Genomic DNA, 57,348 nt, shown 5'->3' on the forward strand with positions numbered 1-57,348 from the left:
TTGGTGTGTGCTGGGTGCGCTTGCACGTTTCTTTTTTTTGTCTCTTTTTCCCCCTCCCCCCCCCCCCCCCCCCCCCCCCCCGACGCCGGACAAGATGCCTAGCCGATCCCCCGCCACCCCTCCGGGTCCACCCCTCCCGGTACCGGGGCCCCCTCGTCGTACGGCTGACGTGTGAACACGAACGATCCGAGGTCCAGATGGCTCACGGTCCCGTCCGGACGCCGCACCGCTTGCAGAAGCTCCCCGGCGTAGTAGCCCTCGAGCCCTGTCCACGTGCCGTCGGGATTCGCCCGGAAGCGCGAGCGGCGGCCGTGGCCCGACAGCGGCTCCAGCGAGACTCCCCCGTCGGCCGTCAGCCGTAGTGCGAAGGCGTTGGTCCCCCAGTACCACTGCCCGGCCAACTCCAGCACAGAGGCGTCGACTTCCGGCAGGGGACGCCACGGCTCGGGGATCCTGGGCTCCGCCTCGGCGACGATGCGCACGAGGTCGGCACCGACTCCGGCCGGCGTCGGCCCGGACGTGCAGTTGGTCAGTACCACCGCTGCCACGTCGTCCTCCACGCTGAGGGTGAGGTTGGCCAGGAAGCCCGGCAGCGACCCGGAGTGCCCCACGAGCAGCCGCCCGTCCCAGCGCTGGATCTGCAGGCCGAGGCCATACGCCGTGCCGTCCAGGACGTCCGCCGCCTCGGCCGCCGCAGCGGGCGCCCGCATCTCCCGCACGGTCTCCGCGCTCAGTACCCTGTCGTCCCCCCTCGCCAGAAACACGGCGAATCGCGCCAGATCCCCGGTGGTGGACCAGAGTTGACCTGCGGGGGCCATCCGCCCCAGGTCCTCGGCGGGCTCGGCCAGCATGACGTCGGCCCACGGATGTACCGCCCAGCCACCGGCGTGGGGCGCCTGCGGGCGTGCGGTCGTACGGTCCAGGCCCAGCGGTCCCAGCACCTCCCGCCGCAACACGTCCTCCCACGGAGCACCGCGCAGCTTCTCGACCAGCGCGCCGAGCAGGGTGTAACCCGGGTTCGAGTAGTGATGCCGACGGCCCACTGGGTGTAGGAGGGGCTGCTTGCCCAGCACATCGGCGAGTTCGGGCCGCAGCGAGCCCGGCGTCCGCTCCCACCACGGCGCGGGGGACTCGGCAGCCAGTCCGCCCGAGTGCGCCAGCAATTCGGCGATCGTGGCCTCCCCCGCCCCGGTGCCCGGAAGATGCTTCTCCAGAGGGTCTCCGAGGTCGAGCAATCCCTCATCGCGCAGTCGCAGCACGAGAACCGCGGTGAACGTCTTGGTGATCGAGCCGATCCGGTACTGCACGTTCTCGTCCGGGCCATGCCCGTCGACCGAGGTTCGCGCACCGTGCCACACGGTGCGTCCGCCCCGGACCACCGCTGCCACGAGCGACGGCGTGCGTCCTTCGGCCTGGGCCACGGCGATGCGGTGCAGCAGCGCCCGGCGGGTGGCGGGGAACAGCTCTTCCTGAGGTGTGGTCATGCCCCCAGTCCACCGGCCCGGGCACCGCACGTCGAGCCGGTTTTCCCGCTGGAGGCCCGCGATCGGAGCGACCCTGGTGGGGGCCCGAAGGGCTGGACCATACCCGCGGTGACCGAGACGGCCTGGCAACGGCATCAGGAAGCGGGGACGGGCTCCAGCCGGTAGGCGTCCCCGTGGGCGACCACGCGGCCGGCGGTGGGCGGTGCGAAGTGGGTGCCGAGCAGGAGGGTGTCCGTGCCGGCGAGGGAGCCGAGCAGCTTGCGGCGAGTGGCCTCGGACTGCCGCGGGTCGATGTCGACGCAGGCGCCGATGACGGGGTGGGCGAGCTGGACGGGATGGTGGACGCAGTCGCCGGAGATCAGCGCCGTCTCCCCCTGGCCGGCCAGTTCCACGGCGACATGGCCGGGGGTGTGGCCGGGTGACGGGATCAAACGCAGGCCGGGGGCGATCTCGGCCCCTTCTTGCGGGACGTCGACCGTGCTCAGCAGGCCCGCCTGTTCGACCGGGATCACGGAGTCGCGGAACATCTGTTCGCGTGCCTCCTCCATGTCGTACGTGGCCCAGAACTCCCGCTCGGCGCGGGAGGTGAGGTAGCGGGCGTTGGGGAAGGTGGGGACCCATTCGCCGTTCACCTGCCGTGTGTTCCAGCCGACGTGGTCGGCGTGCAGGTGAGTGAGGATCACCAGGTCGACGGAGTCCGGGGCGAAACCGGCGGCTGTGAGGCGCTCCAGGAAGTCGGTCCGCAGGTTGTGCCAGGCCGGGTTGGCCCGCTCCTTGCCGTTGCCGATGCCGGTGTCGACGACAACGCGCATACCGTTGACGACGAACGCGAAGCTGTGGCTGTCGATATGCAGAATGCCGTCCGGGCCGGCGAAGTGGGGGTGCAGCCAGTCCTGGGCGGTCACCACCTCAGGGGTGGCGTCGGGCAGCAGCCAGGGTCCGGTCGCGGGCGGCAGGGCCACTTCGTCGACGCGGTGGACGGTGACGCCGCCCACGGTCCAGGACGGGATGGGAGTGGCGGCGGGGGAGGTGTGCATTGTGAGTCGTTTCCTTTGTTCTCTTCAGCGGAAGGGCCGGTCGTTCTCTTCAGTGGAAGCGGGCGGTCGTTCTCTTCAGTGGAAGCGGTCGGCTTCGGGGCGGGCCGCCCCGCGTCGTGACGCGGTGAGTGCCGCCAGGGCCGCCAGGGCGAGGAGAGCGGCGGTGAGGGCGTAGGCGTATGAGGTGGTCCCCAGCCCGTAATGCTGGGTGGCGGCGCCCGCGGCGACGGCGGGCAGGCTCATGGAGAGGTAGCTGAGAACGTAGTAGGCGGCCAGTGTCGCGGCGCGGTCCCGCTCGTCGAGCGGGGCGAGGAGCAGACGCAGCGCCCCCTGGGAAACGGCGCCGAAGGCGATGCCGGCCAGCACCGAGCCGCCGTAGACGGCGGGCAGCCCGGCGCCGTGCAGACCGCCCAGGGTCAGGGCCGCAGCGGGCAGAACGGTCAGGCAGCCGCCGATCGCGGTGGCGCGGGGCGGCCTGCGCCGCAGCGCCCATACGGTGAGCGCGGCGGTGGCGCTGAGGGTGAAGAAGACCATGCCGCGGGCTGCTTGCGGGGCGTCGGGCGCCACCAGGCGTACGAGGGCCGGGCCGAGGGAGGAGTAGAAGCCGCCCAGCGCCCAGACGGTGCCGACAGCGGCGCCGGCGGCCAGCAGGGCGCGGCGGGCCGGGGGCGGGACGCTGACCCGCGGGCGCAGCGACCGCAGCGCTCCCGCGTGGCGGTGGGCCGTCTCCGTGGTGAAGGCGGCCGCGATCGCCTGGGCGAGGAACAACGCCGCCAGCAGTACGTAGACGGTGACGGTGGGGGCGGGGGCGAAACGGACGAGCAGGGTGGAGACGAGCACGCCGGTGGCCATGCCGGCGACCGGGGTGACGCTGTTGGCCAGGGCGGACCGGCCCGGGCGCCGGGGATTTTCCAGGTCGAGGAGCGCCGCGCCCGCGGCGCTGGTGGCCGCGCCGGTGGCCGCTCCTTGCAGGACCCGGGCGATGGTCAGGGAGCCCGCGCCGTCCGCTGAGGCCAGGAGGGCCATGGAGGCGGCCGCCATGAGCAGGGCGCCTGCCAGGACGGGGCGCCGCCCCAGGTGGTCGGAGAGCGCTCCGGTGGTGAGCAGGGCCAGCAGCAGGGCCAGCGCGTACGCGCTGAAGACCACGGTGACGGCGAGCGCGGAGAGGCCCCACTGGTCCTGGTAGAGAGGGTAGAGCGGGGTCGGGGCGCTGGACGCGGCCAGGAGGGCCGCGAGTATCGACACGTCGAGGGCGAAAGAAGCCGTGCGCCTCTTCGTACGGGTGCGGGTGGCCTGGTGAGCGACGTGCGCGGGTGCGCCGGACGCCGCGGGTGCTTCGGAGATCGCGGGTGCGTCGGCCACCGCTTGTACGTCGGAGATGACGCCGGGCATAGGACTCCTTCCGTAAATGCAACGCATTTGCTTTAACCAGACCGTAGGGCCTACGGTCGAGTTAAAGCAAACCGTTAGCTTTTGGTGCGGGTGCTTGGTCGCCACGCCCCCTGATCAGGAGAAACCTGTGCCCTCCGCCGAACTCACGCCGCCCGAGGCCGCCCGCTGGGCCGCCCGTGCCGGACTTCCGCTGCCCGATGACCGCCACGCCGCGGTCGCCGCCACCGCCAACCACATCCACTCCGTCGTCGCGGTCCTGCGTGAGCTGGACTTCGGGGACACCCCGCCCTCCGGCGCCTACCGCGCCGGAAAGGAGAAGCACGATGCAGCCGTATGAGCTGACCCTCGCCGACGCCGCGCAGCGGATCCGGACCCGCCGGCTGTCCCCCGTCGAGCTGGTGGACTCGGTCCTCGACCGCATCGACCAGGTGGACCCGCACGTCGAGGCGTACGTCGCGGTCACCGCTGAGCAGGCCCGCGGCGCGGCGCGGGAGGCCGAGCAGGAAGCGGCCCGCGGCGTGTTCCGGGGGCCGCTGCACGGCGTCCCGGCCGGGCTCAAGGACCTGATCGACGTCGCCGGTTCGCCCACCAGCGCCAGTTCCCGGGTCCGGGCCGGCCACCGCGCCGCCGCCGACAGCACGGTCGCCGCCCGGCTGCGGGCCGCGGGCTCCGTCCTGGTCGGCAAGACCCACACCCACGAGTTCGCCTACGGCCTGACCACCCCGCAGACCGGCAACGCCTGGGACCGCGGCCGGGTCGCGGGAGGCTCCAGCGGCGGGTCCGCCGTCGCGGTCGCGGCCGGGGCGGCGACCTTCGCCCTGGGCACCGACACCGGCGGGTCGATCCGGGTTCCCGCCGCGCTGAACGGGGTCGTCGGCTTCAAGCCGACCTACGGGCTGGTGCCGCGCCACGGCGTCACATCGCTGTCCTGGTCGCTGGACCACGTCGGCCCGGTCACCCGCACCGTCGAGGACGCGGCCCTGGTCCTGACCGTCCTCGCCGGGCACGACCCGCGTGACCCCGCCTCGCTGGACATCCCCGCCGTCGACCACCGGCCGGAACGGGAGCCGGACCTGGCGGGCGTGCGCGTCGGGGTGCCGCGCAACTACTACTTCGACCATGTCGACGCGGAGGTGGAGACCGCCGTCCGCCGGGGCATCGCGCGGCTGGAGACGCTCGGCGCCCATCTCGTCGAGATCGACATCCCGATGACCCGGTACATCCAGGCCACCCAGTGGGGGCTGATGGTGCCGGAGGCCACCGCCTACCACGAGGGCACGCTGCGTACGGTCCCCGAGCTGTACCAGGCGGACGTCCGCATCCTCCTGGAGGCCGGTGAGCTGATGGGCGCGGGCGACTATCTGCGCGCCCAGCGCTCCCGGACGCTCATGCAGGAGGAATGGGCCCGCATGCTGGAGGAGGTCGACGTGATCGCCGCCCCGGCGGTCCCGATGACCGCGGTGAAGGCCGGCCAGGAGAGCGTCACCTGGTCCGACGGCTCGACCGAGGCCGTCTCCGACGCCTACGTACGTCTGTCCTCCCCGGCCAACATCACCGGAGTGCCCGCTCTGTCCGTCCCGGTGGGCCACGACACGGCGGGCATGCCGATCGGCATGCAGCTGTTGGGGCGGCCCTTCGGCGATCGGCAGCTGCTGCGGGTGGGCCACGCCTACGAGCGGACGCAGTCCGCCCGATCGCTCGCGCCGGCCGCCTAGAGCGGCGTACGGGCCGCCTGAGAGCGGCGTGCGGGCCGGACGGATCCGGCCCGGCCCACACGCGGTGCGCTTCCGGTCGGGATCAGGACAGGGTGCCGCAGCGAGGAGACCGGCGAGGGGGCGCCCTGGCGCGGCCGTCGAGCCGACCTGCTCCTCACTAAACGCAATAATCGTGCTTTAAGGTGGAGTCATGAGTCGTAAGCCGATGGTGCGCCCCGGCGGGCGCAGCGCACGGGTCCAGGCTTCGGTGCACACCGCTGTCCGCGAAATCCTGTCGGAGCGGGGCCGCGACGCGGTGACCGTCCCGCTGGTCGCCCAGCGCGCCGGGGTCACCCCCTCGACGATCTACCGCCGTTGGGGCGACCTTCAGGAGCTGCTGTCGGACGTCGCGGTGGAGCGCCTCCGGCCCGACACTGCGCCGGAGAGCCACGGCGACCTGCTGTCCGACCTGACGGCCTGGTCCGAACAGTTCCTCGACGAGATGTCGTCTCCCTCCGGCCGCGCCTACATCCGTGACGCTCTGCTCGGCGACCCGGACGGCAGCAACGCCGGTCAGTGCTCGGACTACGCGGCCGAACAGATCGACGTCATACTCGCCCGCGCGATCGGCCGCGAGGAGAACACTCCCGACGTCGAGACGGTGATGGACCGCGTGGTCGCCCCCATGATGTACCGCATCCTCTTCCGCCCGGCCGGACTCGACGCCGCGTACGCCCGTCGGCTCGTGTCCGAGCTCCTCGACGCGGGCGAAGAACACCCCCGCCCGTGATCCACATTCCTCGCGGCCCGCGCAGGAGGGTCGCCCGGATTCACCGTTGCTCATGCCCGCGGGCCATCGCAGCTCGGGCGAGGTGAGGGCCTTCGGCTTGTGGCGCTTGTGGCGTGGTCCGTGGAGCTCACCGAACTGGTCGGTACACGGCGCCGAGGCGGTCACGACCTTCTTGACCAAGGCTGGTGAGCTGCATGGGCGTAAGGAACGGCGGCCGCTCAGTCGCCTCGACCAACACGTCTCATCTCCATGCCCTACGGGCCGGGCACCGGACACGAAGCATGAGAACGGGGCACAAGAAACGGGAACCTACATCTTCCCGCGCCGTGTAGGTTCTCACTTTCGGTGTCATGCACCGACGCTATGACCTGGAAGTTCCCCTCCATTCTCACGACGTGTCGGCAGGCGGCTGTCTCAGATCCATGTCATTTCCTCAGACTGTCCAGTCGGCTGCACCGCTTGTCCGCGTCCCGTCTGAGTGCACCACCACGTACGGAGATACGTGCACCGGCAAGCAGTTCATGTCATCGCGCGGGCATGACGGTGGCAGGGAGGCAAACCTCCAGGATGACTGCGGTGCCAGCCACGGCTCGGTCCTCGTGCATGGTGATCTGCTGGCCGGGCTGGACGTACGTCCAGTGGGAGGGAGTGAGGGGCACAAGGCGAACCGTGGCTCGCCCGCCGGGCTCCAGCATGGGCATGTTCTCAACCCAGAGCCCAGCGATGCTGACCGCACGTCCGCCGGTGGGTGAGAGGAGACCGATGTCCCACATGGGCCGCAGAACACCCGCGCCGGAGATTGGCGTCGTGCGTCGCGCCTCGGCGGCAGGGCGGAGCATCAAATCCGCCCTGATCACGCCGTTGCGGAGCTCGGAGCATCGCCAATGGCACCAAGCCGCGCTCCGCTCCAGCTGGAGCTGATCAGCCGCTTCGGCGAGCTTCTCCCAGAAAGCCAAAGGGAGCGAGTGAGCCTCCCCAAACTCCTCCAGCAGACCCAGGGCGATCTCCCACTCGTCGTGAACGAGGTAGTCCCAGACGTCTCCCACCGTGATGTCATTCTCGGTGGCGGTCTCTTCCGGAACCAACAGGAAAGCTGCTTCGAGCAACTCAGGGACGTCCATGCGCTCATTGTCGACCGCATGAACCTGCTGCCCGGTCCGGATGTCAGACCCTGCGCTTAGAGTGCGGCGAGATGGGGCCGGTCCCGAGGCCGCCAGCACCGGAAAACGGCAGCCTCCCTGGTCTGCTCGGGGGTGGTTTCGGCCCAACCAGCGTCCAGGCATCGTTGAGGGCCACGAGTGCAGCCTGTCAGCCCGGCCCCTTTGAGTACCTAATCGGAGTCAGTATCGAGCGACCCGGTGCATCGCACCCGCCCCGGGTGCATTCACCGCGATCGGAGAGCATCATGAAGAACAGCGCGTTGTGGCGAGTGGTTGACAACCAGAGTGGTACCCAGTCCATCATCAGCACGCCCTCCGAGGCGGTCGCGTTCGTCAACAGCCGGTTCGACACCGATGACGACGACGAGCCGTTCAGCATCACCGAGGTCGGCCCTCTCCTTCCGAAGCCGCTCGGGATCATCACCGCATGGGCCGCCAAGAAGGACGGCGAGCGAACCGACGGGCGTACTGCGCCGATCACCATCAGGCCGGTTGTGACGGATAACGCCATCGAGTGCGACGACGTCGTGCTCTGGGACGACGTGTATGTGTCATGGGACCACGACATGTACACCGTCGAGGGGCCGGACAGCTCCGAGTACAGCGAGGCTTACAGCGCAACCGAGTTGAGCGCGATCCTCGACGAGTACGCCGACGACTATCAGTACGCGCCTGAAGGGCCCGACAGCCACAGGTGGCCGAAACCGGAAGAGTTGATCACCTACGGCGCCCAGGAGTGTGCCAAGCGGTTCGGGCACCTCGACGACGACGCCCTGCTGTGGCTCGCTGCCACCCGCATCACGCTCGCCGTGTGGCGCAACACACCCGTCGAGAACTGGCATGCCGGGAAGAGTCCGCTCCACGACGGCACAATGATGCGGATCAACACGGCAACCACCCGACTCGTGCGCTCGATGCTGTCGTTCGACCATGTCGACTGGATCGGTCTCGGTCTCGCGATCGTCAACCCGTCCCGGGTTCTACCGACAGGGCAGTCCGTACTCAAGCTCGGGCTGGCCTGCCACAACCCCGACGACCCGGCGCACGAGGTTGATCCGCGAGAAGAACTCGCGGAGATGGCGCAGGCCGCGATCTCATGGGGGCGAAGGTACTGCCTTCACGAGAAGGAGTTCGGCCTGCGAACCCTGATCGAATCCTTCTGTGCGTCTGACAACGGCTGGTTCGGAGCACCGAGTTGGGGGCGCATCGTCGATCGGTTCCTTGCGGCTGTCGACGACCGGGAGAATGCGCACTGGCGCATATACCGGGACAAGCCTTGGTTCAACGAGTGGTTCACCAACCGGCCGGCCGACATTGCGGACACCACGGAATTTCGTCGGCTGCTCCTTGCCGGGCCCGACCTGCTTTCCGAGGAGGCCGCCGAATGGTGCGTGGATGGTGCCATCGGCTACGTCTGCCAGGACGACCACGCGAACGACTGCTGGCGGTGCGGTATCCCGCTGGCAACGGAGCCCCCCAACGAGTGAATGTGTGCACCAGCAGAGAAAAGCAGCAATCCACTGACCACACTCTCTCCCGCCTACTCGGCGGCCTCCCCTGCTTGGGGAGCCAGTCGCGGCTCCACTGACTGGAGATGTGCGGGTGCTTCTGACGGATCTGTGGCAGCAACGCTGGCCCGGCTGCCCGCCGGTCGGCCACAAGCTCCGTGAGCCCTACAGGAATGTCTGGGTCCGCTTCCACAGTCCGTCGGGTCTTTGACATCAGTATCACCGGCCTGCCGGTTTCTTGATAACCACGGCTTGCACGACACGGAGGTCGAGCAGGTCGCCGGACCTCCGGGATCATGACGCCATGCAACTCCGATACTTCAATCAGACCGGATGGACCGCCATCTTCAATGGCACTAAGACCGAGATCGGACGCATGGTGCGCGTGGAGGGATGGGATCCCGCAACCGGGACAGCCTTGGTGGTCGACCCGCAACGAGGGGCACTGCGCCAGGTCACGGACTACGTGGACTTCTCCCACTTGGAGCGGGCCGATCAGGTGGTCGCCGCGATACCCGGTGGGGGATGGCGGGCACACTGGACGGATGAAGGGCCGGGTGGATCACCTCTCACGGAGCAGGTGCTGGCCTGGTTGATCACTTCGCAGGGCCGGGCGACTGCCATCACAGTCGATGCTCAGGGGCATGTGGAGGACGCCGACAGCGCCGACGCCTTCATACCGCCGGGTGAGGAGCTTCAGTGACGGCGTCGATGCCGCAACAGGCGGGCCCGGCGTCCGAGGGTCGGGCTTCTGATGCCGACTGGGAGGCTCCCTACTACCGGGTTCGGGCCGCCGGCTTCCAGGTGCTCTTCCTCGTGGAACCGGACGAGGCGATCGAGGAGGTCTGCAACGTCGATGCCGAGGTTCATCTTGCCGACGGGTCGCGCTGGAGTTCCACGATCTTCACTCTCGCCGAGGTGGATCGGCTCATGCGGAGCTGGGAGGCGAGCGGAGAGGCGGTCTCCGGGCAGTGCTTCTTCTGCGCGGACGGGCTGATCGTGCGGAATCCCGGCATCGGCAGCATGGTGCGCGTGATTGCCGGGCTCGTGGCATCCGGCGAGTTCGACGGGGTGTTCCGACGCATTGCCGACCCGGAATGATCATGCCGCGTCTCAGGGCATCGTGTTGTCCTGCATCTTTCGAATGGCCTTGAGCACCTTCTTCCCCAGGGGAGTGAGCGTCATGGGCCTACCTCGTTCCGCCCGGACCAGGAGTGGTCCACCGAGTTCTCGTTCGATCCGGTTGATCTGTGCGACGAGGGTGAACGTGTTGAGGCCGAGGCCGCTCGCTGCGGCACCGAGGCTGGGGTAGGGAGATGCAGCCGCGAATCGGCTCAACCGTTCGCTGGCCCCCTGGCCGCCGAGTGCCGGCCGAAGGATGCTTGGTGCTCGGCTGGCCTGGTCGATTGCCCGAAGTACCTGGCTGTGACTGGATCCTCCGCGTGGTCGCAGCGGAACGTTGTGGGTCTTGGCCCAGCGGGCCATGTTCGCGGTGCTCATGCCAGCTTTTCGGGCGAGGTCCGGCAGGGTCCGGCGGCGGTGGACGTACTGCTCGATGAGCCAGGCCCGTTCGACGGTGCCGCGGCGCTTGTAGTCCTTGGGGCCCTCGCGGAGCGGGATGCCGTACTCCTTGGCAAGGTCGGTCAGCACTCTGCGGGAGAAGCCGGTGAGGGTGGCGATCTGCTGGAGGGACCGGTGTTCGTCAAGGTAGAGCCGGGTGAAGCGCTCTGCCGGAATGGCTTGCCGGGCCTGCTGCCGGATGCGGTCGGCGGCCCTGACGGTGCTCTTCGTCAGCGGGGGTGCAGGGGCTGGATGTTCGTCGAGAACATGTCGGATGGCCTCGACGGTCGTACCCAGAACCTGGGCGGCGTGCTGAACAGGGTGCTGGCGTTCGCGGACAAGCTGGTGCAGGCGGGGTAGGTCGACGTGTGCCGGGTCGGGGCCGGGAAGGGAGAGCCCTGCCAGCAGGGCGGCGGGCGGCTGCCAGGTCATGGGCTCGTCGTGGATGTGGTGTGAGGCCAGGAAGTTGAGGGCTTCCTGCTGGAGGGCGTGCGCGAGTTCAGGGGCCTGAAGCGCGGTGAACCGCAGGGACGTCGCCCGGAACTCTGCACTGTCGGGCCCGCCCAGGTCGTCAGGGGCAGACTCGGCGGGCAGGCCGCTGAGACGTTGGAAGAGCTGGCTGCGTGCGATGCGTTCGCGCCGTCCGGTTCCCGGTGGTGTTCCGGTGTGGCGGCAGATCTCCAGCCAGCGGTCATGAGGAAGCAGGCCGGTGTAGTCGAGGAGTCGGCGCCGACCGTAGTCGATGGGGGTGCTGTTGGCACCGAGGTAGTCCGCGAGCCGGTCCAGAGCAGTGGCGATGTCCGGCCATTGCGGAAGGTCGTCGACTTCCTGGAGGAGGCGTGACACCTCAGTGCCGTCGATGACGTCACCGATCAGCCCGGCTGCCTGGTCCAGGGATGTGCGGCTGTCGGGAATCAGCAACAGGGCGGCGAGAACGGGAGCCAGAGCCCGCGCATGGATTCCTTCAGGTGGTGCGAGGCGGATCGTCCAGGGCGGCCAGAACATCGTGGGGATCTTCCTGGCTCGCTGCTCGATGTCCCGAGTGGTCCGGGTCGGCCGGCGGGGGGTCTCGGTCATGATGCGGTAGCGGACGTATTCGCTGGGGCGGAGGGAAGGGGCGAGGGCCGCCAGGTGCACGGACTGCAGCACCGGGCTGATGCCCCTGCCCCAGCTGTCGATGCTGGTCGCCGAGATCTGCGTGAGTTCCTCGCGTACTGCTTCCAGCAGGCTCCGCAGGGCCTCGCCGGCCGGGTGGATTCCTGCTTGCTCCAGGATGCTCAGGGCCATGGTGACCGCGACGGCCGTGTCTGCGGCTCGGGGCGGGGCCATGAACCCCGGACGTTCCATGGCCTGTCCGGTGTGCGGGGAGACCGCATCGGTGCTGAGGTGAGCTTCTGCGATGTCAGCCGGAATCTGTTCCTGGAGGACGGCCGTGGGCAGGTCGCTCAGGACGCGTATGCCCAGGGCCCGGATGTCGGCCAGCACCGCCGAGGCCGGCTGGGGAGAGGTTCGGTAGGGGCCGAAAGCTGCCGTTGCTCCGTCGATGATCTCCAGCACTCGGTCTTGGGCCATGAGAACCGGATGGCCAGGAGGCAGGAGAAGTGTCGAAGCGCGGGTCAGATCGGTGCCGCAGCCCGCCGAGAACGGGCGGGTGGGGCGGGTCGGTGGATTGCCGCAGAGTTCAGGCCGGGGGACGGACCGGCCGGAACGGGGCCGCTGCCGCGGCACCCTCCCGCAGTGCGGGCAGCAGTCCGCCAGCAGCCTGCGGTGCCGGGTGCAGGCGAAGGAGAAACCGAGCCTCCAGGACAATTGCCATCGTCCACCAGTGGCATGAAGGCACTCCGGACAGAACCGGGATCCCCTCCGCGGCCCCAAAGGACGTGCCGTGACACGGCCCGGCCCCCGGCACTCAGGTGGAGGGCCCGTCCGTCGTAATGAGCCAGGGTCAGGGCAGCGACTTTCTCCGGGGACGTCCCGGTGGCGTGCGCGACGGCATTGGTCTGCTGCTCGTCGAGGACGATCGTCCAGTCTGCCGGGATGCCCCTGAACTGGTTTCCGGCCCGGTGCCGGACCGGGAAGCCGAAGGGCAGCAGGACATCACCGAGCGCGGTGTCCATCCGCCTGGCCATCGCCTCCAGCCATGAGTCCAGAGCCTCGCCGGGCAGTGGAGGCAGCCGGATCGGCAGGGTGCGGACCGGCGTTCTCATGCGGGTCGCCGGCTCCGGGGCCGCGGGCGGCTGGTCAGCCGTTTCTTCTCCAGCGCGGCCTGCAGTTCGAGGCGGGCGGCCTCGGATGCCTCGTCGTTCTTCACCCGGTCCATGAGCTCCTGGTCAAGACGTTCGGCGCCGGTGCGGACCGCCCGCTGGCAGCTGCGGTTGATCAGCGTCATCAGCGAGCCGATGTGTCCGGTGCTGCGGGCGAAGAGGTAGTCCGACAGGTCGTCCGCGAGCATGCCGGGATGCTTGTCGGTGAGCACGACTCGCTGTTCGAGGGCCAGCAGCATCTGCCGCCACTCCCGGCGCCCGGCCTCCATATCGATGGTGAACGGACGAAGCCCGAGGCGGGTGGTGCGGCGGCCGGTCTGGGCCAGAGCGGTGTCGCGCCCGCTCGTGCCCTCGCCGAACAGGCCCCTCTTCGCGAGCTCGACCCCCACCATCAGCAACGTCACCGGAAACTCGTTGGCGATCCACTTCAGGTGGTTGCTCACCTCGATGCCGCTCTTCTGTCCTCACTTCAAAAAGTGCAGATCGTCCAGAACCACCAGGCGGACATCGCAGGACAGCACGCAGTCCAGCACCCGCCGTCCGAACTGGGCGGTGGTCCCCCGCATCTGTCCGGGGTGGCCGAAGAACTCCAGCATGGCCCGGTTGAGATCCTTCATTCCGGTGTTCCCAGTCAGTCCGACCCGGCAGACCGGGATCCGCTCGTGCCCTTGGCTCGTGAACGCTCCAGACTCCTCGATCTCCCGCTGGTGGAAGTCGCGTGCAAAGGCCAGCACCGAGGTCGTCTTGCCCAGCCCCGGGAACGCGTCGACGGCCACCGCCCCCTTGACCTTGTCGCCGTCCTGCTCGTTGCTTTCGACGATGTCCCATAGGTCTTCATGGAGCTCCGTCAGCTGCGGCGTCTTCACTGGGCCGATGTTCGCGTGCCACTGCCGGCGCTGACGGTCGTAGTCCGCCCGGGCCTGCGTGGGCAGGGACTTCAGCTGCTTGCGGGTCAGCAGATCGGGCCGCCTGCGGCGAGGGCTCTCGGCGAACGCCTTGAAGTCCTCCTTCCGCGACAAGGCAAGACAGCCCGGCTGCGGAACGCTGCCGACGGTCACACGTCCTCCAGGGCATCAGCGTAGAAGTCGTCCTCCCCGGCGAGGTCCTCCAGATCAACCTCGTCGTCATCCCCCGTCTCCGCCACCACGTCGGGCTCCCGCAGTTCCGCGGTCTGCTCGTCCTGACCGAGGGCCTTGCGTACGGAGGGAAGCGAGACAACCGTCTCCGCCTCACTCTCCGGAAGCTCGATAGCGGCCTGCTCGCGCGCGAGCCGCAGGGCCATGCGCCGCTCGGCGATCGTGGTGCCCAGCCCGAGATTCCACCGCTCCAACAAATCAGCGACGGCAAGCCGGTCATCAGGAAAGCGATACTTCGAGACCGCCAGTTGGCGGGCGAACGTCAACGCGTCCTCGCTCAGCGGCATCTCGGCCGACGGCGCGTGCTCCCAGACCAGCGTGTGCCAGGCCCGAGTAGCCGGATCGCGGAAGTAGATCCGGGTGATGTCGTCGGGGTCCACCTGGAAAGGCCAGCCGTTCTTGACCGGACTGTCGTAGGGGCTGCGGACTCCCGTCTCGGGCAGGCCGGTGCCGCTGTAGCGGCGGCGGTCGATCTCGACCCCGTAGTGCTGGACCGTGCGCCACTTCGTCTGCAGGAACTCGTAAGCCAGGCCCGGTCGCGGGGCGCTTCGATGTAACCCGCCCGCGCCATGCCGTGCTCGAACATCTTCGCCGGGGACATCCGCAGACCCGGATCGACCAGACTGGAATGCGGTCGGCAGTGATAGACCGCCGCGGTCCACTCCCGGATGATCGCCTCAAGCTCGTCGAGGAAGAAGAACGCGTCGTCCTCCGGGCTCTCGCCTCGCGAGTGGATGTCGGGGCCCTTATAGCCGGGCAGCACCTGCAGCAGACCCTCCCGCAGGGTCCGGAAGTAGCGCTCGACCGGCCCCTTATCGCGGCCCGTCCGCAGCCGGGCCGGCTGGATGGAGATGCCCATCCGGCGGCAGACGCTGGTCAGGTGCTCCGAGACGTAGACCTTGCCGTGGTCGACGACCAGCGTCTCGGGAACCAAAGGCGGCGAGGCCAGCCCCGGCCCGGTGGCGCCCTTGACGTCGACCAGGACGGTGCGGGGGATGCCGTGCTCGGGCCAGACCGCGTGCCGCGGCCAGTCCCGCCCCGCAGGCCGCGGCCGAAATGACTGGAACAGCGCTGCGCTGACATCCACCGCCTTCGTCGAGACCGGCGTGAGCCGGATCCCCGTGATGCAGCGGGTGTACCAGTCCATCCCGACACTCAGCTCGGCTTGCACCCACTTCAGGGTCAGCGGGTCGAACGCGAAGACGTCCAGGCGGGTGGAGTCCATTAGCAGGTACTCGCCCGGCCGCGTCGGCCGCAGCTTGCCGTACGGACCCTCCGGCCGATCGGCGATATCCCGGTTGCGCTTCGTACTCAGCCGGAACAGCGGGTGTCGCCGCTCCAGCTCTGTGAGCACCCGGTAGGCCGTGGCTTGGCTGGGCTGGGGTACGACTTCAGGACCGAACCGCGCGATCACCCGGGCCTGAGTCCGATCTATGACCATCTTGCGTGATGGCTTCGACTCTCCGGTGTGCTCGACCATGACTTCCAGCGCGGTCTCCACCCATCGGTCATCGGCCCTGCCGAAGGACCGTGCCTGGGGGCTTGTCCGCTGGACCAGGCCGGCCTCACCGTGTCGGCGGTAGTCGGCGACCCACCGTCGAATAGTGCGATCAGTGACTCCGAGTTCCGCATCTTTCGCCGCATAGCGGGCGTCCAGCGACAGCGTCGGCGCGTACGGAGCTCGCGGTTCGCCTTCACGCGCAAGTTCGGTGCTGCCGGACCGATATCCCGTGAGGAGTTCCCGAATGTGCTCGGCCCGCTCCAGGATCTGCTGTCTGTCCTTCTCGTCCAACTGCCCCAGTACCACCGAGGCAATCACCTCGGCGTCGTCCGAGAACGGTCCAGGCCCCTCGGGGATAAGAGTGGCCCGGTCGGAGAAGAGCAGTTCCCGCAATGACAGACGCAGGAGCCTGCCGTGGCGGTCCTTGAGGACGACCTCGTTGCCGGCCGTGGTGGCGGCCATCTCGACCACCTCGACGGTCTCCCCGTCGTAGCGGAAGTGTGTACCGACGCCGACCCGCGCTCCGGCCCTGGTCACGCCGTTCTCCTGAGCAAGTGCGCCGGGCTGAACGGCCAGTCGAGGTCCACCGTGAACTCGTGCGTCCACAGCAAGTGATAGACCGCAGATCGGACTTGCTCCTCCGGGCGACCGGGCAAGCTGGCCGCCGCACGCCGCAGAGAGACTCCGTTGAGATCAGCCCCACGGAGCTCGTCGACGAGCCCACGGTCGAACAGCCAGTCTCTGCGGTAGCCCGACAAGAAGCGGACGTTCTCCAGCTCAGCCGTGGGTGGCTCGCTCCAGACCTCGTACTTCCACCCGCGGGCCTCCACCGCCTCACGGGTCCAGCCGAAAGTGAAGGCCACCTCCGGCTTCGACAACCGGTGCAGTGGCTTCACATCCACGACCACGGGCCCCTCGTCGGTGACGAGGAGGTAGTCCGGGATGTGCTTGCGCACAGCCCCGTCCACCTCGGCCTTGAGCAGAAATGGCTGGGCCACGACACGCCGTACGGACGGATCGAAATCAGCGAAGAGGAGCCTCGCCAGTTCGAGGCGCGACTCGTAGATCACGTGGTCGCGCATCGTGGCGGACCAGTAGGTGCCCGAGTAGTGCCGCTGGCCCCTATACCAGCGAAAGGTTCGCCAGGGTGACGCCGCCGCAAGCAGGTCGATCGAGGACGCGCTCCACTCCCGGTTCTCAACCTGGCTGCCATCCGGGCCCCGCAGGCTCACGGTGATCGATGCCGCTCTCAGCCCTGCCGCCATGCGTCACCCCCGGATCGTCGGCCGCCTCCTCCGCGAGCGCTACGTTCGCATCCGTGCGAGGCTCCCACGCCGGACCTAAGGCAAGGCCAGCCGAACGAGTGAAGGCAGTGGCCAGCGATTCTCAATCCCATGTCAGTTCGGCCAATCAGATGACATTGCGACTGAGAAAATGACACGGGATTTGAGAACCTACACCGGGGGATCAGGTCTGGGCCATGTCCACGAAGCGTGAGTAGTGCCCCTGGAAGGCCACGGTGATCGTCGCCGTCGGACCGTTACGGTGCTTGGCCACGATCAGGTCGGCCTCGCCCGCGCGCGGTGACTCCTTCTCGTAGGCGTCCTCACGGTGCAGCAGGATGACCATGTCGGCGTCCTGCTCGATCGAGCCGGACTCACGCAGGTCGGAGACCATCGGCTTCTTGTCGGTGCGCTGCTCGGGGCCACGGTTCAGCTGGGAGAGCGCGATGACCGGGAGTTCCAGCTCCTTGGCCAGGAGCTTGAGGTTACGGGACATGTCCGAGACCTCCTGCTGACGGCTCTCGGCACGCTTGGAACCGCCGGACTGCATCAGCTGGAGGTAGTCGATGATGACCAGCTTGAGGTCATTGCGCTGCTTGAGACGGCGGCACTTGGCGCGGATCTCCATCATCGACAGGTTCGGGGAGTCGTCGATGTAGAGCGGGGCGGCCGAGACGTCCGGCATCCGGCGGGCCAGGCGGGTCCAGTCGTCGTCCGTCATCGTGCCGGACCGCATGTGGTGCAGCGCGACACGGGCCTCGGCGGACAGCAGACGCATCGCGATCTCGTTGCGCCCCATTTCGAGCGAGAAGATGACGCTCGGGAGGTTGTTCTTGATCGAGGCGGCCCGCGCGAAGTCCAGCGCGAGCGTCGACTTGCCCATGGCGGGACGCGCGGCGATGACGATCATCTGGCCGGGGTGCAGGCCGTTGGTCAGCGAGTCGAAGTCCGTGAACCCCGTGGGCACACCGGTCATCTCGCCGCTGCGCGACCCGATCGCCTCGATCTCGTCGAGCGCGCCTTCCATGATGTCGCCGAGCGGCAGATAGTCCTCGCTGGTGCGCTGCTCGGTGACGGCGTAGATCTCGGCCTGGGCGCGGTTGACGATCTCGTCGACGTCGTCGTCGGCCGCGTATCCCATCTGCGTGATCCGTGTGCCGGCCTCCACCAGGCGGCGCAGAACGGCACGCTCGTGCACGATCTCCGCGTAGTACGCGGCGTTCGCGGCCGTCGGCACGGTCTGGACGAGGGTGTGCAGATAGGAAGCCCCGCCGACCTTGTTGATCTCACCGCGTTTGGTGAGTTCGGCGGCGATCGTGATGGGGTCGGCCGGCTCACCCTTGGCGTAGACGTCGAGGATGGCCTGATAAACCGTCTCGTGGGCCGGTTTGTAGAAGTCGTGGCCCTTGAGGATCTCGACGACGTCGGCGATGGCGTCCTTGGACAGGAGCATGCCGCCGAGAACGGACTGCTCGGCATCCAGGTCCTGCGGCGGCACCCGCTCGAACGACGGTCCGCCGCCGTCCCAGGCGGCATTGTCCGGACCGCGCTCGTGCTGCTCGTCACGGCTGCGGCCCCCGTCACCGCGGCGGCGGGAAGCAGGCAGACGATCACTGGGACCGCTGTCGGCCCACGGGTCGTCCAAGGGCTCGGAAATGCTCACCGAGCCACCTCCTCCCGTCCGCCGAGCGGACCTCGCCGTGCCCCTCATTTCTACGGCACGGCACTGACAAATAAGACGCCCAACTCCGGTTGTGGCGCGTCGGTTTTGTGATGGTTCACAAGCCGGTGGACGGAGCAGGCGCCGGACCACCGTAGGCCTGTCGGCACCGTCAGCCAATCTGGTTATCCACAGGCCATGTGGACGAGCGGCCGGATGCTGTGGAGAACCCCGCGAAACCTGTGCACGACCCGGTGGACAGCCCTGTGAACAAGCCCTCGTCCCCACCGGCGTAACCGCTCTGATCTGCTCTTTTGTCGTCCACCCCCTGTGCAGAAGAAAAACTTGGCCGGTCGGATCAAGATCGCTTCTAACTGTGCCCAGGAGTACACACCACGAGACCGGACGTAAGGACCCCTAAGGCGTTGCATCTCTTACCTGTGGACGGTTAGATTGGTGCTCATGACACTGGCCTCCGCGCGCTCCCGGACCGTCCGGCGCCGACACGACCGCGAGATCGTCGCGCTGGCCGTCCCGGCCTTCGGCGCTCTCGTCGCCGAGCCCCTCTTCGTCATGGCCGACAGTGCGATCGTCGGCCACCTCGGCACCGCACAGCTCGCCGGACTCGGCATCGCTTCGGCTCTGCTCACCACAGCCGTCAGCGTCTTCGTCTTCCTCGCCTACGCCACCACGGCGGCCGTTTCCCGGCGAGTCGGCGCGGGCGACCTGCCATCCGCGATCCGCCAGGGCATGGACGGCATCTGGCTGGCGCTGTTGCTCGGCGCCGTCGTCATAGCCGTCGTCCTGCCCACGGCCCCCTCCCTCGTCGAACTCTTCGGCGCCTCCGACACCGCGGCTCCGTACGCCATCACATATCTGCGGATCTCCGCCCTCGGCATCCCGGCCATGCTCGTCGTGCTGGCCGCGACCGGCGTCCTGCGAGGGCTGCAGAACACCCGGACTCCCCTCTACGTGGCCATCGCCGGCTTCGTGGCCAACGCCATCCTCAATGTCGTACTCGTCTACGGCGTCGGCCTCGGGATCGCGGGCTCCGCCTGGGGTACCGTCATCGCCCAGTGCGGCATGGCCGCGGTGTACCTCTGGGTGGTGGTCCGCGGGGCGCACCGACACGGCGCCTCGCTGCGCCCCGACATCGCGGGTATCCGGGCCTCCGCCCAGGCCGGCGTGCCGCTGCTGGTTCGCACCCTCTCGCTGCGGGCGATCCTCATGATCACCACAGCCGTGGCGGCCCGACTCGGCGACGCCGACATCGCGGCCCATCAGATCATCCTGTCTCTGTGGAGTCTGCTCGCTTTCGCCCTGGACGCCATCGCCATCGCCGGCCAGGCCATCATCGGGCGCTACCTGGGAGCCGACGACGCGCAGGGCGCCCGCGATGCCTGTCGCAGGATGGTGGAGTGGGGCGTGGCGGTCGGCATCGGGCTCGGCCTGCTCGTCGTGCTGTCACGCCCGGCCTTCCTTCCCCTTTTCACCGGAGACTCCGCGGTCAAGGAGACCGCTCTGCCCGCTCTGGTGATCGTGGCCGTCTCGCAGCCGATCTGCGGAGTGGTCTACGTCCTGGACGGGGTCCTCATGGGCGCGGGCGATGGCCCGTACCTCGCCTGGGCGATGCTGCTCACCCTGGCGGTCTTCACTCCTGTGGCGCTGCTCGTCCCGGCGCTCGGCGGCGGGCTCACTGCCCTGTGGGCGGCCATGACACTGATGATGGCCATGCGCCTGGTGACGCTGTGGCTGCGTACACGATCGGGTCGCTGGATCGTCACAGGCGCGGCGCGCTGACGGTTTCACGTGAAACACGATGTTTCACGTGAAACGCGGCCGTGCGAGGCCATGGAAGAGAGGGCCTAAGAGGCGACGCTCAAGAAACGCCACCACGAAGATGGGGCCGCATCTCCCGGTCGGGAGATGCGGCCCCATCTCATCGCTTCAGCGAGAGCAGTGCTCAGGCCGCGACGACCTCGATGCTGACCTTGGCGGCAACCTCGGGGTGCAGACGCACGGACGTCTCGTGGGCGCCCAGGGTCTTGATCGGCGAACCCAGCTCGATGCGGCGCTTGTCGACCTCGGGACCACCGGCGGCCTTGATCGCCGAAGCGACGTCGGCCGGCGTGACGGAACCGAAGAGACGACCGGCGTCGCCGGAGCGGACGGCCAGGCGGACCTTCACGCCCTCGAGCTGGCCCTTGATCTGGTTGGCCTGCTCGATGGTCTGGATCTCGTGGATCTTGCGAGCGCGACGGATCTGCTCGACGTCCTTCTCGCCGCCCTTGGTCCAGCGGATGGCGAACTTCCGCGGGATCAGGTAGTTGCGAGCGTAACCGTCCTTGACGTCGACGACGTCGCCCGCGGCACCGAGGCCGGAGACCTCGTGGGTGAGGATGATCTTCATGAGTCGGTCACCCTTCCCTTATCGCGCGGTGGAGGTGTAGGGCAGCAGCGCCATCTCACGGCTGTTCTTCACGGCCGTGGCGACGTCACGCTGGTGCTGGGTGCAGTTGCCGGTCACGCGGCGGGCACGGATCTTGCCGCGGTCGGAAATGAACTTCCGCAGCATGTTCGTGTCCTTGTAGTCCACGTACGTGACCTTGTCCTTGCAGAATGCGCAGACCTTCTTCTTCGGCTTGCGCACAGGCGGCTTAGCCATGATGTTTCTCCTGTGTGATCAAGAAGTGTGGGTAGAGCCCGTCTAGAAGGGGGGCTCGTCCGAGTAGCCGCCACCGCCGCCGGAGCCACCGCCCCAGCCGCCGCCCTGCTGACCGCCACCACCCTGCTGGCCACCGGCGGGAGCGCCGGTCGCCCAGGGGTCGTCGGCCGGAGCGCCGCCGCCCTGCTGGCCACCGCCGGGGCCGCCGCCCCAGCCGCCGCCACCCTGGCCGCCACCGCCGCCGTAACCGCCCTGGCCACCGCGCCCCTGGCCCGAGGTCTTGGTGACCTTGGCCGTGGCGCTGCGCAGACTGGCGCCGACCTCGTCGACGTCCAGCTCGTAGACCGTGCGCTTGACGCCCTCACGGTCCTCGTAGGACCGCTGCTTCAGCCGGCCCTGCACGATGACGCGCATGCCTCGCTGGAGCGACTCGGCGACGTTCTCCGCCGCCTGACGCCAGACCGAGCAGGTGAGAAAGAGGCTCTCGCCGTCCTTCCACTCGTTCGTCTGACGGTCGAAGGTGCGGGGGGTCGACGCGACACGGAACTTCGCGACGGCCGCACCGGACGGGGTGAAGCGCAGCTCGGGGTCGTCGACAAGATTGCCGATGACCGTGATGACGGTCTCGCCTGCCATGGGGGAACCTCTCGGCGGGTTTGCTGCTGGCTGCTTGTGCTGCTACTCGAATCCCGGGATCGGCTGAGCGGAAGGCTCAGTGCATCTCGGGACGGAGGACCTTGGTCCGGAGGACCGACTCGTTCAGGTTCATCTGGCGGTCGAGCTCCTTGACGACCGCAGGCTCGGCCTGCAGGTCGATGACCGAGTAGATGCCCTCGGGCTTCTTCTTGATCTCGTACGAGAGACGACGACGGCCCCAGGTGTCGACCTTCTCGACCTTTCCGCCGCCGTCACGGACGACAGAGAGGAAGTTCTCGATCAGCGGGGAGACAGAACGCTCCTCGAGATCGGGGTCGAGGATGACCATCACCTCGTAGTGACGCATGTGGAACCCACCTCCTTTGGACTCAGCGGCCACGGTCGTTCCGTGGCAGGAGGGTTGCGATGCGTTGGCACCGGTATCAACGAGTAAACCAGGACCCACTGACAATCGGGCCTCCTCCGAGGAGGCGGCCCGGCCGTGGACGGCAGAGGACACCAGTGCAGAAGGTACAGAGTACCCGGCCACCGGCTTGCGGTTGAAATCCGGCGGTGAGGGGACACAATCGATACTCAGCGGATGTGAGGGCGAAGACACACTGCCTGCGGCAGGAGGTTCCCCATGGCACAGATCATGCGACCCGCCAAGCCCCGGACCGGCTTGCTGGCCACCGACGGCAAACCGCACCCCCTCCAGGACACGCTGCTGGCCGTGACCCTGGTGCTCGGCGTCCTCGCCCTCGCCACCGCGAGCTTCCGGGGACTCCACGTCCTGACGTCCTGGGCCGGGCTCCTCGGTGTCCTGACCGGCGGGTACGGCCAGTTCGTCTCCGAGACGACGCGTGAGCGCTTCGGCCTGGTCGTGGGCCTCGGAGCCTCCGCGCTCGGTCTGTTCTTCGGCATCAACCACGGTGGGCTCTTGGGCTGAGCCCGGCCCGCAGCCCGGCCATCCCGGCCGCCGGGCACCTCCTTCCACCCGTACGCCGGACGGGGCGCTCACAGGGCGCAGTAGGCTTCGCGCGAGAGCCGGAGCCCCTGTACCCATGGGGACACACCAGCCCGAGGAGCGCCCCGAATGAGCCTGACCCTGAGGACCATCAGTCGCGAGCAGCATCTGGCCTACATCCAGAGCCTGCCGGCGGCGAGTCACATGCAGGTCCCGGCATGGGCGGACGTCAAGGCGGAATGGCGCTCGGAGAACCTCGGCTGGTTCGACGACCGGACCGGTGAGCTGGTGGGCGCGGGTCTGGTCCTCTACCGGCAGTTGCCCAAGATCAAGCGGTACCTCGCCTACCTCCCCGAGGGCCCGGTCATCAACTGGTACGCGCCGAACCTCCAGGACTGGATGGAGCCCATGCTGGCGCACCTCAAGCAGCAGGGCGCCTTCTCGGTGAAGATGGGCCCGCCGGTGATCATCCGGCGCTGGGACGCCACGTCCATCAAGAAGGGCATCCAGGACCCCGACGTCAAGCGGCTGCGCGACATAGAGGCCGACCACATCGAGCCGCGCGCCTTCGAGGTGGCCGACAAGCTGCGCCGCATGGGCTGGCAGCAGGGCGAGGACGGCGGCGCCGGCTTCGGCGACGTCCAGCCCCGCTACGTCTTCCAGGTGCCGCTGGCCAACCGCTCGCTGGAAGAGGTCCACAAGAACTTCAACCAGCTGTGGCGCCGCAACATCAAGAAGGCCGAGAAGGCCGGTGTCGAGGTCGTCCAGGGCGGCTACCACGACCTCGAGGAGTGGCAGCGCCTGTACGAGATCACGGCCGTGCGCGACCACTTCCGCCCGCGTCCGTTGTCCTACTTCCAGCGCATGTGGGCGGCCCTCAACAACGAGGACCCCAACCGCATGCGGCTGTACTTCGCCCGGCACAACGGGGTGAACCTGTCGGCGGCGACCATGCTGGTCGTCGGCGGACACGTCTGGTATTCCTACGGCGCCTCCGACAACATCGGACGCGAGGTCCGGCCCTCGAACGCGATGCAGTGGGCCATGCTCCGCGACGCCTACGCCCTGGGCGCCACCGTCTACGACCTGCGCGGCATCTCCGACTCACTGGACGAGAGCGACCACCTCTTCGGCCTGATCCAGTTCAAGGTCGGCACGGGTGGGCAGGCGGCCGAGTATCTCGGCGAGTGGGACTTCCCACTGAACAAGCTGCTCCACAAGGCGCTCGACATCTACATGTCGCGACGCTGATCCCACTGCCCGACGCGCCCCGGCTCCAGTAGCGTCGGTAGCGGCTCCCGCAGCCCCACCCAGGCTCCCCTCGACACACCGCACCTCGACACACCGCAGCACACCGCAGCACACCGCAGCCACGAGAAAGGTCCCAGGTCCGGCCATGGCGCTCACGCTCTACGTCGACACCGCGCGCTGGCGGGCGCACCACAAGCACGTGCAGGAGCAGTTCCCCGGGCTGGTCCCCGTCTGCAAGGGCAACGGCTACGGCTTCGGCCACGAGCGGCTGGCGGAGGAGGCCACGCGGCTGGGCTCGGACGTGCTGGCCGTCGGCACGACGTACGAGGCCGCCCGGATCAAGGACTTCTTCGGCGGTGACCTGCTGGTCCTGACGCCGTACCGGCGCGGCGAGGAGCCCGTACCGCTGCCCGACCGCGTCGTGCGCTCGGTGTCGTCCGTCGACGGCGTGTACGGCCTTGTGGGTGCGCGCGTGGTCATCGAGGTGATGTCCTCGATGAAGCGGCACGGCATCAGCGAGCAGGACCTGCCGCAGTTGCACGCCGCCATAGAGAACGTCCGGCTGGAGGGCTTCGCCATCCATCTGCCGCTCGACCGCGCGGACGGCTCGGACGCCGTCGAGGAGGTCATCGGCTGGATGGACCGGCTGCGCGCGGCCCGGCTGCCGCTGCACACGATGTTCGTCAGCCATCTCAAGGCGGACGAACTCGCCCGGCTCCAGCAGCAGTTCCCACAGACCCGCTTCCGAGCCCGGATCGGCACCCGGCTGTGGCTGGGGGACCACGAGGCCACCGAGTACCGCGGCGCGGTCCTGGACGTCACGCGCGTCGCCAAGGGCGAGCGCTTCGGCTACCGGCAGCAGAAGGCGGCCTCCGACGGCTTCCTGGTGGTCGTGGCGGGCGGTACGTCGCACGGGGTGGGTCTGGAGGCCCCGAAGGCGCTGCACGGCGTCATGCCGCGCGCCAAGGGCGTCGCCCGGGCCGGTCTCGCCACGGTCAACCGCAATCTCGCGCCGTTCGTCTGGGGTGGCAAGCAGCGCTGGTTCGCGGAGCCGCCGCACATGCAGGTCTCGATCCTGTTCGTGCCCTCGGACGCGCCGGAGCCCAAGGTCGGTGACGAGCTGGTGGCCCATCTGCGGCACACGACCACGCAGTTCGACCGCATCCTCGACCGCTAGTCCGTCCGCTACGCGAAAGGCCGTACACGTCGTCTCCGTGTACGGCCTTTCGCGCGTTCGCTCAGAGCGAACCACCTGTCTGCTGTCTTGCCCCCCACCTCACCCGTGGCCCCTCGAAGTGCGCCGCGGGCTGCGCGGTGTCAGCCGCGGGCCCCAGGACGAAGACGTCCTCCGCACCGTCGAGCACACCACCCGACGGGTCGTCGTCTCCCTTTCTCCGGACCGGGTCCCGGTCCGGCATCAGGATGTCCCGCACGACCATGACGCACAGGAACAGCGTTCCCAGCAGATGGATACCGATGGCCCAGTGATAGCCGTCCGTCGGCAGTCCCTTGTGGGCGTCGCCGCTGGTCGTGTACGCGAGGTACATCCAGATGCCCAGGAAGTAGGCCACCTCGCACGCCTGCCAGACCAGGAAGTCGCGCCACTTCGGCCGGGCCAGTGCGGCCAGCGGCACCAGCCACAGCACGTACTGCGGTGAGTAGACCTTGTTGGTGAGAATGAACGCCGCGACGATCAGAAAGGCGAGCTGGGCGAACCGCGGTCGCCGCGGAGCGACCAGGGTGAGTGCCGCGATGCCGCCGCAGCACAGCAGCATCAGGAGCATGGCGAGGGTGTTGACGGTCTCCGTGCTGGGCGGGTTGTCGGTGTTCTGGACCAGGATCAGCCAGAAGGACCCGAAGTCGACGCCCCGTTCCTGGCTGAACGTGTAGAACTTCGACCAGCCGTCGAACGCGAAGAGCATCACCGGCAGGTTCACCACGAGCCAGGCGACGGCCGCACCCCCGAGAGCCTTTCCGAACTCCCGCCATTTGCCCGCACGCCAGCACAGCACGAGCAGCGGGCCGAGGATCAGGAAGGGATAGAGCTTGGCGGCCGTGGCCAGGCCCAGCAGGACGCCGAAGGCCAGCGAACGGCCCCGGGACCACATCAGGATCGCGGCGGACGTCAGGGCGACCGCCAGCAGGTCCCAGTTGACGGTCGCCGTCAAGGCGAAGGCGGGCGCGAGGGCGACCAGCAGACCGTCCCAGGGGCGCCGGGTGTGCGTGCGGGTCACGCAGACGGCGATGACGGCCGCGCACACCATGAGCATCCCGGCGTTGACCATCCAGTACCACTGCTCCTGGTCCTGGATGGTGCCGCTGCCCGGTGTGAGCCAGGACGCGACCTCCATGAACACTCCGGTCAGCACCGGGTACTCGAGGTACTCCATGTCGCCGGGGAGCTTGTCGAAGTACGGCACGAGACCGTCGACGAAACCGCGCCCCTGGTAGAGGTGCGGGATGTCCGAGTAGCACGCGTGCGTGTACTGGGAGCTGGCACCGAAGAACCAGGCGCCGTTGTAACAGGGAGCCTTCTGGACCAAGCCGAGGGCGAACATGCCGATCGCCACGAGCGCGATCACCCGCACGGGGGTCCACCAGGACGTCCCGAGCAGGGCACGCCGGCCGAGAGGGCCGCCGATCAACTCGCTGCCGGCCGCGGCGACCGCGTCCTCCCTGGTCGGCCGCACCGGGTCCGGCTCGTGCACGCTCGCTGGCGTCGATTCTGCACTGGGCATGGGGCACATCCTGCCGTACGCACCTGGGAATACGGCGGGGCCGCCGCACCCTCGTGGATGCGGCGGCCCCTGTTTCACGTGAAACTTGCGGGCGTTTCACGTGAAACACCCATGCCGGATATTCCGGCGTGCTAACCGTTCTGGCCGGCGATGAAGCCGCCGCCTCCGTTCTGGTTGCCTCTGCTGTCGTCCTCTTCCCCTGTCCCACTGGGCGAAATCGAGGGTGACGGACTGCCTTCCGAGCCACCGTTCTCGTTGCCGGCGTTCTCGTTGCCGCTGTTGTCGCCGTCCTCACAGTTGAACTCGAAGACGCCACAGGTGTCGCTCGGCGACGGCGAGGGGCTCGTCTCACTCCGACTGGGCGACGGCGACGGCGACGGGCTGGTCTCTTCCTCCTCCGTCTGGGAGGGAGAGGGAGAGGGGCTCGGCGGCGGGGTGTCGTTGATGACCTCGCCGATGGGCTCCGGCTTCGGGAACTTCTCCGCCTTGGTTCCCTTCAGCGCGTCTTCCATGTAGTCCTGCCAGATCACGGACGGGAAGGACGCTCCGTGGATCTTCTTCTCGCCACCCGTTCCGTACATCTGCAGGAACTTGCGGTCCTTGATGGTCTCGTCGTCCGGGTAGCGGAACATGCTGATCGCGGTCGAGAGCTGCGGCGTGTAGCCGACGAACCAGGCGGACTTGTTGCCGTCCGTGGTACCGGTCTTACCGGCCACCTCACGGCCGGACAACTGGGCGTTGGTACCCGTTCCGTCCTCGACGACGGTCTTCAGGACATCCGTGACGTTGTCCGCGACCTTTGCGGTGAACGCCTGCTTGGTCTTGACCGTGTGCGTGTAGACCGTGCCGGTCTTGTTCGTCACCTTGGTGACGGAGTACGGCTCACGCTGCCTGCCGCTATCCGCGAAGGTGGCATACGAGCCCGCCATGCGGATGGCACTCGGGTCCGATACACCGATGGAGAAGGACGGATAGCCGGAGCCCGCCAGACTGCCCTCCAGGAGCCCCGCGTCGACGGCGGCCTCCTTCACCTGGTCCAGGCCCACGTCCATGCCGAGCTGCACGAAGGCGGAGTTCACCGACAGGCGCATGGCCTCACGAAGATCGATCTTGTAGTCCGGTGGATCACCGACCGAATCCTTGCCGTCATTCTCCTGGCGCCACTGCTCGCCCTTCTCGTTCTCCCAGATCGTCCCGTCGTAGTTATTGATCTTGAGGTTGTTCTTGCCGCTGTACAGGCTCTTCGGGGAGACGACGGTGCGCTCGTCCTGAGGCTGGATCTCACCGCCCTCGGGATCGCGCACCCCCCACTTCATCGCCGCCGCGAGCACGAACGGCTTGAACGTCGAACCGACCTGGGCACCGGTCACGTCGGCGTTGTTGGTGAAGTGCTTGGTCGCGTCCTGCCCGCCGTAGATGGCCCTGATGGCACCCGTCTCCGGGTCCACCGACGCCCCGCCGAACTGCACGTGGGTATCGGTCTTGGGGCGCTTCTCGGGATCGATGTTCTTCTTGTAGACCTTGTTGACCGAGGCCTCGAGCTCCTCGACCTTCTTCTTCTCGAAGGTCGTGTGAATCGAGTACCCGCCCTGTTCCAACTGCTTCTGCGTGACCTTGCCGGTCTTGATCACGGAAGCCTTGGCGAGGTCGACCAGATAGCCGATCTGGCCGCCCAGCTGGGAGTTCGACCGCGGATTCTCCACCTGGGGGAGCTCCGTGTACTTGGCGCGGTCCTCCTTGCTCAGGTGCCCGTACTCCACCATCTTGTCGAGCGTGTCCTGCATCTGCCGCTGGGCGCGCTCCCTGTTCGCCTCCGGAGTCGCCGCCGGGTCGATCGACCTCGCGCCCGCCGGGTCGTAGTACGTGGCGCCCTTGAGCATCGCCGACAGGAAGGCGCACTGGCCGGGATTGAGGTCGACGGCGTCCACGTTGAAGTACGCCCGCGCGGCCGCCTGGATGCCGTAGGCACCGCGGCCGTAGTACGCGGAGTTCAGGTAGCCCTCGAGGATCACGTCCTTCGGCTCCTCGGCTCCGACCTTGATCGAGACGAAGATCTCCTTGACCTTGCGGGAGATCGTCTGCGACTGGTCATTGAGCATCGCGTTCTTCACGTACTGCTGGGTGATGGTGGACCCACCCTGCGTATCGCCGCCCTTGGCCATGTTGAACACGGCACGTGCGATGCCCTTGGGGTCGATGCCGCTGTCGTCGTAGAAGGTCTTGTTCTCCTGGGAGATGACCGCGTTGCGCATCGCCAGGGGGATCTGGGCCAGATTGACGCTCTGCCGGTTGCGCTCGCCGCCGGTGGCGACCATCTGGCTGCCGTCAGCCCAGTAGTAGACGTTGTTCTGCGCCGTTGCGGTCTCGCTGACGACGGGGATGCTCACCATGGAGTAGGCGAGCCCCGCCGCGGCCACCGCGCCGCCGAAGAACGCGATGCACACCCCCGAGACAAGCTTCCAGGAGGGCATCCAGCGACGCCATCCGTCTTTGTCGTGGCGCGGGTAGTCGATCATTCGCTTCTTGCCGGACGCTGCAGCGCGCGCTCTACCGGCCCCGGCCGCCGCTGTCGGAGCGGCTCGCCGGCCGCTGCGGCCCGGTTCGGCCGCTCTGCGGCGACCGCCTCCGCTCCGCTGTGCCGCGCGCCGGGCTTCGGCACGACTCCCATACGGACGCTCTTCGTCCTCCGGACCGTACGAGCCGGACGGAGACCCTGTGGCGCCTCGCGGTGCCGCACGGCGGCCGGAGGACGAGCCGGACTGGCCGCGTCGGGCCGCGGCACGTCCGCCTCCCTGCGGCTGCGGCGGTTTGCGACGGTGCTCGCTCATCGAACGACTACTCCTCGGGCAGGCGCACCTTTGCGCGCCTGGTAAAGGCGGCTGGTTTCCGGTCCCCCCGAAGTACGGATGCGGCCCCTTCCGCATTCACCCGTACTGCACCAGGGACAGGGACGCCCCCACGCGTCACTCGGTTCCCTGTGGTCTGCATGGCGCACAGACTACGCACCGCCAAAACCCCCGAGCCTCGAAGTTCACCTCAAATCAGGCAACTTGCACTCGATGAATCCCTGTTGTGATCCCGTTCACCACCCCCCCTCTTGTCGCGCGCTGAAGCTCGTTCTATCGTGCTGATGTATCGAATCGATACATCATCGCGGTATAAGGACGAGAGGAGGCGGCGATGAGCCGACGTTCCGGCATCCTCGAGTTCGCCGTACTCGGCCTGCTCCGCGAATCCCCGATGCACGGCTATGAGCTGCGCAAACGGCTCAACACGTCACTGGGTGTGTTCCGAGCGTTCAGCTACGGGACGCTCTACCCCTGCCTCAAGGTGCTGGTCGCCAACGGCTGGTTGATCGAGGAACCGGGAAACATCGACGAGGCCGCCGCGTCCCTCACGGGGCGCCGAGCCAAGATCGTCTACCGGTTGACGGCCGACGGTAAGGAACACTTCGAGCAGCTCCTCTCCCAGACGGGCCCGGACGCCTACGAGGACGAGACCTTCGCCGCTCGCTTCGCGTTCTTCGGGCAGACGTCGCGTGACGTACGCATGCGCGTACTCGAGGGCCGGCGCAGCCGGCTGGAGGAGCGCCTGGAGAAGATGCGGGCCTCCCTGGCTCGCACCCGGGAGCGACTCGACGACTACACGCTTGAGCTCCAGCGCCACGGAATGGAGTCCGTGGAGCGCGAAGTGCGCTGGCTGAACGAGCTCATCGAGAGCGAGCGGGCGGGGCGGGACCTGCGTGGTTCCGCTTCGGAGGGGACCGCTCAACAGGACACGACATCTGGAGCGACGGGCGGCCTGCCCCGGCCCGGGGACGACCCCCGGCCGGATACGCCCGGCGACACCACCACGTGAGAGCCCAGTCAGGGCCTCACTCGTACACACAGGGAGCAACCGGAATGGGTTCGGTTCGCGTAGCCATCGTCGGTGTGGGCAACTGCGCCGCATCGCTGGTGCAGGGCGTCGAGTACTACAAGGACGCCGACCCGGCGGCCAAGGTCCCGGGCCTCATGCACGTCCAGTTCGGCGACTATCACGTCCGTGACATCGAGTTCGTCGCCGCCTTCGACGTGGACGCCAAGAAGGTCGGCCTCGACCTCGCGGACGCCATCGGCGCCTCCGAGAACAACACCATCAAGATCTGCGACGTGCCGAACAGCGGTGTCGCGGTCCAGCGCGGCCACACGCTCGACGGTCTCGGTAAGTACTACCGCGAGACCATCGAGGAGTCCGCCGAGGCACCGGTCGACGTCGTCCAGACCCTCAAGGACAAGCAGGTCGACGTCCTCGTCTGCTACCTGCCCGTGGGCTCCGAGGACGCGGCGAAGTACTACGCCCAGTGCGCCATCGACGCCAAGGTCGCCTTCGTCAACGCCCTCCCGGTCTTCATCGCCGGCACCAAGGAGTGGGCGGACAAGTTCACCGAGGCGGGCGTCCCGATCGTCGGTGACGACATCAAGTCGCAGGTCGGCGCCACCATCACGCACCGTGTCATGGCGAAGCTGTTCGAGGACCGGGGCGTCGTCCTGGACCGCACGATGCAGCTGAACGTCGGCGGCAACATGGACTTCAAGAACATGCTCGAGCGTGACCGCCTCGAGTCGAAGAAGATATCCAAGACGCAGGCCGTCACCTCCCAGATCCCCGACCGGGACATGGGTGAGAGGAACGTCCACATCGGCCCGTCCGACTACGTGGCCTGGCTGGACGACCGCAAGTGGGCCTACGTCCGCCTGGAAGGCCGCGCGTTCGGTGACGTCCCGCTGAACCTGGAGTACAAGCTCGAGGTCTGGGACTCCCCGAACTCGGCCGGTGTCATCATCGACGCCCTGCGCGCCGCGAAGATCGCCAAGGACCGCGGCATCGGCGGTCCGATCCTGTCGGCGTCGAGCTACTTCATGAAGTCGCCGCCGGTCCAGTACTTCGACGACGAGGCCCGTACCAACGTCGAGAAGTTCATCGCCGGCGAGGTCGAGCGCTGACAAGCGCGGACTCCGGTCCGTCGGAGGTCCCCGGGTCGCATGACCCGGGGACCTTTCACGTATGTGAGGCTGTGCCCCATGGCCGTCGTCCGTGACCTGCGCGTCCTGCTACGCCTGAAGGGATTCCGGCGCCTGCTCGCCGTACGCCTGCTCTCCCAGGGCGCCGACGGCGTCTACCAGGTCGCGCTCGCCACCTACGTCGTCTTCTCACCGGAGAAGCAGACCTCGCCCGCCGCGATCGCGTCCGCGATGGCGGTCCTGCTGCTCCCGTACTCCCTGATCGGCCCCTTCGCCGGCGTCCTGCTGGACCGCTGGCGCCGCCGCCAGGTCTTTCTGTACGGCAACCTGCTGCGTGCCGTACTGGCATCGGTGACGGCCGTGCTGATGATCGCCTCCGTACCGGACTGGCTCTTCTACGTCTCGGCCCTCTGCGTCACCGCCGTCAACCGCTTCGTTCTCGCGGGTCTGTCCGCCGCGCTGCCGCGCGTGGTGGACGAGGAGCGCCTGGTGATCGCGAACTCGCTCTCCCCGACGGCCGGCACCCTGGCCGCGACGGCGGGCGGCGGCCTCGCCTTCGTCGTACGCCTCGTGGTCGCGGACTCCGATGCCGCAGTGGTGCTGCTCGGGGCCGCCCTGTACCTGTGCGGGGCACTGGCCTCGCTGCGCATCGCCGTGGAGCTGCTGGGCCCCGACCCCACGCTCGTGCCGCCGCGGCTGACCTCGGCGCTCACCGGCACCGCCCGCGACCTGGTGGCGGGGGTACGGCATCTCGCCGCACCGGCACGCCGGGAAGCGGCCTGGTCGCTGGCGGGCATGACGCTGATGCGGTTCTGCTACGGCGCCCTGCTGGTGATGCTGCTGATGCTGTGCCGGTACGCCCTGACCTCGGACACCGACGAAGGACTCGCCCTGCTGGGGCTGGCGCTCGGCGTCTCCGGCGCGGGCTTCTTCGCGGCCGCGGTGATCACCCCCTGGGCGGCGGGACGGCTCGGGCCCGGCCGCTGGATGGCGGTGTGCGCGGGGGCGGCCACGGTACTGGTCCCGGCACTCGGTCTGCCGTTCGCCACGGTGCCGCTGCTCGCCGCGGCGTTCGTCCTGGGCCTGACGACGCAGGGTGCGAAGATCGCGACCGACACGGTGGTGCAGTCTTCGGTCGACGACGCCTTTCGTGGCCGGATCTTCTCCGTGTACGACGTGCTGTTCAACGTCGCCTTCGTCGGCGCCGCCGGGGTGGCCGCACTGATGCTGCCGCCGGACGGCAGGTCGGTACCGCTGGTCGTGACAGTCGCCTTGATCTACGGAGTGGTTGCGGCAGCTATGGCCCGGTTTGAGAGCCAGTAAGTGTCACATCAGTGCCACAGAGCCCCACCGGACTACAGAGATGTCGGTGGGACCCGATAGCTTACGTGCGTCTTATCTCGCGCCATGTCCGCGACACGCGCCTATTTTTCAGGGGGACCCCCAGTGACCACTCAGCCGCCGCCCCAGGGCAACCCGTTCGCGCAGGGCCAGCCGCAGGCTCCTCAGCAGCCCCAGGGGCAGAACCCCTACGCACAGGGCCAGCCTGGCTTCCCGCAGCAGCCTGGTCAGCCGGGAATTCCCCAGCAGGGTGCTCCGTACGCCCCGGTGCCGCCGCAGCCTCCCCGCCGCAACAAGTTCAAGATGATCAAGAACATCGTCATCGCCGTGGTCGTCGTCGGTGTCGCCGTCGGTGGTTACATCGCCAGCCGGGACGACGCCACCACGGCTGCGGTCGGCGACTGCATGCACCGTGGCAGCAGCAGCGACAGCGACCCGGACCTCGAGGTCGTCGACTGCGGCGACACGAAGGCCCAGTACGTGGTGCTGGCCAAGGTCGAGGGCTCCTACTCCGCCCTCACCGCCGAGAGCAAGTGCTCGGAGAAGGCCAAGGACTTCCAGTACTCGTACACCGAGAGCGGTAGCGGCACCGACTTCCTGCTCTGCCTGAAGGATTACACGAAGTAGGGCAGAGTCCTCGACGTCTCGGACGTCTCCACGAACATGCTCGAGGGGCGGTGTTTCACGTGAAACACCGCCCCTCGAGCATGTTCGGCATCTCGCGCTTCGCCGCTCCCGCTCGGTCACCGGGTCCCTGTTTCACGTGAAACATGTCCCCGGTCCGCGACTCAGCCCTCTTGCTCGGCCCACCACTCCTTGAGCGCCGCCACCGCCGCGTCGTACTCCATCGGCCCGTTCTCCAGTCGGAGCTCCAACAGGTGCTTGTAGGCCTGACCGACGGCCGGTCCGGGGCGGACGCCGAGAATCTCCATGATCTGGTTGCCGTCCAAGTCCGGGCGAATCGCGTCCAGCTCCTCCTGCTCCTGGAGCTGAGCGATCCGCTCCTCCAGACCGTCATACGCGCGCGACAGCGCCGAGGCCTTGCGCTTGTTACGGGTCGTGCAGTCCGAACGGGTCAGCTTGTGGAGCCGGTCGAGCAGAGGGCCGGCGTCCCTGACATACCTGCGGACCGCGGAGTCCGTCCACTCGCCCGTGCCGTAGCCGTGGAAACGCAGGTGCAGCTCGACCAGGCGCGAGACGTCCTTCACCAGGTCGTTGGAGTACTTGAGCGCGGTCATGCGCTTCTTCGTCATCTTGGCCCCGACCACTTCGTGGTGGTGGAACGAGACCCGGCCGTCCTTCTCGAAACGGCGCGTGCGCGGCTTGCCGATGTCGTGCAGCAGGGCGGCCAGGCGGAGGACAAGGTCGGGGCCCTCGTTCTCCAGAGCCATCGCCTGCTCCAGGACGATGAGCGTGTGCTCGTAGACGTCCTTGTGCCGGTGGTGCTCGTCACTCTCCAGCCGCAGGGCCGGCAGCTCGGGCAGGACCCGGTCGGCAAGGCCGGTCTCCACCAGCAGGGACAGTCCCTTGCGTGGGTGAGGGGAGAGGATGAGCTTGTTCAGCTCGTCCCGGACCCGCTCGGCCGAGACGATGTCGATGCGTCCGGCCATGTCCTTCATGGCGGCGACCACCTCGGGAGCCACCTCGAAGTCAAGCTGCGCGGCGAAGCGCGCGGCCCGCATCATCCGGAGCGGGTCGTCGGAGAAGGACTCCTCGGGAGTGCCCGGAGTGCGCAGCACACGCGCCGCGAGATCGTCGAGGCCGCCGTGCGGATCGATGAACTTCTTCTCCGGGAGCGCGACGGCCATCGCGTTCACCGTGAAGTCACGCCGGACCAGGTCCTCCTCGATGGAGTCGCCGTACGACACCTCCGGCTTGCGCGAGGTGCGGTCATAGGCCTCCGACCGGTAGGTGGTCACCTCGATCTGCCAGCTTCGATCAACGTCTCCCACGCGGGCGTTCTTCTGCGCCCCGACAGTGCCGAACGCGATCCCGACCTCCCAGACGGCGTCCGCCCAGGGCCGCACGATCTTCAGGACGTCCTGTGGCAGGGCGTCTGTCGTGAAGTCCAGGTCGTTGCCGAGCCGGCCGAGCAACGCGTCCCGGACCGAGCCACCGACCAGGGCAAGAGAGAACCCGGCCTCCTGGAATCGGCGGGCGAGGTCGTCGGCGACAGGGGCGACCCGCAGCGGTTCACTCACCGCACGGTGCTGCTCCTGGCTGAGGACACTGGGGCTGACTTCGTTGGCGTTCGGCACAACAGAAGAGGGTACGTGGCGCGAGTGGACACCGGCGTCCCCATTGATCGGGTTGATCACACACCGAATCCCCCACTTCCGCCGCGCTCCCTTTATAGGCGCACATACGGGGCAGCCTCGCCCGGCGGCGGATCTTGTGGCGTACTCCGCGGCACTTCACCTCGGCGCGCATCGTTACCATTCGTGGACGCACATTCCGACGACCACTGACGACGACGAGGGACGGGCGAGCGCGTGGCCGAGGCGGCAGACTTCCAGGGGACCAGTCCCTCACCTGCCCGCCGGTGGCTACGGCGCACCACGGCGCTGCTCGCCGGGGCGCCGCTGCTGGCGGGCCTGGTCCAGCTACCGGCCGCCGGCTCCGCACACGCCGACGAGCAGGCCGCCGCCAAGGCCGACGCCGATTCGGGCTCGGTGGCCGTGGCCGTCGACTCGCTCACTCCCTCCGCGCCCACGGACGGGGACACGGTGACCGTGTCGGGCACCGTGACCAACCACGGCAAGCAGACCGTCACCGACGCCCACGTGGGCCTGCGCCTGGGTCCCGAGATCAACACCCGCTCGTCCCTGGACGCGATCGCCAAGGACAGCAACGACCTCCAGGGGTCCGTCGCACCGGAGATCGACGACAAGTACACCGAGAAGTTCTCGAAGCTCAGCCCCGGAGTCGCCGAGCACTTCAACATCTCCGTGCCGGTCGACGACCTGGGCCTGGGCGAGGACGGCGTCTACGAATTCGCCGTCTCGCTCTCGGGGGAGACTTCCGCGCAGCCGTGGGAGCAGATCCTCGGCATCCAGCGGACCTTCCTGCCCTGGCAGCCCGACGAGGCCGACCCCAAGACCAGGACGACGGCCCTGTGGCCGCTCATCTCGACCACGCACATGGCCGCCGAGACGGGGCCGAACGAGGAACAGACGCCGGTCTTCCTCAACGACGACCTGGCGGAGGAGATCTCCCCCGGGGGCCGGCTGAACCAGATGGTGACGCTGGGCAAGGATCTCGACGTCACCTGGGTGGTCGACCCGGACCTGCTGGCCTCCGTCGACGCGATGACGGGCAGCTACCGCGTCCGGGACGGCGACAAGACGGTCGCCGGCACCCACCAGGCGGTCGCGAAGCAGTGGCTCGCCGAACTGCAGGACGCGGTGGCCGACAAGGAGGTCGTCGCCCTGCCCTTCGCCGACCCGGACCTGGCCTCCCTGGCCCACAACGGCACGGACGTCACCGGCTCGCTGAACCAGCTGAAGAGCGCCACGGACGTCATCAACAACACGGTCGAGCCGATCCTCCACGTGAAGCCGAGCACCGACTTCGCCTGGCCCGTGGGCGGTGCCGTCGACCGGTCGATCGTCAAGGTCGCCACCTCGGCGGGCGCCGACAAGGTGATCGCCCGCAGCGACAGCCTCCGGGAGAACAACGGCCTGTCCTACACGCCCTCCGCGGCCCGTCCCATCGGCGGCGGTACGACGGCCGTCGTCGCGGACGCCCGGCTGTCCACGGCGTTCGAGGGCGACCTGACGAGAGCCTCCGCGTCCACACTCGCGGTCCAGCGGTTCCTCGCCCAGAGCCTCGCCCTGGGCCTCCAGACCGGCGAGCAGCGCAGCGTCGTCATCGCCCCGCAGCGCATGCCCTCCGGGAACCAGGCCCGCGCGATGGCCGAGGCGCTGCGGGCCCTGCAGGGCGGCACGTGGTCCGAGTCCCAGAAGCTGGCGTCCGCCGCCACGGCAAAGCCGGACCCGGACGCCACCACCGAGGTGCCCGGAACCTCCTCCTACCCCTCGGCACTGCGTAAGAAGGAGCTGCCCCGCGCGGCGTTCCTGCAGACCGCGCGCACCCAGGACACGCTCGACAACTTCAAGGTCGTCCTGTCGGATCCGTCCCGGGTGGCGACCCCCTTCGGACGCGCCCTGAACCGCGAGATGTCCGTGTCGTGGCGAGGCCGGGCCGCCGAGGCGGAGTCCTTCCGCTCGGGCGTGAAGAGGTACCTCGACGGGCTCACCGGGCGGGTCAGACTGATCGACAAGTCGGAGACGAAGCTCTCCGGCCGCAGCGCGACCATCCCCGTGACGGTGCAGAACAACCTGGTACAGGACGTAGGCCCCCTGGTCCTGCGACTCACCTCGACCAACCCGACACGCCTCGAGATCGACGGCTCCGACTACGAGGAGCAGCCGATCTCGGTCTCCGGCGGCCACAGCCAGTCGGTGAAGTTCACCACGTCGGCCAACGCCAACGGCCGCGCCACTGTGATCGCCCAGCTGTACACGGCGGACGGGCGGATGTACGGCGAGCCCGTCACCTTCGACGTGAAGGTCACCGAGATCACGGCAACCGTGATGCTCGTCATCGGCGGCGGTGTCCTGCTGCTCGTCCTCGCGGGCTTCCGGATGTACACGCAGCGCAAGCGCGCCGCCGCCCGCGATGCGGAGAACGGTGAAGCAGGCGATGCGGAGGACTCCGGGAACTCCCGGAATCCCGACGACGGTCCGGAGAACCCGGAAGGCCGCACCGAACGTCTCAAGGAGGAGTCCGAGGCACGCCCCCGGGCAGGCGACCCGGAGCAGCCGAGTGACCCGACACCGGACACCGCAGCGGAAAGCGCCGACCCTTCCGGCACGGGTGAGAGAGTGGACCGTTGAGGATGTCGTGGCCGGTGGGCCCGGGACGATGAGGTGGGGTAACCATGAACGCGCCGTACGACGGTGACCGCGGTCAGGCCGTGGACGGCTCGGGTCACCCCGAGGGCCCACCGCCCGACCCCGGACAGACACCGCCGCAGCCGCCCGCGGACATGTACCTCCAGGACGCCTACGACCAGGACCCCTACCGGGCGCAGGACCTCTCCGCCCAGGACCCGGTCTCCGAGGCGCTCTACGACCGCGCCGCGCACCCCCCGCCACCGCCGGGTACGTACCCGCCGCAGCAGCCGCTGTACTCCCAGCCCCCCCAGTCGCCCTACGCCCCCGACCCGCGCGTCTGGGCCCAGACCCCGGCCCCCGAACCGGAGGGCCCGACGCAGTACCTGCCGTACGGCGACGACCCGCGGACCACCCAGTTCGTCGGTGTGGACGACCTGGTCACCCAGGCCGGCGAGCAGCGCCACGAGCCGGACGCCTTCGCCCACCTCTTCCGGGACCAGCAGCAGGGCGGCGGCCACCCCTCATACGACGACCACGCCTCCGTACCCGCCCCCGCTCCGGCACCGGGGCAGTACGACGGAACACCGGGGTCTGGACAGCCGGGACAGTACGGCGGGAACCAGGGCCCCGCCCCGTACGGGAACGCCGCGGCGTACGGCCAGTACGGTGGCCCCGCTCCGACGCCCGGGCAGCAGCACGCGGCGCCGGCGCCGGGCCAGTACGCGGTGGCGCCCACGCCGGAAGCGGCCGAGGCGCCCCTCCAGGAGCCGGAACCCGCTGCCGCGCCGGCCGCCGCGCCCAAGAAGAGCGGGCGGGCCGGAGGCCTGCTGAAGTCGAGCGCCGTGATGGCGGCGGGCACGATGGTGTCGCGGCTGACCGGGTTCATCCGGTCCGCGATGATCGTCTCGGCTCTGGGGCTCGCGCTGCTGGGCGAGTCGTTCCAGATCGCCTACCAGCTGCCGACGATGATCTACATCCTGACGGTCGGGGGCGGTCTCAACTCGGTCTTCGTCCCGCAGCTCGTGCGTGCCATGAAGGAGGACAAGGACGGCGGCGAAGCGTACGCCAACCGGCTGCTGACCCTGGTCATGGTCGCCCTCGGGGTCCTCACCGCGCTCGCCATGCTCGGGGCACCCCTGCTGGTCCGCGCGCTGTCGAACCCGGTCGCCTCCGACCCCGCGGCCAACGAGACGGCTGTCACCTTCACCCGGTACTTCCTGCCGTCCATCTTCTTCATGGGCGTCCACGTGGTGATGGGGCAGATCCTCAACGCCCGCGGCCGGTTCGGCGCGATGATGTGGACTCCGGTCCTGAACAACATCGTCATCATCGTCACGCTCGGCGCGTTCATCTGGGTCTACGGCACCGCCGCCGACTCCGGTATGACGGTCGAGAGCATCCCGCCGGAAGGCGAGCGGCTGCTCGGCGTCGGCGTCCTTCTCGGCCTCGTGGTCCAGGCCCTGGCGATGATCCCCTACTTGCGCGAAACCGGGTTCAAGCTGCGACTGAGGTTCGACTGGAAGGGCCACGGCCTCGGCAAGGCCGCGATGCTCGCCAAGTGGACGATCCTGTTCGTCCTCGCCAACCAGGCGGGCGCCCTCGTCGTGACCCAGCTGGCCACGGCCTCGGTCACGGACACCGACATCGCGGGTACCGGATTCAGTGCCTACGCCAATGCCCAGCTGATCTGGGGCCTGCCGCAGGCCATCATCACCGTTTCCCTGATGGCGGCCCTGCTGCCCCGCATCTCCCGCTCGGCATCCGAGGAAGACGGCGGCGCGGTCCGCGACGACATCTCCCAGGGCCTGCGCACGACAGCCGTCGCGATCGTGCCGGTCTCCTTCGGCTTCGTCGCCCTCGGCATCCCGATGTGCACGCTGATCTTCGGCTCCTCGGGCACGAGCGCGGCCACCAACATGGGCTACATGCTGATGGCCTTCGGCCTCGGCCTCATCCCCTACTCGGTGCAGTACGTCGTCCTGCGCGCCTTCTACGCCTACGAGGACACCCGGACGCCCTTCTACAACACGGTCATCGTGGCCGCGGTCAACGCCACTGCCGCAGGACTCTGTTACTTCCTGATCCCGGCTCGCTGGGCCGTTGTCGGCATGGCCGCCTCCTACGGCCTGGCCTACGTGATCGGCGTGGGCGTCGCATGGCGCAGGCTGCGCAAGCGGCTCGGCGGGGATCTGGACGGCGCCCGGGTGCTGCGGACGTACGCCCGGCTGTGCATCGCGTCCGTCCCGGCCGCCCTGCTCAGCGGCGCGGCCTGCTACGCGATCAGCCGTGAGCTCGGCCAGGGCGTACTGGGGTCGTTCGCCGCGCTGCTGGCCGGCGGGCTGCTCCTGTTCGGCGTCTTCTTCGTCGCTGCCCGCCGAATGCGCATCGAGGAAGTCAACTCGCTGGTCGGCATGGTGCGCGGACGCCTGGGACGCTGAGCCCCGGGGTAGGCGCACAACCATCGTCCGACGCCGTGTGTCGTGCATAGCGGCGGACTGTGGGCACAATTGGGTTCGGCGTCGGACTGCGCGCATCGGGAGCCGGTCGGCGCGCATCGAATGGGGAGGCAGGAACGACGGTGGCGGAACGGAGCACAGCTGCCGTCGACGTGGCAGACAACAGCGGCGATGAGCCGCTGACCGCGGAGGCGGACCAGTCCACGGCCGACGGGGTGGCCAACAACCGGGAGCGGGACACGGACAGCGACGAGGCACAGGGGAACCCCACGAGCGAGGATTCCGGCAAGGCCTCGCCTCCCGAACTGCACAGCGGGCACAAGCTCGCCAGACGCTACCGCCTCGAGGAGTGCGTCACCCGTCTGGACGGCTTCAGCAGTTGGCGGGCCGTGGACGAGAAGCTCCGCCGCGCCGTCGGGGTCCACATCCTTCCGGCGGACCACACCCGCGCCCGCTCCGTACTGGCCGCGGCGCGTTCCTCCGCCCTTCTCGGCGACCCCCGCTTCGTCCAGGTCCTCGACGCCGTCGAGGACAGCGACATCGTCTACGTCGTGCACGAGTGGCTCCCCGACGCCACCGAGCTGACCGCTCTGCTCGCCTCCGGCCCACTGGAGGTGTACGACGCCTACCAGATGGTGAGTCAGATCGCGGGCGCCATGGCCGCCGCCCACCGCGAGGGCCTCGCCCATCTGCGCCTGAGCCCCACCGCGGTGCTGCGGACGTCGACGGGGCAGTGGCGGATCCGCGGACTCGCCGTCAACGCCGCGCTGCGCGGCATCAGTTCCGACACACCTCAGCGCACCGACACGGAGGCCATCGGCGCCCTGCTGTACGCCACGCTCACTCAGCGCTGGCCGTACGAGAGCGACGCCCACGGTCTGGCCGGTCTTCCCAAGGACATCGGGCTGATCCCCCCGGACCAGGTGCGCGCGGGTGTCCACCGCGGCCTGTCCGAGCTCGCCATGCGGGCACTCGCCAACGACGGCGCCACCGCCTCCCGCCACGAGCCCCCGTGCACCACGCCGGAGGAACTGGTGAAGGCGATCGGCGAGATGCCCCGCATCCGCCCGCCGGAGCCCGCGTACACGGCCCCTCCCCAGTACCAGCGCACGGCCTACCAGCAGGATGCCTACGGTCGTCCCGCACCGCACCTCGGCGCCACCGCTCCGGCGCCGACCCCGCCGCCTCCCCTGCAGAGCCGCACCGGCAGGGCACTGAAGTGGAGCGTCTCCGCCCTGCTCATCGCCGCGCTCGGCCTGGGCAGCTGGCAGCTCGCGGACGCGATCATGGAGCGGGGCGGCAAGGCGGACGACCAGAACCAGACCCAGACGACGGACGGCGACGACGACAAGGGCCCAAAGGTCCCGGCGGCCGGTAAGCCGGTACCCATCGTGGGTGCCCGGGACTTCGACCCCTTCGGCGACCAGTCCGAGAAACCGTCCGAGATAAGGAACGTCTACGACGACAGCACGTCCACCTACTGGCAGACGGACTACTACCTCAGTTCCGACTTCGGCCGCCTCAAGCCGGGGGTCGGTGTCATCGTGGACCTCGGCAAGGTCCAGCAGGTCGGAAAGGTGACCGTCTCCTTCGTCGGGAGCACGTCCGTCGAACTGCGTGGCGCGCCCGAGGACGCCGCCGCGGAACCGACATCCTTCGATGATTACCGCAAGGTCGCCGAGGGCTCGGGCACGACGGTGGAACTCAAGCCGGGCAAGGCTGTCCAGAGCCGGTACCTCCTGGTGTGGCTCACCGATGATCTGCCGATGCAATCGGACGGGAAGTGGCGCGGCCGCCTGACGGACATCAAGGTGACCAGCTGAGGTCGTCTGCCGACAAGCGAGGGGGTCCGATGGTGGACGGCGCCGGGTATGACGGAGTGGACGATCAAGATCTCCTCACCCTCCACGTCGAGGGCGACCCCGACGCCTTCGGTGAGCTCGTACGCCGTCACCGGGACCGGCTCTGGGCGGTGGCTCTGCGGACGCTGGGGGACCGGGAGGAGGCCGCTGACGCCGTTCAGGACGCGCTCGTCTCCGCCTACCGTGCCGCCCACACGTTCCGCGGCCAGGCAGCCGTCACGACCTGGCTGCACCGGATCACGGTGAACGCCTGCCTGGACCGCGTCCGCAAGGCCGCCTCCCGGAAGACCGCCCCCGTCGACGACACCGAGCGCCTGGAGCAGCTCCTGGAGCCGCACGAGTCGGCCTCGGCCCCCGCAGAGCGCAATGACCTGCACCGCCAGCTGCTGGAGGCACTGGGCACCCTGCCGGCCGACCAGCGGGCCGCCCTCGTCCTGGTGGATATGCAGGGCTACCCCGTCGCGGAGGCCGCCCGGATCCTCGACGTGCCGGTCGGCACGATCAAGAGCCGGTGCGCCCGAGGCAGAGCCAGACTGCTGCCTCTCCTCACCCACCTGCGCCCGGACGGCAGCGGCGAGGACACGAAGTCGGGTACGAGACGGAACCGGACGCAGGGGACAGCCGTCCCACCCGCAGCGGGACCGCGCCCTGTGGGCCCGCCGGACCCAGGGCCGAGCGATTCAGCCGCAGTGAAGGGCGGAGGTGGACGAGCGTGACGTCGTCGACGACAGACATGACCGGGCACCCGGACGTCGCGGAGATCTCCGACCTCGCCGAAGGCCTGCTGCCGCCGTCCCGGACCACGGACGTACGACAGCATCTGGAGACCTGCGAACTCTGCGCGGACGTATACGCCTCGCTGGAGGAGATCCAGGGACTGCTCGGCACGCTGCCGGGGCCGATGAGGATGCCCGACGACGTGGCCGGCCGAATCGACGCCGCCCTGGCGGCCGAGGTGCCGCTGAGGGCCACAGGGCCAGAGATCCACGAGCCGACACCTGCCACCGCGGCGCCTGCTGCCTCCGACGGGAACGACAGCGCGCATGTTTCACGTGAAACATCGGCTGCCGCGGGTCGGCCCGCCGGGCACGCCCGGCCTTCCTCCACCGGCCCGGGACGTAAGGACCGCAGGCGTGGCGGTCGGCGCAGGATCGCCCTTCTCGGCGCCGTGGCCGCCGCTGCCGCCATCGGGCTCGGCTCCGTGATCGTCTCCTCCGTCACCGGAGGCAGCCCGTCCGACGACACAGCGCTCGCGGACACCTTCTCCGAGGGAAGGCTGAAGGCACAGGTCGCTGATCTCATCGCCGACGGGCAGGGCGCGCAGAACGGACCGCGTACGCCGCGCAGCTTCGGCATGGAGTCCGAGACCGGTGGTGAGAACCGCGTCTTCAAGCAGCCGACGGTCCCTGCATGTATCCAGAAGGGCATCGGCCGCGACGACGCGGCACTGGCCACGAAGGAAGGCGTCTACAAGGGCAAGGAAGCCCTGCTGGTAGTGCTGCCCGACGCCTCCAACGACAGCCGTGTCACCGCGTACATCGTCGAGTCGACGTGTGTGTCTCAGCCTGCTGTCAGCAAGGCGGAAGTCCTTCTGAAGCACTCCTACGCGCATCCCTGAGATCTCCCGTTCTGCCCTCTTCCCGTATGCCCGGGCCCCCTCGGCCCCGTGTGCCCGGACACAGCGGGAATGCGCGCCCCGTAGGATCCGTTGGGTGGGGTGAGAGCTCCGAGAGAAGCTCCACCCGGCCCTGAAGACGCAGTCCAGAGACGAGGAATGAAGCCGTGAGCGACGTCCGAAACGTGATCATCATCGGCTCCGGGCCCGCCGGCTACACGGCGGCGCTCTACACCGCGCGCGCGTCGCTGAAGCCGCTGGTGTTCGAGGGCGCCGTCACCGCCGGCGGCGCGCTGATGAACACCACAGAGGTGGAGAACTTCCCGGGCTTCCAGGACGGCATCATGGGCCCCGAGCTCATGGACAACATGCGCGCCCAGGCCGAGCGCTTCGGTGCCGAGCTCATCCCGGACGATGTCGTCGCCGTCGACCTGGACGGTGAGATCAAGACGGTCACCGACACCGCGGGCACGGTCCACCGGGCCAAGGCCGTCATCATCACCACCGGTTCCCAGCACCGCAAGCTCGGGCTGCCGAACGAGGACGCCCTGTCCGGCCGTGGTGTCTCCTGGTGCGCGACCTGTGACGGCTTCTTCTTCAAGGATCAGGACATCGCCGTGATCGGCGGCGGTGACACCGCGATGGAGGAGGCCACGTTCCTCTCCCGCTTCGCCAAGTCCGTGACGATCGTCCACCGCCGTGACACCCTGCGCGCGTCCAAGGCGATGCAGGAGCGTGCCTTCGCCGACCCCAAGATCACGTTCGTCTGGGACAGCGAGGTCGCAGAAGTTCAGGGCGACCAGAAGCTGTCGGGCCTGAAGCTGCGCAACGTCAAGACCGGCGAGCTCTCGGACCTGGCGGTGACCGGCCTGTTCATCGCGATCGGCCACGACCCGCGTACCGAGCTCTTCAAGGGCCAGCTCGATCTGGACCCGGAGGGCTACCTGAAGGTCGACGCCCCATCGACCCGGACCAACCTGACCGGTGTCTTCGGCGCCGGTGACGTGGTCGACCACACCTACCGCCAGGCGATCACCGCCGCCGGCACCGGTTGCTCCGCCGCGCTCGACGCCGAGCGTTTCCTCGCCGCGCTCACCGACGAGGACAAGGCCGAGCCCGAGAAGACCGCTGTCTGACCCCCGTCCACCCCACGCACCAACCAATTAAGGAGCCCGCCGTGGCCGGCACCCTGAAGCATGTGACCGACGACTCCTTCGATGAGGACGTCCTCAAGAACGACAAGCCCGTCCTGGTGGACTTCTGGGCCGCCTGGTGCGGCCCGTGCCGCCAGATCGCGCCGTCCCTCGAAGCCATCGCCGCCGAGTACGGCGACAAGATCGAGATCGTCAAGCTGAACATCGACGAGAACCCGGGTACGGCCGCCAAGTACGGCGTCATGTCCATCCCGACCCTGAACGTCTACCAGGGTGGAGAGGTCGCCAAGACCATCGTCGGCGCCAAGCCGAAGGCCGCGATCGTTCGCGACCTCGAGGACTTCATCGCCGACTGACGTTTCACGTGAAACACGAATGGGCCGACCCGGACGGGTCGGCCCATTCGCTTTACAGCGGCCTTCGGTACCACCGCTCCGCTACAGCGGCCGCAACGCGGGTTCCTTCTGGACGGCTCCGAGTAGCCGGTCCAATGCCATCTCCACGTCTTCCTTCCAGGACAGCGTGGACCGGAGATCCAACCGCAGCCGCGGATGGCTGGGATGGGGCCGGACGGTCTTGAAGCCCACAGCCAGCAGATGGTCAGCCGGCAGGACGCAGGCGGGCTCCTTCCAGCGGGCGTCCCCGAACGCCTCGATCGCCTTGAAGCCCCGGCGCAGGAGGTCCTTGGCGACCGTCTGGACCATCACTCGGCCCAGTCCCTGTCCCTGGTATCCCGGCATCACGAAGGCGGTCATCAACTGCACCGCGTCGGGCGAGACGGGACTCGTGGGAAACACCGACGACCGCGGTACGTACGCGGGAGGTGCGTAGAGGACGAAGCCCACCGGCACGTCGTCGACATAGACCACCCGCCCGCATGATCCCCAGTCCAGCAGGACGGCGGAGATCCAGGATTCCTTCTCCAGGGCCGGGGTGCCCTCCTTTACCGCAGCTTCACCGCTGACAGGGTCCAGCTCCCAGAAGACGCACGAGCGACAGCGCTGGGGAAGGTCCTGAAGGTTGTCCAGCGTGAGCGGTACGAGCCGGCGCCCCATGAAGGCTGTTCCTCGCTTCCTTCGCCCGCCGCGTCGCGGGCGGCTGTCAGAGCGCTCCGCTCCCTGAGCAGGCTGCCGATGAACCCACCGACCGCGCCCAGCCCCAGGCCCGCGCTCACCAGTCCGGTACGGCTCATCGTTCGCATGGCCCCTGCCTTCCTCTCAGAGGTTCTGCCAGGTGCTTGCGCCTTCCTGATCGCATCGTATCCACGATGCGGTGAGCCCGACAGCGACGGAAAGCAAAGGGCGGGCCGTGTTCCGGTTCACACCGGACACGACCCGCCCCGCCGGCAGGTGGAGCACCGAGAAGCGCTCCACCTGCCCGTGCCTCAGGAGTCGGAATCTTCGGCTTCGCTCTCCAGGAGGCCCTTCTGGAGCACGGGCCCTTCACCGGGAGCAAGGCTCCCAAGGATCCGCTCAAGGTCCTCCATGGAAGCGAACTCCACGGTGATCTTGCCCTTCTTCTGCCCCAGGTCGACCTTCACCCGCGTCTCGAAACGGTCCGAGAGTCGCGTCGCCAAGTCCGAGAGCGCCGGGGAGACCAGGGACCCGGCCCGCGGTCCCTTGGCCCGCTGTGGCTTCTGTGGCCTGGAACCCATCAGGGTCACGATCTCTTCGACCGATCGCACCGAAAGCCCCTCGGACACGATCCGATGAGCCAGTCGGTCCTGCTGCTCCGGGTCCTCCACGGAGACCAGCGCCCGTGCGTGCCCGGCGGAAAGCACCCCGGCCGCGACCCGGTTCTGCACCTTCGGCGAGAGCTTCAGCAGGCGGAGGGTGTTGGAGACCTGAGGGCGGGAGCGGCCGATGCGATCCGCGAGCTGGTCATGCGTGCAGTTGAAGTCCTTCAGCAGCTGGTCGTAGGCGAAGGCCTCTTCCAGCGGGTTGAGCTGAGCCCGGTGAAGGTTCTCCAGCAGTGCGTCCAGGAGGAGCTTCTCGTCCTCCGTGGCCCGCACGATCGCCGGGATGGCCTCCATCTCCAGCTCGCGGCAAGCCCGGAAACGGCGCTCACCCATGATGAGCTCGTAGCGCCCGGGCCCGGTCTGCCGGACCACGACCGGCTGGAGGAGACCGACCTCCCTGATGGAGGTGACGAGCTCTGCAAGGGCTTCGTCGTCGAAGTCCTTGCGCGGCTGCTTCGGGTTCGGTGTGATCGCGTCGAGCGGGACCTCCGCGAAGTGCGCCCCCACGGGCGACCTCAGCGAGTCCACACCGCCCAGTGCCGAACTACTGGGTGCCGCCGACTCCTCCGTTTCACGTGGAACAGGAGGCAGCGTGGCCACCTTCGCTGCGGCCACCCCGCGGTCGTTCGGCAGCAGAGGCATCGTGCCCGGGGACGCGGAAGCCGCATTCCCCAGCGCCGCCGAAGCCACCGACTTCTCCGTCGGGGCATTGGGGATCAGTGCGCCCAGACCGCGGCCCAGCCCCCTCCGTCGCTCACTCACTGGATCCCCTCCACCATGCTCGGGTCGTTCTGAGCGCCGATGTGGGCGTGCGTCGCGTCGTAGCTGACGCCCACACCCTTCAGCGCGATCTCGCGTGCCGCCTCCAGATAGGAAAGGGCTCCGCTCGATCCTGGATCGTAGGTCAGTACCGTCTGCCCGTAGCTCGGGGCCTCGGAGATACGGACCGAACGGGGAATGCTCGTCCGCAGCACCTCGTCGCCGAAGTGACTACGCACCTCGTCGGCGACCTGAGACGCGAGCCGCGTCCGGCCGTCATACATGGTGAGCAGGATCGTCGACACATGCAGGGTGGGGTTGAGGTGCCCCCGAACCAGGTCGACGTTGCGCAGCAGCTGCCCCAGCCCTTCCAGCGCGTAGTACTCGCACTGGATCGGGATCAGCACCTCCTGGCCCGCGACGAGCGCGTTGACCGTCAGCAGACCGAGGGAAGGCGGGCAGTCGATGAGGATGTAGTCCAGCGGCTGCTCGTACGCCTGGATCGCCCGCTGAAGCCGACTCTCTCGTGCCACCAGAGAGACCAGCTCGATCTCCGCACCGGCGAGATCGATCGTGGCGGGTGCACAGAAGAGGCCCTCGACGTCGGGAACCGGCTGGACCACCTCCGACAGTGGCCTGCTCTCGACCAGAACGTCGTAGATGGATGGGACGTCGGCGTGGTGGTCGATGCCCAGCGCGGTGGAGGCGTTGCCTTGCGGGTCGAGGTCGACGACCAGAACCCGGGCACCGTGCAGGGCGAGCGACGCGGCAAGGTTGACGGTCGTCGTCGTCTTTCCCACGCCGCCCTTCTGATTGGCGACCACCATGACCCTGGTCTGCTCGGGCCGCGGCAGCCCTTCGCCGGCGCGACCCAGAGCTTCCACCGCCAGTTGGGCAGCACGACCGATCGGAGTGTCGTCCATCGGAGGCGGTGTTTCACGTGAAACATCCGCCCCCATCGACTCGGTACGGGGACCGGGGACCGGATCGGTCATCGGTCCCGCGATATTGGCGTCGGACCGCAAGGATTCACTCTCCTCGACTTCAGGCTCGCAATGAACAGAGCCTCCCATGTCTTCGGGGTCATGAACCAGTGAGGCCTGGTCTTCTGTGGAGAAATCCACCTCTGTGGACAACTCCGTACCCTCTCCGAGCGACCCGAGAGGCTTTCGGTCGCGGGGGTCGGCCGCGGCGCGACCGCGACTGATGATGCCGTGCAGCAGTGAGCGACGTTTCACGTGAAACACGATGCACAGCAGCCGAGGCCGAACTGTCGCGACACTCCGGCATGCGTAGGTTTGGCAGCTTGTGTGGAGTACGGCTCACCATCAGGACGCACCAGTGCCGCCGCAGCCGAGTGAGACTAACCGCGACGCCGCCGCGCCCGCCCTGTCCGGGCCGCCTTGGCCCGCTTGGCGGCAAAGCGCACGCCGCCCGGGCTCTCCCCGACCTCGACTCGCACCACGGTGGACGTGGGATCCACGATCCCCTCGCCGACGTGCAGGATGGACGTCTCCACCGCCCCCAGCTTGCTCAGTGCCGTGGCCGCGGCCTTCAGCTCCTCCTCGGCCGTGTCGCCCTTCAGGGCGAGCATCTCGCCGTAGGGGCGAAGCAGCGGAACCCCCCAGGTGGCGAGGCGGTCCAGCGGAGCAACCGCACGGGCAGTCACCACATGCACCGGCGGCATCTTCCCCATGACCTCCTCGGCCCGACCGCGCACCACGGTGACATGGTCCAGGCCCAGCAGCTCCACGACCTCGGTCAGGAAGTTCGTGCGCCGCAGCAGCGGCTCCAGAAGCGTGATCTTCAGGTCCTCCCGGACGAGTGCAAGAGGGATCCCGGGCAATCCGGCACCGGAACCGACGTCGCACACCGTCACGCCCTCGGGCACGACCTCCGAGAGCACCGCACAGTTCAACAGGTGCCGCTCCCACAGGCGGGGAACCTCACGCGGGCCGATCAGGCCGCGCTTCACCCCCGCCTCGGCGAGCAGCTCGGCGTAGCGGACCGCATCCGCGTACCGATCACCGAACACGGTGCGTGCCTGCTCGGGCACAGGGGGAAGCTCCGCTGCCTCCGTCACGGGGGACCGTCCTTCCGTACGGCATCGGCGCACCAGTCGCCGCTGCCAGAACCACCAGAACTATCAGGCTGACAAAATTCGGCCCCGCCTGCGCAACAGACGGGGCCGGAGAACGTGGGGGGCCGATCAGGCGGGAAGCACGACGACGAAGCGCTCCGGCTCCTCGCCTTCGGACTCGCTGCGCAGCCCCGCCGCCTTGACCGCGTCGTGCACGACCTTGCGCTCGAACGGAGTCATCGGCTTCAGCCGCGCGGGCTCGCCGCTGCTCCTCACCTCGGCCGCGGCCTTGGCGCCCAGCTCGGAGAGCTCGGCACGCTTGTTGGCCCGGTATCCCGCGATGTCGAGCATCAGCCGGCTGCGGTCACCGGTCTCCCGGTGCACGGCCAGGCGCGTGAGCTCCTGCAGAGCCTCCAGCACCTCGCCGTCCCGGCCGACCAGTTTCTGCAGGTCACGGCTGTTCGTGTCGCTGACGATCGAGACAGAGGCACGGTCGGCCTCGACGTCCATGTCGATGTCGCCGTCGAGGTCGGCGATGTCGAGCAGACCCTCCAGGTAGTCCGCGGCGATCTCGCCCTCGTTCTCGAGACGAGTCAGGGTGTCTGCGCCCTCGGCAGCGGCGGAGGTGGTGCCTTCCGTCACGGGATGGACTCCTTCTTACTTCTTCGACGGGGACTTGGGCCGCTGCGGGCCCTTGCGCTGTCCGGACTGGGCCTTGCTGCGGCCACCGCCGCCGGACTTCTGCGCCGGCTTCTTGGCGGCGGCAGGCTTGGCGTCCTGCTTGCCGTCCTGCGGCTCGTCCGACTTGGTCAGCGAGGTCTTGGGCTCGGACTCGCCGGCCGCCTTCACGGACTGGCGCTGAGACTTGCTCTGCCGCTTGGGCTGCTGGCGCTTGGGCGTGGCCGGAGTGGCCACGGTCGCACCGTCCTCGGTCTGGGCGGCGACAGCGGTGTCGCTCTTCAGTACGGTGCCGTCGGTCTGGGCCGCGAGGCCCGCCTTGTTCAGACCGTTGATGAACTTCCGCTCGAACTCGTTGCGGTCCCGGCCCTTGGCGACGATGGCCTTCACGATGGCCTTCTCACCACGACCACGCGTCTTGCCGTGCTGGGTGACGCTCTTGTGCAGGCGATCCAGGTAGGCCGCCTGGGCCTTGGAACCCGGCGTCGGGTTGTTGCGGATGACGTACATCTGCTGGCCCATGGTCCACACGTTCGTGGTCAGCCAGTAGACGAGGACACCGACGGGGAAGTTGATGCCGAAGACGGCGAACATGACCGGGAAGACGTACATCAGCATCTTCTGCTGCTGCATGAACGGCGTCTTCACCGTCGTGTCGACGTTCTTCGTCATCAGCTGGCGCTGAGTGAAGAACTGCGACGCCGACATCAGCACGATCATGATCGCGGTGACGACCCGGACGTCCGTCAGCGAGGACCCGAGGGCCTCCACCTTGGAGGAGCCGTCGGTGAACTTCGCCGCCAGCGGCGCACCGAAGATGTGGGCCTTCTGCGCGCTCTCCAGCAGGCGGTCGTTGATCACGCCGATGGTGTCGTTCGACGCGATGCTGTTGAGCACGTGGTACAGGGCGAAGAAGAACGGGGACTGCGCCAGGATGGGAAGGCACGAGGAGAGCGGGTTGGTACCCGTCTCCTTGTACAGCTTCATCATCTCTTCGGACTGGCGCTGCTTGTCGTTCTTGTAGCGCTCCTGGATCTTCTTCATCTCCGGCTGGAGCGTCTGCATCCCGCGCGTCGCCTTGATCTGCTTCACGAAGAGCGGGATCAGGCAGATACGGATGAGGATCACCAGGGACACGATGGACAGGCCCCAGGCCCATCCGGTGTCCGGGCCGAAGATGGCGCCGTACACGCTGTGGAACTGGACGATGACCCAGGAGACAGGTGTCGTGATGAAGCTGAAGAGGCTGGCAATCGTGTCCACTAATCATGCTCCTTGGGCATGGGACTGGGTCTCTGCGGCCGGGCTCGAAGGGCTGGACGGACTCGTGGGAGAGGCCTGTCCTTCGATGGCCGGTTCGGCGGCGGAGGGCCCGCCCTTGCGTGCACGCCAGGCGTCACGCAGCATTTCGTGCCACCGCGGGCGCTTCCGCGGCGGAACATGGTCCACGCCGCCCGGCGACCACGGATTGCACCGCAGGATGCGCCAGGCGGTGAGCGCCGTGCCCTTGAGAGCACCGTGCCGGTCGACGGCCGTGTAGCCGTAGTGGGAACACGACGGGTAGTACTTGCACACCGGCCCCAGCAGTGGACTGATCGTCCACTGGTACAGCTTGATCAGAGCCAGCAGCGGGTACTTCATCGCGCGCCCCCTCCCAGTAGCCGCGTCAGGGCGGCGTCCAGGTCTCGGGCCAGCTGTGCATGGTCGGCGTCACCCGCACCGGGTAGCGCTCGTACGACTACCAGGCTACCGGGGGGAAACAGGTCGATCCGGTCGCGCATCAGATGGCGAAGCCTGCGCTTCACCTTGTTGCGCACCACCGCACCACCCACAGCTTTGCTCACGACGAAACCCGCACGTGTCGGGGGAGCGCTCTCCCCAGGCGCGTGCGGGTCCGTGGCACCGCTTGAAAGGTGGACGACGAGAGCCGGGCGTCCGGCCCGGCGGCCTCGTCGTACCGCGGTCGCGAAGTCCTCGCGCCGCCTCAGCCGGTTCTCGGTGGGCAGCACGATGTCATGACCTGACCGGGATCAGGCGGACAGACGGGCGCGACCCTTGCTGCGGCGAGTCGCGAGAATCGCGCGGCCGGCACGGGTCCGCATACGCAGCCGGAAACCGTGGGTCTTCGCGCGGCGACGGTTGTTCGGCTGGAAGGTGCGCTTGCTCACTCGGGGGCTCCAGAAAGAATCGGGGTTGGCGGGGTGCCGTCCTGGCTGTCACCGTGCGCCCACGAGTAGCTCGCGTTACGCCCGAGTGCACCGCTTTTCGATCACCTTGGACGTGACCTGTGCCCATCGGAGGCAGGCGGCAGCAGCCATCGACAACTCGACCTGGTCACGGTACGTGGGACTGCGCCATTCGGTCAAACCAGCGGTGACCGGGAGACACTTGTCCACAGGCTGGGGACAACAACTTGAACCCTACCGGCCGCGCTGACTACCGTGACTGAACTCCGATTCGTTCCCTTATCCCTGCCCCACCCGAGTTTCATCCCGACCCGTCCCCGAATCACACCTTCGAGGGACTCGTGAGAGAGCGTGCCCTGTGGCTGACGTACCTGCCGATCTTGCCGCAGTGTGGCCACGCGTACTGGAGCAACTCCTCGGGGAGGGCCGCGGGCAGGGCGTCGAGTCGAAGGACGAGCACTGGATCCGGCGCTGCCAGCCCCTCGCGCTGGTCGCCGACACCGCTCTGCTCGCCGTACCGAACGAATTTGCGAAGGGCGTACTGGAGGGCCGTCTCGCCCCCGTCGTCAGCGAGACCCTGAGCCGCGAATGCGGCCGCCCCATCCGCATCGCGATCACCGTCGACGACACCGCCGGCGAACCCGCGCCCCCTGCCCCTCAGGCGCCGCCCACCCGCCCACAGCCCCGCTACGAGGAGCCCGAGCTCCCTGCCCCCGGCCAGGGGCAGGGGCAGGGCCAGGGCGGCCGCGACGAGTACGAGGGGTACGGCCGCCACCGCGCCGACCAGCTCCCCACCGCACGCCCCGCCTACCCGCAGGAGTATCAGCGCCCCGAGCCGGGCTCCTGGCCGCGCCCCACGCAGCAGGACGACTACGGCTGGCAGCAGCAGCGCCTCGGCTTCCCCGAACGGGACCCCTACGCATCACCGCCCCAGGAAACCTACGGCCAGGAGCCGTACCCCAAGGACTCGTATCCCAAGGACTCGTATCCCAAGGACTCGTATCCCAAGGACTCGTATCAGCAGGACTACCGTCCGCAGTCGCCCGACCGCCCGCCCTACGACTCCCAGCGCGGCGGATACGAGCGCGGCGACTACGAACGCGGCGGTCACGAACGCGGTGGTCACGAGCGCGGCGACTACGAACGCGGTGGTCACGAGCGCGGCGACCACGAGCAGCCCCGCAACGACTACGACCAGCCGCGCGGCGACTACGACCAGCGCGGCCCCCGGCGGGACCTGCCCGAGCCGCCTTCCGGTTCCGGCCACGTCCACCGCGGCGGCCCCGTCGGCCCCGGCCCCGCCACCGGTGCCCCCGGCCCGCTGGCCGCACAACCCGCGCCGGCGACCGGACCCGGCGAACCGACCGCACGGCTGAACCCGAAGTACCTCTTCGACACCTTCGTCATCGGCGCCTCCAACCGCTTCGCCCACGCGGCGGCCGTCGCGGTGGCCGAAGCCCCCGCGAAGGCCTACAACCCCCTCTTCATCTACGGGGAGTCGGGCCTCGGCAAGACCCATCTGCTGCACGCCATCGGGCACTACGCCCGCAGCCTCTATCCCGGCACACGCGTGCGCTACGTGAGCTCCGAGGAGTTCACCAACGAGTTCATCAACTCCATCCGCGACGGCAAGGGCGACAGTTTCCGCAAGCGCTACCGCGAGATGGACATCCTGCTCGTCGACGACATCCAGTTCCTCGCGGACAAGGAGTCGACGCAGGAGGAGTTCTTCCACACCTTCAACACGCTCCACAACGCCAACAAGCAGATCGTCCTGTCCTCCGACCGGCCCCCCAAACAGCTCGTCACGCTGGAGGACCGGCTGCGGAACCGTTTCGAGTGGGGCCTGATCACGGACGTCCAGCCGCCCGAGCTGGAGACCCGCATCGCGATCCTGCGCAAGAAGGCGGTGCAGGAGCAGCTCAACGCCCCGCCGGAGGTACTGGAGTTCATCGCGTCCCGGATCTCACGCAACATCCGCGAGCTGGAGGGCGCGCTGATCCGGGTGACGGCGTTCGCCTCGCTCAACCGGCAGCCGGTCGACCTCGGGCTGACGGAGATCGTCCTCAAGGACCTGATTCCCGGCGGTGAGGACTCGGCTCCCGAGATCACGTCCACGGCCATCATGGGCGCGACCGCCGACTACTTCGGCCTCACCGTCGAGGACCTGTGCGGCACCTCGCGCGGGCGCGCGCTGGTGACGGCCCGGCAGATCGCCATGTACCTGTGCCGCGAGCTGACGGACCTCTCGCTGCCGAAGATCGGTGCACTGTTCGGCGGCCGGGACCACACCACGGTGATGCACGCCGACCGCAAGATCCGCAATCTGATGGCCGAGCGGCGCTCCATCTACAACCAGGTGACCGAGCTGACCAACCGCATCAAGAACGGCTGACGGCCACCGGCCCAGCCCCGGACGCAGACGCCGGCCACCGAGGCGCCCCGAGCACTCGCCGGGGCGCCTTTTACGTGCCTGTTTTACGTGCCTGCGGAGGGCCCTCCGTGCCTGCGGACGGCCCCTCCTCCGTGCCCGCAAGCGCCCTTCCGTGGCCCGCCGGCGACCCTCGCCGCCTTCGGGGCCCCTCTCCGCCCCGCTCCCGGTGTTCGAATACCTTCCGGGTTACGGCCTCTCTCCACAGATTCGGCGACTTTTTTCCGTCCACACCTTGGGGACCGGGAAGTTGTCCCGATCCTGTCCACAGGCCAGGGTGTTGAGGAATCATCAGGCCAGGTCAGCTCCCTGTGGATTCGTGGACGAAGGATCTCCACAGGCTGTGGACAACGAGTGGGTCCACAGGCTGTGCATCAAGTTGTCCACGGGCAACCCACAGGCTGGGGCATGTTGTCCCCAGCGATCCCCAGCTTCTCCACATGCCTGTCCACTGTTCGGCAACGCGACGCGCCCTGTCACCGCGTCGAGTGAAAGGCGTCACATCAAGGCGCCTGGTTGGGCTGTGGGAAACGTGGGTAAACCTGGGGACGGCTCTGGGGAGAAGTCGCCTCTGCCTGTGCACGGAGTGTGCAGAACTTTCTGTTCTCCACAGATACGCCCGGTTGTCCACCGGCTCCGCCCACAGGCCCGGTGGACAAAATTCGTGCTCTGACCTGCGCAAACGAGGTTATCCACGGTTTCCACAGGCCCTACTACTACTCCCGACTAGAGAGAGTGCGGAATTCGTTTCGAAGCGGGTCCTGTGCACAACTCGCCCTCTCGAGCCCGACCGCCCCTCGTCACGACTTGACCCCGAACGGCACCTACTGTCAGTGGGGTGCGTCAGACTGGTCCCCGGTGTTCTGCCCCCCACGGGGTCCGACGACACCGACCCAGACGACGAAGGCCAGGCAGGGCGAGAAGCGCCGGCAACAGCAGGAGGCGGCAACAGTGAAGATCCGGGTGGAACGCGACGTACTCGCGGAGGCAGTGGCCTGGGCGGCTCGCAGCCTCCCGGCCCGTCCGCCGGCGCCGGTCCTCGCGGGCCTGCTGCTGAAGGCCGAGGAGGGGCAGCTGAGCCTGTCCAGCTTCGACTACGAGGTCTCCGCACGGGTCTCGGTCGAGGCGGAGATCGAGGAGGAGGGCACGGTCCTCGTCTCCGGCCGCCTGCTCGCCGACATCTCCCGCGCCCTCCCCAACCGGCCGGTGGAGATTTCCACAGACGGTGTACGGGCGACGGTGGTCTGCGGCTCCTCCCGCTTCACCCTCCACACCCTGCCGGTGGAGGAGTACCCGGCGCTGCCGCAGATGCCGGAGGCGACCGGCACGGTCCCCGGCGAGGTCTTCGCCTCGGCCGTGCAGCAGGTCGCCATCGCCGCCGGCCGTGACGACACGCTGCCCGTCCTCACCGGTGTGCGCATCGAGATCGAGGGCGACTCGGTGACGCTGGCCTCCACCGACCGCTACCGCTTCGCGGTCCGCGAGTTCCTGTGGAAGCCGGAGAACCCGGAGGTCTCCGCGGTCGCCCTGGTGCCCGCCAAGACGCTCCAGGACACCGCCAAGGCGCTGACCAGCGGCGACCAGGTGATCCTGGCGCTGTCCGGCTCGGGCGCGGGCGAGGGCCTCATCGGCTTCGAGGGTGCGGGCCGCCGGACGACGACGCGTCTGCTGGAGGGCGACCTCCCGAAGTACAAGACGCTCTTCCCGACGGAGTTCAACAGCGTCGCCGTGATCGAGACCGCCCCCTTCGTGGAGGCCGTCAAGCGCGTGGCCCTGGTCGCCGAGCGCAACACCCCGGTACGGCTCAGCTTCGAGCAGGGCGTGCTCATCCTGGAGGCGGGCTCCAGCGACGACGCACAGGCTGTGGAAAGGGTCGACGCGCAGCTGGAGGGCGACGACATCTCGATCGCCTTCAACCCGACCTTCCTGCTGGACGGTCTGAGCGCGATCGACTCGCCGGTGGCCCAGCTGTCCTTCACGACGTCCACGAAGCCGGCGCTGCTCAGCGGCAAGCCCGCGGTGGACGCCGAGGCCGACGAGGCCTACAAGTACCTGATCATGCCGGTGCGGCTGAGCGGCTGAGCCCTCGCGGCTCGGCGCCGGTTGTCCACAGGGTGAGGGTAAGCCCGCAGGTGAGGGCGTACGTATGAGCGCGTACGCCCACAGCTGTGCACGGGCGTCCGGGTTTAGGCTCGGACGCGGGTACGAAAGTGCCACGGCACGCTTCCGGCGGGTTGGGACGTGCCGCCCCGCCACCTCGCACACCTAAGGAACGCAACTGATGGAGCTCGGTCTCGTCGGCCTCGGCAAAATGGGCGGCAACATGCGCGAGCGGATCCGCCGCGCGGGCCACACCGTCGTCGGATACGACCGCAATCCGGATCTCGCCGATGTGCACAGCCTGGAAGAGCTTGTGGGCAA

51 protein-coding genes and 2 pseudogenes (1 of these 53 cut by a window edge) are annotated in these 57,348 nt (G+C 68.4%); 24 read left to right on the plus strand and 29 right to left on the minus strand.

Annotated features, from left to right (window positions below):
- Positions 1-98: 98 nt before the first annotated feature.
- The 3 genes from ACZ4V1_RS11085 to ACZ4V1_RS11095 all read right to left on the minus strand — a co-directional run bounded on the left by ACZ4V1_RS11085 (position 99) and on the right by ACZ4V1_RS11095 (position 3,913).
- Entirely contained in the window at positions 99-1,484 is a 1,386-nt protein-coding gene (locus ACZ4V1_RS11085) for a serine hydrolase domain-containing protein (RefSeq protein ID WP_468332739.1), read from the minus strand.
- A 134-nt stretch (positions 1,485-1,618) separates the two neighbouring features.
- The gene (locus ACZ4V1_RS11090) at positions 1,619-2,521 is read right to left on the minus strand and encodes an MBL fold metallo-hydrolase (protein ID WP_468332742.1); all 903 of its coding nucleotides are present in this window, start codon (positions 2,519-2,521) and stop codon (positions 1,619-1,621) included.
- A gap of 75 nt (positions 2,522-2,596) precedes the next feature.
- Entirely contained in the window at positions 2,597-3,913 is a 1,317-nt protein-coding gene (locus ACZ4V1_RS11095; RefSeq protein ID WP_468332745.1) for an MFS transporter, read from the minus strand.
- Positions 3,914-4,040: 127 nt separating this feature from the next.
- Here ACZ4V1_RS11095 and ACZ4V1_RS11100 point away from each other — a divergent pair, with 127 nt between their 5' ends.
- From ACZ4V1_RS11100 to ACZ4V1_RS11110, 3 genes are all read left to right on the plus strand, one after another.
- Positions 4,041-4,250, plus strand: a complete 210-nt coding sequence (locus ACZ4V1_RS11100) for a hypothetical protein (RefSeq protein ID WP_468332748.1) — start codon at positions 4,041-4,043, stop codon at positions 4,248-4,250.
- A complete protein-coding gene (locus tag ACZ4V1_RS11105; protein WP_468332751.1) occupies positions 4,237-5,628 on the plus strand; it encodes an amidase in 1,392 nt (463 codons plus the stop codon). Before ACZ4V1_RS11100 ends, ACZ4V1_RS11105 begins: the two co-directional genes overlap by 14 nt.
- A 190-nt stretch (positions 5,629-5,818) precedes the next feature.
- On the plus strand, positions 5,819-6,397 hold the full coding sequence (locus ACZ4V1_RS11110) for a TetR/AcrR family transcriptional regulator (RefSeq protein WP_468332753.1): 579 nt from the start codon (positions 5,819-5,821) through the stop codon (positions 6,395-6,397).
- A 524-nt stretch (positions 6,398-6,921) separates the two neighbouring features.
- On the opposite strand, the gene ACZ4V1_RS11115 is transcribed toward ACZ4V1_RS11110, so the two are convergent.
- Entirely contained in the window at positions 6,922-7,518 is a 597-nt protein-coding gene (locus ACZ4V1_RS11115) for a hypothetical protein (RefSeq protein WP_468332756.1), read from the minus strand.
- 284 nt (positions 7,519-7,802) lie between these two features.
- Here ACZ4V1_RS11115 and ACZ4V1_RS11120 point away from each other — a divergent pair, with 284 nt between their 5' ends.
- From ACZ4V1_RS11120 to ACZ4V1_RS11130, 3 genes are all read left to right on the plus strand, one after another.
- Entirely contained in the window at positions 7,803-9,044 is a 1,242-nt protein-coding gene (locus ACZ4V1_RS11120) for a hypothetical protein (protein ID WP_468332759.1), read from the plus strand.
- A gap of 325 nt (positions 9,045-9,369) precedes the next feature.
- A complete protein-coding gene (locus tag ACZ4V1_RS11125; RefSeq protein WP_093895073.1) occupies positions 9,370-9,768 on the plus strand; it encodes a hypothetical protein in 399 nt (132 codons plus the stop codon).
- A complete protein-coding gene (locus ACZ4V1_RS11130; RefSeq protein WP_376501253.1) occupies positions 9,765-10,166 on the plus strand; it encodes a hypothetical protein in 402 nt (133 codons plus the stop codon). Before ACZ4V1_RS11125 ends, ACZ4V1_RS11130 begins: the two co-directional genes overlap by 4 nt.
- Positions 10,167-10,178: 12 nt before the next feature.
- Here the strand turns inward: ACZ4V1_RS11130 and ACZ4V1_RS11135 are convergent, their stop codons facing one another.
- The 9 genes and pseudogenes from ACZ4V1_RS11135 to dnaB all read right to left on the minus strand — a co-directional run bounded on the left by ACZ4V1_RS11135 (position 10,179) and on the right by dnaB (position 18,472).
- A complete protein-coding gene (locus tag ACZ4V1_RS11135) occupies positions 10,179-12,197 on the minus strand; it encodes a LysR family transcriptional regulator (protein ID WP_468333515.1) in 2,019 nt (672 codons plus the stop codon).
- Positions 12,198-12,431: 234 nt separating this feature from the next.
- Positions 12,432-12,500 (minus strand): annotated as a pseudogene (locus tag ACZ4V1_RS11140) (hypothetical protein); the annotation flags it as partial.
- 74 nt (positions 12,501-12,574) lie between these two features.
- Positions 12,575-12,832, minus strand: a pseudogene (locus ACZ4V1_RS11145) (TniQ family protein); the annotation flags it as partial.
- Positions 12,829-13,332 carry a hypothetical protein gene (locus tag ACZ4V1_RS11150; RefSeq protein ID WP_468332764.1) on the minus strand — a complete coding sequence of 168 codons (504 nt, stop codon included), beginning with the start codon at positions 13,330-13,332 and terminating at the stop codon, positions 12,829-12,831. The gene ACZ4V1_RS11150 and the pseudogene ACZ4V1_RS11145, both read right to left, overlap by 4 nt.
- A 21-nt stretch (positions 13,333-13,353) precedes the next feature.
- Positions 13,354-13,947, minus strand: a complete 594-nt coding sequence (locus ACZ4V1_RS11155; protein ID WP_468332767.1) for an ATP-binding protein — start codon at positions 13,945-13,947, stop codon at positions 13,354-13,356.
- Positions 13,944-14,312 carry a hypothetical protein gene (locus tag ACZ4V1_RS11160; protein ID WP_468332770.1) on the minus strand — a complete coding sequence of 123 codons (369 nt, stop codon included), beginning with the start codon at positions 14,310-14,312 and terminating at the stop codon, positions 13,944-13,946. Before ACZ4V1_RS11160 ends, ACZ4V1_RS11155 begins: the two co-directional genes overlap by 4 nt.
- The gene (locus ACZ4V1_RS11165; RefSeq protein ID WP_468332773.1) at positions 14,303-16,063 is read right to left on the minus strand and encodes a transposase family protein; all 1,761 of its coding nucleotides are present in this window, start codon (positions 16,061-16,063) and stop codon (positions 14,303-14,305) included. The genes ACZ4V1_RS11160 and ACZ4V1_RS11165 overlap by 10 nt, the downstream gene beginning before the upstream one ends.
- Positions 16,060-16,791, minus strand: a complete 732-nt coding sequence (locus ACZ4V1_RS11170) for a TnsA-like heteromeric transposase endonuclease subunit (protein WP_468332776.1) — start codon at positions 16,789-16,791, stop codon at positions 16,060-16,062. Before ACZ4V1_RS11170 ends, ACZ4V1_RS11165 begins: the two co-directional genes overlap by 4 nt.
- A 202-nt stretch (positions 16,792-16,993) precedes the next feature.
- Positions 16,994-18,472: a replicative DNA helicase gene (dnaB, locus tag ACZ4V1_RS11175; RefSeq protein WP_055422115.1), complete on the minus strand. Its 1,479-nt coding sequence runs from the start codon at positions 18,470-18,472 to the stop codon at positions 16,994-16,996.
- A gap of 459 nt (positions 18,473-18,931) precedes the next feature.
- On the opposite strand from dnaB, the gene ACZ4V1_RS11180 reads away from it, so the two are divergent.
- The gene (locus ACZ4V1_RS11180) at positions 18,932-20,269 is read left to right on the plus strand and encodes an MATE family efflux transporter (RefSeq protein WP_468332780.1); all 1,338 of its coding nucleotides are present in this window, start codon (positions 18,932-18,934) and stop codon (positions 20,267-20,269) included.
- A gap of 163 nt (positions 20,270-20,432) precedes the next feature.
- On the opposite strand, the gene rplI is transcribed toward ACZ4V1_RS11180, so the two are convergent.
- The 4 genes from rplI to rpsF all read right to left on the minus strand — a co-directional run bounded on the left by rplI (position 20,433) and on the right by rpsF (position 22,137).
- Complete coding sequence (gene rplI, locus ACZ4V1_RS11185) at positions 20,433-20,879, minus strand: 50S ribosomal protein L9 (protein WP_395577390.1); 447 nt, start codon at positions 20,877-20,879, stop codon at positions 20,433-20,435.
- A gap of 18 nt (positions 20,880-20,897) precedes the next feature.
- Positions 20,898-21,134, minus strand: coding sequence for a 30S ribosomal protein S18 (rpsR, locus tag ACZ4V1_RS11190; protein ID WP_003949403.1), 237 nt, complete (start codon positions 21,132-21,134; stop codon positions 20,898-20,900).
- A gap of 42 nt (positions 21,135-21,176) precedes the next feature.
- On the minus strand, positions 21,177-21,770 hold the full coding sequence (locus ACZ4V1_RS11195; RefSeq protein WP_468332784.1) for a single-stranded DNA-binding protein: 594 nt from the start codon (positions 21,768-21,770) through the stop codon (positions 21,177-21,179).
- Between the two features lie 76 nt (positions 21,771-21,846).
- Positions 21,847-22,137, minus strand: a complete 291-nt coding sequence (gene rpsF / locus ACZ4V1_RS11200; protein ID WP_003975025.1) for a 30S ribosomal protein S6 — start codon at positions 22,135-22,137, stop codon at positions 21,847-21,849.
- Positions 22,138-22,413: 276 nt separating this feature from the next.
- Here rpsF and ACZ4V1_RS11205 point away from each other — a divergent pair, with 276 nt between their 5' ends.
- The 3 genes from ACZ4V1_RS11205 to ACZ4V1_RS11215 all read left to right on the plus strand — a co-directional run bounded on the left by ACZ4V1_RS11205 (position 22,414) and on the right by ACZ4V1_RS11215 (position 25,165).
- Positions 22,414-22,719, plus strand: a complete 306-nt coding sequence (locus tag ACZ4V1_RS11205; protein ID WP_468332787.1) for a hypothetical protein — start codon at positions 22,414-22,416, stop codon at positions 22,717-22,719.
- Between the two features lie 147 nt (positions 22,720-22,866).
- Positions 22,867-23,988: a peptidoglycan bridge formation glycyltransferase FemX gene (gene femX, locus ACZ4V1_RS11210; RefSeq protein ID WP_055422120.1), complete on the plus strand. Its 1,122-nt coding sequence runs from the start codon at positions 22,867-22,869 to the stop codon at positions 23,986-23,988.
- Positions 23,989-24,133: 145 nt separating this feature from the next.
- On the plus strand, positions 24,134-25,165 hold the full coding sequence (locus tag ACZ4V1_RS11215; protein ID WP_468332791.1) for an alanine racemase: 1,032 nt from the start codon (positions 24,134-24,136) through the stop codon (positions 25,163-25,165).
- Between the two features lie 61 nt (positions 25,166-25,226).
- Here the strand turns inward: ACZ4V1_RS11215 and ACZ4V1_RS11220 are convergent, their stop codons facing one another.
- The gene (locus tag ACZ4V1_RS11220) at positions 25,227-26,735 is read right to left on the minus strand and encodes a glycosyltransferase family 87 protein (protein WP_468332794.1); all 1,509 of its coding nucleotides are present in this window, start codon (positions 26,733-26,735) and stop codon (positions 25,227-25,229) included.
- Between the two features lie 122 nt (positions 26,736-26,857).
- A complete protein-coding gene (locus ACZ4V1_RS11225) occupies positions 26,858-29,242 on the minus strand; it encodes a transglycosylase domain-containing protein (protein WP_468332797.1) in 2,385 nt (794 codons plus the stop codon).
- Positions 29,243-29,906: 664 nt separating this feature from the next.
- Between ACZ4V1_RS11225 and ACZ4V1_RS11230 the strand changes: the two genes are divergently transcribed.
- The 4 genes from ACZ4V1_RS11230 (at position 29,907) to ACZ4V1_RS11245 (ending at position 33,697) form a co-directional block, all read left to right on the plus strand.
- Positions 29,907-30,584 carry a PadR family transcriptional regulator gene (locus ACZ4V1_RS11230; RefSeq protein ID WP_468332800.1) on the plus strand — a complete coding sequence of 226 codons (678 nt, stop codon included), beginning with the start codon at positions 29,907-29,909 and terminating at the stop codon, positions 30,582-30,584.
- 44 nt (positions 30,585-30,628) lie between these two features.
- Positions 30,629-31,711 (plus strand): inositol-3-phosphate synthase, encoded by a 1,083-nt coding sequence (locus ACZ4V1_RS11235; protein WP_468332803.1) that lies wholly within the window; start codon positions 30,629-30,631, stop codon positions 31,709-31,711.
- Positions 31,712-31,789: 78 nt separating this feature from the next.
- Positions 31,790-33,052: an MFS transporter gene (locus tag ACZ4V1_RS11240; protein WP_468332806.1), complete on the plus strand. Its 1,263-nt coding sequence runs from the start codon at positions 31,790-31,792 to the stop codon at positions 33,050-33,052.
- An 84-nt stretch (positions 33,053-33,136) separates the two neighbouring features.
- Positions 33,137-33,697 carry an LppU/SCO3897 family protein gene (locus ACZ4V1_RS11245; protein ID WP_468332809.1) on the plus strand — a complete coding sequence of 187 codons (561 nt, stop codon included), beginning with the start codon at positions 33,137-33,139 and terminating at the stop codon, positions 33,695-33,697.
- A gap of 161 nt (positions 33,698-33,858) precedes the next feature.
- Here the strand turns inward: ACZ4V1_RS11245 and ACZ4V1_RS11250 are convergent, their stop codons facing one another.
- Positions 33,859-35,328, minus strand: a complete 1,470-nt coding sequence (locus tag ACZ4V1_RS11250; protein WP_468332812.1) for a CCA tRNA nucleotidyltransferase — start codon at positions 35,326-35,328, stop codon at positions 33,859-33,861.
- 234 nt (positions 35,329-35,562) lie between these two features.
- Here ACZ4V1_RS11250 and ACZ4V1_RS11255 point away from each other — a divergent pair, with 234 nt between their 5' ends.
- From ACZ4V1_RS11255 to trxA, 7 genes are all read left to right on the plus strand, one after another.
- Positions 35,563-37,968, plus strand: coding sequence for a DUF6049 family protein (locus tag ACZ4V1_RS11255; RefSeq protein ID WP_468332815.1), 2,406 nt, complete (start codon positions 35,563-35,565; stop codon positions 37,966-37,968).
- A gap of 44 nt (positions 37,969-38,012) precedes the next feature.
- Positions 38,013-40,406, plus strand: coding sequence for a murein biosynthesis integral membrane protein MurJ (gene murJ, locus ACZ4V1_RS11260; protein WP_468332818.1), 2,394 nt, complete (start codon positions 38,013-38,015; stop codon positions 40,404-40,406).
- Positions 40,407-40,546: 140 nt separating this feature from the next.
- Positions 40,547-42,247 (plus strand): protein kinase family protein, encoded by a 1,701-nt coding sequence (locus ACZ4V1_RS11265; RefSeq protein WP_468332821.1) that lies wholly within the window; start codon positions 40,547-40,549, stop codon positions 42,245-42,247.
- Between the two features lie 29 nt (positions 42,248-42,276).
- Positions 42,277-43,002 carry an RNA polymerase sigma factor SigM gene (sigM, locus tag ACZ4V1_RS11270; protein ID WP_468332824.1) on the plus strand — a complete coding sequence of 242 codons (726 nt, stop codon included), beginning with the start codon at positions 42,277-42,279 and terminating at the stop codon, positions 43,000-43,002.
- Between the two features lie 17 nt (positions 43,003-43,019).
- Positions 43,020-43,904 carry an anti-sigma factor family protein gene (locus tag ACZ4V1_RS11275; protein ID WP_468333518.1) on the plus strand — a complete coding sequence of 295 codons (885 nt, stop codon included), beginning with the start codon at positions 43,020-43,022 and terminating at the stop codon, positions 43,902-43,904.
- A gap of 164 nt (positions 43,905-44,068) precedes the next feature.
- A complete protein-coding gene (gene trxB / locus ACZ4V1_RS11280) occupies positions 44,069-45,037 on the plus strand; it encodes a thioredoxin-disulfide reductase (RefSeq protein WP_468332827.1) in 969 nt (322 codons plus the stop codon).
- 41 nt (positions 45,038-45,078) lie between these two features.
- Positions 45,079-45,411 (plus strand): thioredoxin, encoded by a 333-nt coding sequence (trxA, locus tag ACZ4V1_RS11285; RefSeq protein ID WP_468332830.1) that lies wholly within the window; start codon positions 45,079-45,081, stop codon positions 45,409-45,411.
- 81 nt (positions 45,412-45,492) lie between these two features.
- On the opposite strand, the gene ACZ4V1_RS11290 is transcribed toward trxA, so the two are convergent.
- The 9 genes from ACZ4V1_RS11290 to rpmH form a co-directional block, all read right to left on the minus strand.
- Positions 45,493-46,110 carry a GNAT family N-acetyltransferase gene (locus ACZ4V1_RS11290; RefSeq protein WP_468332833.1) on the minus strand — a complete coding sequence of 206 codons (618 nt, stop codon included), beginning with the start codon at positions 46,108-46,110 and terminating at the stop codon, positions 45,493-45,495.
- Positions 46,111-46,439: 329 nt separating this feature from the next.
- Entirely contained in the window at positions 46,440-47,555 is a 1,116-nt protein-coding gene (locus ACZ4V1_RS11295; protein ID WP_468332836.1) for a ParB/RepB/Spo0J family partition protein, read from the minus strand.
- The gene (locus ACZ4V1_RS11300) at positions 47,552-48,625 is read right to left on the minus strand and encodes a ParA family protein (RefSeq protein ID WP_468333521.1); all 1,074 of its coding nucleotides are present in this window, start codon (positions 48,623-48,625) and stop codon (positions 47,552-47,554) included. The genes ACZ4V1_RS11295 and ACZ4V1_RS11300 overlap by 4 nt, the downstream gene beginning before the upstream one ends.
- Positions 48,626-48,915: 290 nt before the next feature.
- Entirely contained in the window at positions 48,916-49,635 is a 720-nt protein-coding gene (rsmG, locus tag ACZ4V1_RS11305) for a 16S rRNA (guanine(527)-N(7))-methyltransferase RsmG (protein WP_468332839.1), read from the minus strand.
- Between the two features lie 126 nt (positions 49,636-49,761).
- Positions 49,762-50,274, minus strand: a complete 513-nt coding sequence (locus ACZ4V1_RS11310; protein WP_468332842.1) for a Jag family protein — start codon at positions 50,272-50,274, stop codon at positions 49,762-49,764.
- 15 nt (positions 50,275-50,289) lie between these two features.
- Positions 50,290-51,573, minus strand: a complete 1,284-nt coding sequence (yidC, locus tag ACZ4V1_RS11315) for a membrane protein insertase YidC (RefSeq protein ID WP_468332845.1) — start codon at positions 51,571-51,573, stop codon at positions 50,290-50,292.
- 3 nt (positions 51,574-51,576) lie between these two features.
- Complete coding sequence (gene yidD, locus ACZ4V1_RS11320) at positions 51,577-51,951, minus strand: membrane protein insertion efficiency factor YidD (protein ID WP_468332848.1); 375 nt, start codon at positions 51,949-51,951, stop codon at positions 51,577-51,579.
- The gene (gene rnpA, locus ACZ4V1_RS11325) at positions 51,948-52,319 is read right to left on the minus strand and encodes a ribonuclease P protein component (protein WP_468332851.1); all 372 of its coding nucleotides are present in this window, start codon (positions 52,317-52,319) and stop codon (positions 51,948-51,950) included. Before rnpA ends, yidD begins: the two co-directional genes overlap by 4 nt.
- Before the next feature lie 21 nt (positions 52,320-52,340).
- Positions 52,341-52,478 carry a 50S ribosomal protein L34 gene (rpmH, locus tag ACZ4V1_RS11330; protein WP_003975051.1) on the minus strand — a complete coding sequence of 46 codons (138 nt, stop codon included), beginning with the start codon at positions 52,476-52,478 and terminating at the stop codon, positions 52,341-52,343.
- A 376-nt stretch (positions 52,479-52,854) separates the two neighbouring features.
- Here rpmH and dnaA point away from each other — a divergent pair, with 376 nt between their 5' ends.
- From dnaA to gnd, 3 genes are all read left to right on the plus strand, one after another.
- Complete coding sequence (gene dnaA, locus ACZ4V1_RS11335; RefSeq protein ID WP_468332854.1) at positions 52,855-54,891, plus strand: chromosomal replication initiator protein DnaA; 2,037 nt, start codon at positions 52,855-52,857, stop codon at positions 54,889-54,891.
- 987 nt (positions 54,892-55,878) lie between these two features.
- Positions 55,879-57,009 carry a DNA polymerase III subunit beta gene (gene dnaN / locus ACZ4V1_RS11340; RefSeq protein ID WP_121748020.1) on the plus strand — a complete coding sequence of 377 codons (1,131 nt, stop codon included), beginning with the start codon at positions 55,879-55,881 and terminating at the stop codon, positions 57,007-57,009.
- Between the two features lie 199 nt (positions 57,010-57,208).
- On the plus strand, positions 57,209-57,348 hold the start of the coding sequence (gene gnd, locus ACZ4V1_RS11345; RefSeq protein ID WP_468332858.1) for a phosphogluconate dehydrogenase (NAD(+)-dependent, decarboxylating). It continues 736 nt past the right edge of the window; 140 of the gene's 876 nt are visible here — the first part of the coding sequence; the start codon lies at positions 57,209-57,211; its stop codon lies beyond the right edge, outside the window.

The organism is Streptomyces sp. NPDC028991, from assembly GCF_055564775.1.

Bases quoted from the DNA above. Each gene is read 5' to 3' on its own strand.
- rplI (WP_395577390.1), bottom strand. From the start codon at position 20,879: ATGAAGATCATCCTCACCCACGAGGTCTCCGGCCTCGGTGCCGCGGGC.
- yidD (WP_468332848.1), bottom strand. From the start codon at position 51,951: ATGAAGTACCCGCTGCTGGCTCTGATCAAGCTGTACCAGTGGACGATC.
- ACZ4V1_RS11135 (WP_468333515.1), bottom strand. From the start codon at position 12,197: ATGGCCCAAGACCGAGTGCTGGAGATCATCGACGGAGCAACGGCAGCT.
- ACZ4V1_RS11195 (WP_468332784.1), bottom strand. From the start codon at position 21,770: ATGGCAGGCGAGACCGTCATCACGGTCATCGGCAATCTTGTCGACGAC.
- rpsF (WP_003975025.1), bottom strand. From the start codon at position 22,137: ATGCGTCACTACGAGGTGATGGTCATCCTCGACCCCGATCTCGAGGAG.
- ACZ4V1_RS11300 (WP_468333521.1), bottom strand. From the start codon at position 48,625: ATGGGAGGCTCTGTTCATTGCGAGCCTGAAGTCGAGGAGAGTGAATCC.
- ACZ4V1_RS11085 (WP_468332739.1), bottom strand. From the start codon at position 1,484: ATGACCACACCTCAGGAAGAGCTGTTCCCCGCCACCCGCCGGGCGCTG.
- ACZ4V1_RS11245 (WP_468332809.1), top strand. From the start codon at position 33,137: ATGTCCGCGACACGCGCCTATTTTTCAGGGGGACCCCCAGTGACCACT.
- sigM (WP_468332824.1), top strand. From the start codon at position 42,277: ATGGTGGACGGCGCCGGGTATGACGGAGTGGACGATCAAGATCTCCTC.
- ACZ4V1_RS11120 (WP_468332759.1), top strand. From the start codon at position 7,803: ATGAAGAACAGCGCGTTGTGGCGAGTGGTTGACAACCAGAGTGGTACC.
- ACZ4V1_RS11225 (WP_468332797.1), bottom strand. From the start codon at position 29,242: ATGATCGACTACCCGCGCCACGACAAAGACGGATGGCGTCGCTGGATG.
- ACZ4V1_RS11205 (WP_468332787.1), top strand. From the start codon at position 22,414: ATGGCACAGATCATGCGACCCGCCAAGCCCCGGACCGGCTTGCTGGCC.
- ACZ4V1_RS11290 (WP_468332833.1), bottom strand. From the start codon at position 46,110: ATGGGGCGCCGGCTCGTACCGCTCACGCTGGACAACCTTCAGGACCTT.
- ACZ4V1_RS11230 (WP_468332800.1), top strand. From the start codon at position 29,907: ATGAGCCGACGTTCCGGCATCCTCGAGTTCGCCGTACTCGGCCTGCTC.
- ACZ4V1_RS11220 (WP_468332794.1), bottom strand. From the start codon at position 26,735: ATGTGCCCCATGCCCAGTGCAGAATCGACGCCAGCGAGCGTGCACGAG.
- ACZ4V1_RS11110 (WP_468332753.1), top strand. From the start codon at position 5,819: ATGAGTCGTAAGCCGATGGTGCGCCCCGGCGGGCGCAGCGCACGGGTC.
- ACZ4V1_RS11090 (WP_468332742.1), bottom strand. From the start codon at position 2,521: ATGCACACCTCCCCCGCCGCCACTCCCATCCCGTCCTGGACCGTGGGC.
- ACZ4V1_RS11275 (WP_468333518.1), top strand. From the start codon at position 43,020: ATGACCGGGCACCCGGACGTCGCGGAGATCTCCGACCTCGCCGAAGGC.
- ACZ4V1_RS11105 (WP_468332751.1), top strand. From the start codon at position 4,237: ATGCAGCCGTATGAGCTGACCCTCGCCGACGCCGCGCAGCGGATCCGG.
- ACZ4V1_RS11170 (WP_468332776.1), bottom strand. From the start codon at position 16,791: ATGGCGGCAGGGCTGAGAGCGGCATCGATCACCGTGAGCCTGCGGGGC.
- rpsR (WP_003949403.1), bottom strand. From the start codon at position 21,134: ATGGCTAAGCCGCCTGTGCGCAAGCCGAAGAAGAAGGTCTGCGCATTC.
- ACZ4V1_RS11115 (WP_468332756.1), bottom strand. From the start codon at position 7,518: ATGGACGTCCCTGAGTTGCTCGAAGCAGCTTTCCTGTTGGTTCCGGAA.
- ACZ4V1_RS11180 (WP_468332780.1), top strand. From the start codon at position 18,932: ATGACACTGGCCTCCGCGCGCTCCCGGACCGTCCGGCGCCGACACGAC.
- ACZ4V1_RS11125 (WP_093895073.1), top strand. From the start codon at position 9,370: ATGCAACTCCGATACTTCAATCAGACCGGATGGACCGCCATCTTCAAT.
- ACZ4V1_RS11095 (WP_468332745.1), bottom strand. From the start codon at position 3,913: ATGCCCGGCGTCATCTCCGACGTACAAGCGGTGGCCGACGCACCCGCG.
- ACZ4V1_RS11235 (WP_468332803.1), top strand. From the start codon at position 30,629: ATGGGTTCGGTTCGCGTAGCCATCGTCGGTGTGGGCAACTGCGCCGCA.
- murJ (WP_468332818.1), top strand. From the start codon at position 38,013: ATGAACGCGCCGTACGACGGTGACCGCGGTCAGGCCGTGGACGGCTCG.
- femX (WP_055422120.1), top strand. From the start codon at position 22,867: ATGAGCCTGACCCTGAGGACCATCAGTCGCGAGCAGCATCTGGCCTAC.
- ACZ4V1_RS11160 (WP_468332770.1), bottom strand. From the start codon at position 14,312: ATGCCGCTGAGCGAGGACGCGTTGACGTTCGCCCGCCAACTGGCGGTC.
- ACZ4V1_RS11240 (WP_468332806.1), top strand. From the start codon at position 31,790: ATGGCCGTCGTCCGTGACCTGCGCGTCCTGCTACGCCTGAAGGGATTC.
- ACZ4V1_RS11215 (WP_468332791.1), top strand. From the start codon at position 24,134: ATGGCGCTCACGCTCTACGTCGACACCGCGCGCTGGCGGGCGCACCAC.